Raw genomic sequence first — 57,671 nt, forward strand, 5'->3', positions numbered from 1 at the left:
TGGCGCTACAACCTCGACGGCACCCTGCTCGCCGCCACCCACATGCGCGGCAACACCGACTTCGACCCGGCGGCCTGCCGGCTGCCCACCTTCGCCGTCGCGCAGTGGCACGGCCTGGTCTTCGTCAACCTCGACGCCGGGGCACCGGCCTTCGACGACGACCTGTCGGTGGTGGACCGGGAGATGACCAACTACCGCCTCGACGAGATGGTGCAGGTCAGCAGTTGGACGGAGGAGTGGGACTGCAACTGGAAGATCGCCGTCGAGAACGGCCACGAGAACTACCACGCGATCGGCTTCCACCCCGAGACCGTCCGGCCCCTGATGACCGGCGGCATCGACATGGCGGTGCACGCCGACTCGGCGCTGGTGACCCGGCTGCTCAGCCCCACCGGTTCCCCGTTCGAGACGAACGTCCTGCCGCTGACCGAGGCGGAGCGGAGCGTCATGTACAGCTTCCGGCTGTTCCCGTGCGCCGCCGTCGCCACCTTCGGGGAGAGCATCGCCTGGATCAGCCTGGTGCCGGTCTCGATCGACCGGACCCAGGTACGCGGGGGAACCCTGATGCCGGCGGCCGCGCTGCAGGGCGCCGACCTGGCAGCGGTCAGGGCGCAGATCGAGGCGGTCACCGGTGTGATCAACGCCGAGGACCGCCGTGGTCTGGAGGCCGTGCAGAGCGCGGTCGGCTCGCGGTTCCTCCAGCGCGGGCAGCTCAGCCCGAAGGAGCCGGGGGTGCTGGCCTTCTACCGCAACCTGGCCCTGGCGATGACCACCGACATACCCGACGCCTGAACCGGGGTCGCGCCCCCGCCCGGCCGGTTCGTTCCGGCCGGGCGGGGGCGTTCGGATCGGTACGGGGCGTTCGGGTCGGTGCGGGGTGGTCGGATCGGGGTGGGGTGGTGCGGTGCGCGTGTCGCAGGGCCGCACGGGGTGCCGGGGGTGCGGCCTGCGGGAGGGCGCGGGGCCGGCTCAGTCGGGCAGCCGCACCGACAGCCCGTGCCGGAAGACGTCGAGCGGATCCCAGCGGGCCTTCACCTGTTGCAGCCGCGGGTAGTTGCCCTTGTGGTACAGCGTGGACCACGGTATTCCCGAGGTGTTCCAGCGGGGATCCGCGAGGTCGGTGTCGGGGTAGTTGATGTACGAGCCGTCGCTGTCGCCGCCGGGCGTCGGGACGCCGCCGGTGTCCGCGTACAGCTCCCGATAGAACTCCCGGATCCAGGTGACGTGCGTGTCGTCCTGCGTCGCGTCGGTCCAGTTGTTCAGGTAGAAGGCCTTCAGCACCGAGTCGCGTTGGGCGGTGGCCGTGGCGTCCGGCGGCACGGCGGCGGCCCGGCCCCCGTACGCCGCAAGGATGACTCCGGCGGTCGGGTTCCGGTAGTCCTCGCTGGTCAGCCAGCGGTAGATCACGTCCGCCTGCGCCCCGGTGTACCGCCGCCGCAGGTAGGCCGCCTTGCACTTCGCCCGCAGCCCCCAGACGTTGCCGGACATCCGGGGACGCAGCATCGTGCTCAACCAGGGCCTGGTCTGGACGTCGTGGGTGTACGGCACCCCGACACCCTCGTTGAGGGCCGTCAGGTAGGCGTCCAGCAGCTCCGGGGCGTCGGTCCGGCCCGCGTCCACCTGCGTGGTCAACCCGATCATGCCGGACTCCCGGCGCAGCACGGTGAGGATGCTGAACAGGCTGGTGAACCGGGAGTCCGGCCCGCTGTTCCGTTCGTGCCAGCGGCCGTGGTTGCGCAGCAGCCGACCGAACGACTCCGGGGTGAAGTCCGGCCACGACCAGAAGACCAGACTGTCCAGCACCGCGGCCGGCGGGGCGGGGAGCAGCGCCGCCGGGTCCGCGCCCACCGCCCCGGGGGTACGGAACCAGTAGCGGGTGACGATGCCGAAGGTGCCACCCCCGCCGCCGGTGTGCGCCCACCACAGGTCCCGGGCCGGGTCGGCGGCGTCCCGACTGGCCACCACGGCCCGGGCGGTGCCGGAACCGTCCACCACCACCACCTCGACGGCCTCGAGATGGTCCACCACCGACCCGTGCCGACGGGTCAGCGGACCGTAACCCCCGCCGGGGACGTGCCCGCCGATCCCGACGCCGGCCTCCAGACCGGCCGGGATGGTGACGCCCCAGCCCTTGAGCAGGGTGCGGTACACGTCGCCGAGCAACGCGCCGGGCTCGGCGAAGAAGGCCCGGCGGCCCGGGTCGTAACCCACCGCGTGCAGCTCGGACAGGTCGATCAGCAGACCGGTGTCCGGCGCGTCGACGAAGTCCTCCAGGCAGTGCCCGCCGCTGCGCGCCGCCACCCGCATCCCGCCCCGCACCGCGTCCTGGACGGCCTGGACGACCTGGGCCGTGGACCCGACGACCCGGACCTGCCGGGGACGGCAGCGGAACCGGCCGTTCGCGGCGGAGGTCAGCTCCAGGTACCGCGGGTCGCCCGGTCGGATCGTCACCGGTCCCGCCGTGGTCACCTCCCGGTCGGACGTGACCACCGGCCCGTCCTGCTCCGCGCCCACCTCAGCGGACCGTCAGGTCGAGCGGGAGCTGCCGGGTGCCGTTGAAGTCCTTCGGATCGTGGAACACGATCGGCGCGTCGGTCGGGATCCGGAAGTCGTCGTACCGGTCCAGCATCGCGTTCAGGGCGATCCGGACCTCCATCCGGGCCAGCGGCGCACCCAGGCAGAAGTGCAGGCCCATCCCGAAGGCCAGGTGCCGGATCTGGGCGCGGTGGAGGTCGAAGGTGTCCGGGTCGGCGAACTCGCTCTCGTCCCGGCCGACGGAGACGAGGGAGACGCTGACCAGCGACCCCTCGGGGATCCGCTGTCCGCCGAGTTCGATCTCCTCCGTGGCCCGCCGGTCGAGCCAGACCAGGGGCGACCGGTACCGCAGCACCTCTTCGAGCAGCTGCGGGATGAGGCCGCGGTCGGCCCGGATCTCCTTCACGGCCCCGGGGTTCTCGTCCAGGGAGAGGATCGCGTTGGTGAACATCGTGCTGGTGGTGAGGTGCCCGGCGATCAGCAGCAGGGCCAGGAAGCCCACGATCTCCTGGTCGTCGAGGCGTCGGCCGTCGGTCTCCGCCTCGACGAGCGCGCGGATCAGGCCCGCCCGGTCGGAGGCGCGGTACTCCCGGACGTGGCTGAGCAGGTACTGGTTCATCTCCCGGATCGACGGCGCCATCGCGGCCACGCCCTCCTCGCTGAACAGGGCGTCCACCCCGTTGTCGACGAGCAGCGCGTCCGCCCACCGGCGGAACAGGTGACGGTCGGCGACCGGCAGGCCCATCACCTCGGCGATGACGGTGACCGGCAGCGGGTGCGCCAGGTCGGCGACCAGGTCGATGCGGTCCCCGCCCCGGTCGGCGATCCGGTCGAGCAGTTCGGCGGCGACCTGTTCGATCCGGGGTGCCAGGCCCTGCACGAACTTCGGGGTGAAGCCCTGGCTGACCAGGCTGCGCATCTGCCGGTGCCGGGGATCGTCCATGGCCTGGAAGTTGCCCTTGGTGAAGGTGCGGAGTTCCTCGTGGTCGGGGATGAAGGCGCTCAGGTCGTTGGAGAACCGCTTCGCGTCGGTGGCGACGGTGACCCCGTCCCGGTACCTGAACACCTGCCACCGCCCGGACGCCTCGTCCAGGCTGACCGGTTCGCTCTGCCGCTTCGTCCGGTACAGGGCGAGCATGTCTCGCATCTTCTCGGGAACGTGCGGACCACCCATTGATCGACCCCTCACATGGCGGACGGAGACCTGTGGGGGCATCACAACGGAGCGGCCTCGTAAGGCCCTGGAAGGCTGGTGGACCTGCGGTCTCAGGGAGTGGGGGCGGGACCGGTGGTGGAGCGCAGCCGGTCGACCTCCGCCGCCGCGCTCGCCTGGAACACCTCGATGAACCGCAGCAGCGTGCGGAGCTGGTCGTCGTCGAAGGCGGCCAGGTCGTCGAGGGTCCGCGCGGTCAGCCCCGCGTAGTACGCGTTGATCCGTCCGAGTCCCTCGTCGGTCGGCTCGATGAGGATGCGACGCCGGTCGTGCGGGTCGGGCACCCGGCGGACGCAACCGGCGTCCGCGAGCCGGTCGATCATCCGGGAGGCCGAGCCCGGGGTGAGGCCGACCCGCTTGGCGAGCACCCCGGCCGTGGTCGAGCCGTGCTGCTGGAGGGCGTGCAGGCAGTGGAAATCGGTCACCACCACGCCCATCCGGCCGGCGACCAGGCTGTTGATCTGGATCAGGTGGGTGATCCAGTCCGGTAGCCGGCGCACCACCTCGTCGGCGAGCGACCCGTCGACCGCGTGCTGCGGCGGCGTCTTCTCCCGCATGGTCAGGCCCGGCCCGGTCCGTAGGGCATAATTCCTCTTATCATTGCGTGACGCAACTGTTCTGTCCCACAACCATCATGTCACCCCCCGTCCTAGGAGTGGGTCTTGCCCAGCTCGTCCCCCATGCCGATGCACCGTCCACCGCCGGCCCCGCGCCCCTGCCGTCGGCGGGACGCCCGATGACCGAGCTACCCGGCACCCTGCAGGCCACCTTCGTCCCCGCCGAGGACGCCATCGCCTGGTGGGGCGTCGAGCAGCTCACCGAGGCTGTCCGGGCACACGGGCTGCCCCCGGGCCGCCCCGGCACCTGCCGGCTGGCCCTGCCCGTGGCGGGTCAGGTCACCGCGGCCAGCGTCCCGGTGCTGCTGGCGGAGCTGGACGCGGCGCTGCCCGCCCTGCGTACGCTCGACCCCCGGGCGGAGGTCGGCGCGTCTGTCCGGGCCTGGCGGGACGCGGCCACCCTGCCGGAGGGCGACGACGAGGGGTACACGACGCTGGGCACCCGGATGCCGGCCGCCGCCCACGCCGTGCTCAACGGCGAGGGCACCGCCATCACCGCCGCGGCCGCCCTGCTCACCCAGTTCCGGCAGGCGCTGTCCACCCGGGCCGCGCTGCACGGCACCGCCATCCAGGCGACCCTGCGGCCGTACCAGGTGCACGGGGTGGCCTGGCTCAGCGCCCGGCCCGGGCTCGGCCACGGCGGCGTGCTCGCCGACGAGATGGGTCTGGGCAAGACCCTCCAGGCCATCTGCCTGCTCGCCACCCGCGTCTCGACCACACCGCACCTGGTGGTCTGCCCGACCTCCCTGATCGGCAACTGGCGGCGGGAGATCGCCCGCTTCGCACCGGGCACCCCGACGATCAGCTACCACGGCGCGGGGCGACAGCTCCCGGACACCTACCAGCCCGGGACCGTGGTGATCACCAGCTATCCGGTGCTGCGCCGGGACGAACCGCTGATGAAGACCGACTGGGACGTGGTCGTCTTCGACGAGGCACAGCAGATCAAGAACCCGGAGGCGCTGGCCAGCCGGGCGGCGTCCGCGCTGTCCGCCCAGTCGAGGATCGCCATGACCGGCACCCCGGTGGAGAACCGGCTGGACGAACTCTGGTCCATCCTCAACGTCACCAACCCCGGCCTGCTGGGCACCCGCGCCCGCTTCCGGCAGCGTTTCGTGACCCCGATCGAGCAACGACGCTCGGCCACCGCCGCCGCCGCCCTCAACACCATCGTCCAGCCGCACCTGCTCCGCCGGACGAAGGCCGAGGTGGCGGCCGAACTGCCCCCCAAGCAGTACTCGACGATGGTCTGCACGCTGACCGACGAGCAGGCCCGGCTCTACCGGGAGGCGGTGGACCGCGCGTTCTCCGACGGTCTCGGCGCCGGCATCGAGCGCAGCGGGCGGGTCCTGGCGTTGCTGACCGCCCTCAAGCAGATCTGCAACCACCCCGCCCAGTACCTGCGCGACGGTCCCGCCCAGCCGGGGCGGTCCGGCAAGTTCGACCGGGCGACCGAGATGCTCGCCGAGATCGTCGACGAGAGCGACCGGGCGCTCGTGTTCACCCAGTACCGGGCGATGGGCGAGCTGCTCTCCGGTCACCTGGGCGACAGCCTGGGCGTGGGCCCCGTCCCGTTCCTGCACGGTGGCCTCTCCGCCGTCCAGCGCGACCGGCTCGTGCACGCGTTCCAGGAGGACGACGACGCCCCGCCCGTGCTCCTGCTCAGCCTCCGGGCGGCCGGATTCGGCCTGAACCTCACCCGGGCCACCCACGTCATGCACTACGACCGCTGGTGGAACCCGGCCGTCGAGGAGCAGGCGACCGACCGGGCCCACCGGATCGGCCAGCAACGCACCCTGAACGTCTACACCCTGGTCACCGGCGGCACCATCGAGGACCACATCGCCCAGATGCACGACAGCAAGCGGGGGCTCGCGGAGATCGTCTCCGGGGACACCGAGGCCGCCCTCGCCAAGCTGTCCGACGACGAGCTGCACGAGGTGCTCGACCTCGACCTAGGAGCGTTCCATTGATCCCGGCAGAGTTCGGCGCCACCCCCTGGGGCCGGTCCTGGGTCCGTACGGTCGCCTCGACGGCCTCGGCCGGCCCCAACGCCCTGCTGCCGAAGGCCCGCAGCCTCGCCCGCAACCACGCGGTCACCCTGTCGGCCACCGGTGGCCACCTCGAAGCCGACGTGGTGGTGTCCGGGGTGGGCAACCGGGTCCGCATCGAGCTGCCGCCCTGGCCCGCCGACGTCCAGGAGGAGGCGAAACGCCTGATCGCCAAGGCGATGGCTGACAACCGGGGCCTGGCCCCGGGCGACCTCCCGGACACCCTCGACGGCGAGTTCCGGCACCACGGCATCAGTGTCGGCATCCGGCTCGACGAACTGGTGTCCGAGTGCGACTGCCGGAGCCGGCGGCGTCCCTGCGTGCACGTCCTGGCCACCATCTACGCGCTGTCCCAGCGGGTCGACGAGCGGCCGGAACTCGCCATCGAACTGCGCATGTCGCCCACCGAGATCGCCCCGCCACCGGACCCGGACTGGGTACCGCTGGCCCAGGTCGACCCGGAGACCTTCTACGGTGGCTGAACGCCACCGGCACCCGCCACCCGTCCCGGTCCGGGCCAGCTCGGTCCCAGTCCGGGACGGGTCGGCCCCGGACCGGGACGGGTCGGGTCACACCGACACGCCGCGCAGGCGTACCGGGCCGATGAGACCCGCCGGACGGGGGCTCCGGGACGCGAACCGCCCGTAGGTGTCCGCCTCCGTCCGGCCCAGGGCGACCAGCCGGTTGCCCAGCGTCGTGGCGACCTCGACGGTGATGGTGTTGACGCCCCGGCGCAGGTGGGGGAGCACGTCGCGGGTGCCGACCCCGACGCAGTCGCCGGCCACCCGCCGGTCGTTGACCTCGACCTGGACGGTGCCCGCGACCTGGCCGAGGTCGAGCAGCACGGCGTCGACGTCGTGATCGGCGTCGTCGTCGAGGAGCACGGTGGTGCGGTAGGTCCCGACCCCCGCGACGTCCTCGAGGTCGCGGGTCGTCCGCCAGTCCCCGGTCGGGTGGTCGCCCAGTCGACGGGTCCGCACTCCCCCCGGCTGCCAGTCCTGCACGTCGAGATCCCACCGGGTCAGCTCCCGCGACCACCGCTGCCGGGTCGGCACGGTGGGAGCCGGGACGGTGACCGGCACGGCGTCCAGCCCGGGCCCCGTCCCGAGGAACACCACGGTCGCCTCACCCGGGGCCAGGTCGAGCGCCACCGTACGACGGTCGTCGTCCCCGGTGCTGTCGACGGGGTGCGAGGTCCCGGCCCAGAGGTCGAGGATCCGCACCGCGCCGCGACCACGGAGTGCGGCGGTGAAGCGGGCCCGGGAACGCCCCGAGTTGAACAGGTGGTAGTAGTCGCCGGAGGCGTCCTGCCGGTGCACCGGCAGGACGCCGGTCGCGTCCCGTAGCAGGGCGTCGGGCCACACGCCGAGGTGCCGCAACGCGGTCAGGACGTCGTCCTGGGTGGCCACCCGGCGGACGTTGGGCAGGGCGAGCAGGTCGGCGGCGCGGCGCGCGACGGCCGCGTCGGCGCGCGGGGCCTGGTGGAACCCCCGGGCGCGGTCCGGGGGTGTGCCGACGACGACGACCGGCAGGCCCCCGACGGCCAGGGTGTGCAGCCGTTCCAGGGCGTCGGGCTCGATCGCCGGCCCGTCGTCGACCACCAGGGCGCGGTAGCCGGCGTGCCCGGGGGCCAGCCGCCGGTCCCGGACCACGGCGGCGTCGGCGGTGAGCAGGCTCGGGCTGAGGAAGCCCCACGTGTAGCCCGCGTCGGCCAGGTTGCCGGCCGTCACCTGCGGCCAGGAGAGGCACCAGTACGCCTGCCGGTAGAAGGCCACGTCGACGCGGGGCAGGCCGGTCCGGAGCACGGCCGCCGCCCGGGCCAGGTAGTCGGTGAACGCCCGCATGTGCCGCCACATGGGCTGGCGCGGCCCCCAGGCGTCGGACACGGCCGGGGAGCTGTCGTTGGAGAACGGCGCCCAGCCGGGCCAGGCCGCGCCGGGGACGTCCGAGTAGGGGAACCCGTGCAGCACCACCTGGTTCACCCCGCCGCTGAACGCGCTGTCGACGTGCCGCTTCAGCTCGGCCAGGCCGGTCTGGTAGTCGGCGTCGAGCACCGCGCAGCATTCCAACGAGACCACGGGAGCGCCCCGCATGTGCGCGCCGGAGGCGATGCCCCGGTGGAAGTCGACGGCCCGGTCGTACGCGGCGACGCCGTCGGTCATGCCCCCGGCGGCGATCCAGTTGACCAGGTCCTCGCTCTCGGGCACCTGGACGGCACCGGCCACCTCGACGTGGTCGATCGTGTTGCCGTACGGCTGCGCCCGGTAGCTCAGCCCCCGGCTGTTGGCCCAGCGGGTCAACGGCCCGACGTGGTGGTCGACGTACAGCTCGTTGAGCGTCCGGTAGTAGTCGTGCCGGATCCGACGTCCCAGCCCGCCGGGGAGGTCGTACCCGGCCGGACTCTCCGGGTTGGTGCCCTTGCGCAGGGTGGCCCAGTCGAACCGGTACAGGCCCTCGATGCGCAGCACCGGCAGGTAGGGCGTCAGGTCGTAGCCCCGGCGGCGGGCGAACTCCGCCGGCAACGCGGCGGTCCAGAGTTCGCCGTCGACGGCGATCTCCAGCGAGTCCTCGAAGATGTCCCCGGCCGCCTGGCGCAACAGCGGGTCCAGCCGGGGTGGCAGGACGTGCCGGTCGAGGTGGGCGATCGCCGCCGTCGTCGCCGGATGGGAGAAGTGGTCGATGACGGGTGCGTCGGCGGGGCCCGCGTCCACGAGGGAGCGTTGCCCGGACGGCCGGGACCAGAAGCTGAAGACCAGCCAGGCGCCGGTCGCGGGCGCGGTCCAGCGCACCCTGCCGTCGGCCAGGTGACCGGTCAGGTCGACCACCGACGCCTCGTCGAGCAGGACCGACCCCGCCGGGCTCCGGCCCGGGTCGGCGATCCGGGCGGCGGTCACCGCGACGAGCCGGTCGTCGGTGGTGGGGTCGCCTTCGGGCGGGGGTACCGCGTCGACGGCCTCGCCGGCCGCCACCGTCCGGCAGCCCTGGACGAGTTTCCGCTGGGCGAGCCCGATCCGGTCGCCGGTGACGGCGGGGCTGGCCAGCGGCCACCCCGGGCTGATGGTCAGGTCGAGGCGCATCCCGCACGCCCGGGCGGCCAGCAGCGCGGTCTCGACGCTCCCGGTGAACCGGGGGGTTCCCCAGGTCCGCACCGCGTCGGGGTCGACGGCGGCGGGCAGGCCCATCGGGAGCAGGGCGATCTCGGCGCGGGCGAACCCGGCGTCGCGGAGGGTACGGAGTTCGCGTTCCACCCCGGCCGGGGTGACCGCCCCACCGGGCCACCACCAGCGCACCCGGGGACGTGCCGCGTTCGTCGGCGTGGCGAAACCGGTCCCGTCCCCCGCCCCGCCGTCCGGGTCTCTTCCCGATCGGACCATTCCCACTCCCAGTTTCCCGTTTGCTGAATGTCGATCAAGCCGACCGCCGTTCCCGCCGGCGAGGGTCGCCACGTTACCGCACATTCCCAAGCCTTCGAAAGGCGGAAACCGATGCTGCGCCGATCGGCTTTTCCGGGCCGCGTACGAGCCATTCTCAAGCGATTCTAATGTCGAATCCCATACGATATCGCCCATGATCAAATGCCGAGTTTGTGGTGGATCACCGACCGAGTTCATCGACTTCGGACAACAGCCGCTCTCCGATGCTTTCCGCGCCCCGGACGACGCCACCGACGAGTTCTTCTTTCGGCTCGCGGTCGGCCTCTGCCCGGACTGCACGATGGTCCAGCTCATGGAGGAGGTGCCTCGGGAACGCATGTTCCACGAGGCGTACCCCTACGTGTCGTCCGGCTCGGCGGTGATGCGGGAGCACTTCGAGAAGACCGCCCAGGAGCTGCTGGCCACCGAACTCTCCGGCCCCGACCCGTTCATCGTGGAGATCGGCAGCAACGACGGCGTCATGCTCAGGACGATCGACAAGGCCGGCGTGCGGCACCTGGGGGTGGAACCGTCCGCGAGCGTCGCGGAACTGGCCCGGATGCAGGGCATCCAGGTGCTCGGCGAGTTCTTCGAGGCGTCCTCGGCGGCCCGGATCCGGGCGGAGCACGGACCGGCCCAGGTCATCTACGCGGCGAACACCATGTGCCACATCCCGTACGTCGAATCGATCTTCCAGGGGGTGGACGCCCTGCTGGCACCGGACGGGGTGTTCGTCTTCGAGGACCCGTACCTCGGCGAGATCGTCGCCCGGACCTCCTTCGACCAGATCTACGACGAGCACTTCTACCTCTTCACCGCCCGGTCGGTCGCGGCGATGGCGCAACGGTTCGGATTCGAGCTGGTCGACGTGCGGCGGCTGCCGGTGCACGGCGGCGAGGTCAGGTACACCCTGGCCCGGGCCGGTCGGCGCACCCCCGCCCCGGCCGTCGCCGACCTCCTCGCCGAGGAGGCGGACGCGGGGCTCGCCGACCTGACGACCCTCCAGCGGTTCGCCGCCGCGGTCGGTGAGGTGCGGCACGACCTGGTGACCCTGCTACGCCGGCTCAGGGCCGAAGGCCGGACGGTGGCCGCCTACGGGGCCACCGCCAAGAGCGCCACCGTCACCAACTACTGCGGGATCACCCCCGATCTGGTGGCGTACGTCCTCGACACGACCCCGGCCAAGCAGGGCCGGCTGACCCCCGGCGCCCACCTGCCGGTGCGCCCCGCCCAGGAGTTCCGCCCGCCCTACCCGGACTACCTGCTGCTCTTCGCCTGGAACCACGCCGAGGAGATCATGGCCAAGGAGCAGGCGTTCCGTGCCGCCGGTGGTCGGTGGATCCTGTACACGCCGAAGGTCCACCTGGGGTGACCCGCCCGACGGGAGGTCAGCCGGCCCGGTAGGCCTCCCACATCTCCCGCAACGACCGTCCGAGCGGGATCCGGGGAGCCCAGCCCAGCAGCGTCCCCGCCCGCCGGATGTCGGCCTCGATCCAGGCGCCACCGAGGCTCGACCCGGTGGCGGGCCGCTGGACGAGGATCGACGCCGGATAGCCGGCGCTGGTGACGAAGAGCGTCACGAAGGACCGCATGTCCACCGCCGTCCCGCTGCCGATGTTGACCGCGCACCGCAGGCCGGGCCGCCCGGCGGCGCGCAGCGTGGCGTCGGCCAGGTCGCGGACGTCGACGAAGTCCCGCCGGTCCGGTGCGACGCCGAGTTCCATCCGGCCCGTCCTGGTGGCCTCGTCGAGCAGCCGCAGCAGCTTGCCGGGGAGGCTCACCGGGGACGGGTACGGACCGCAGACGTTGACGGCGCGCAGCACCACGCCGTCCACCCGTCCGGCGCGGGCGGCGTCGAGGACGAGCCGCGAGCCGGCCAGCTTGGTCCGGGCGTACCCCGACACCGGTTCCGGCGCCACCGACTCGTCGATCGCGACGCCGGGCTCCCCCGTGCCGTACTCGTGGATGGTGCCGAGGTGCACCAGGCGCGGCGGCCGGGGCAGCGCGGCGACCGCCGTGAGCAGATGGCGGACCACCTCGACGTTGACCCGGGCGAACTGTTCCTCGGTGTGCTCCCAGCCGTCGGTGGCGTTCGCCGCGTCGGTGGCGTTGACCACCACGTCCACCTGCTCGGCGCGGAGGATCCCGGCGATGGTGCCGGGTGTCGCGGTGGCCAGGTCCAGCCGGACGAACGCGTCGTGCCGTATCCCCGGGACCGGACCGCGCGCCAGGGCGACGACCCGGTACCCCCGGGCGGCGAAGGCGTCGCAGACGTGCCGGCCCACCCATCCGGTGCCGCCCAGCACGGCGACACACCCGTTGTTTCCGTCGTCCGGCGACAATCCGCCTCCCCAGTCCACTCGACACGACAACCGGCGCGGTCGGCGCGACTCGAATATAGGAAAGGCGCGGAAAATAGTCCAGGGTCGTTGTCCGCCACGATGCGCGAGTAAAACACGACCGGTCGTCGAGCCGCCCCGGCTACAACTGCTGGTATTCCATCCACGGTCGGGAAGGCAAGGCGGATCGATGGCCACTGGCGTATGGGACTACGTGCAGGAATACGAAGAAGAGCGCGCCGAAATACTCTCTTCCGTGGACCGGGTATTCCGTTCCGGCCGCCTGGTGTTCGGGGAGAGCGGGCGCGCTTTCGAACGCGAGTTCGCCGCCTACCACCAGGTCGCGCACGCGGTCGGCGTGGACAATGGCACCAACGCGATCAAAATCGCCCTCCAGGCGCTCGGCGTCCGGCCCGGGGACGAGGTGATCACCGTCTCGAACACCGCGGCACCGACCATCGTGGCCATCGACGCGCTGGGCGCCGTGCCGGTGTTCGTGGACATCCGGGCCGAGGACTACCTCATGGACACCTCGCTGGTCGGCGCGGCGATCACGGAACGGACCCGCTGCCTGCTGCCGGTGCACCTGTACGGCCAGTGTGTCGAGATGGCACCGCTGGAACGGCTCGCCGCGGAGCACGGCCTGGCGATCCTGGAGGACTGCGCGCAGGCCCACGGCGCGCGGCACCACGGGCGCGTCGCCGGAGGCATGGGTGACGCCGCCGCCTTCTCGTTCTATCCCACCAAGGTCCTCGGCGCGTACGGCGACGGCGGGGCGATGCTCACCGGCGACGACACGGTGGAGCAACGGATGCGCCGCCTGCGCTACTACGGGATGGCCGAGCGCTACTACGTGGTGGAGACCCCGGGGCACAACAGCCGGTTGGACGAGGTGCACGCCGAGATCCTGCGCGGCAAGCTGCGCCGGTTGGACGGCTACATCGCCGCCCGGCGGGCGGTGGCCGCCCGGTACGCCGACGGCCTGGCCGGCACCGGGTTGCAGCTCCCGGTCGTGGCCGACGGCAACGACCACGTCTACTACGTCTACGTGGTGCGCCACCCGCGCCGGGACGAGATCCTCGCCGCGCTGGAGTCCTACGGCATCTCCCTCAACGTCAGCTACCGCTGGCCGGTGCACACCATGTCGGGCTTCTCCCACCTGGAGGACCGGCGCGGCGCGTTGCCGGTCACCGAGGGGCTCGCCGACGAGATCTTCTCCCTGCCGATGTACCCCTCGCTGTCGATCGACATCCAGGACAAGGTGATCGCGGCGCTGCGGGAGGTGCTGGAGCGGCTCTGAGCCCAGGAACCCGTTCCGCTCCCCGGCGCTCCCCGCTCCCCGTGACCGGGAGCGGGGAGCGGAACGGGTGGCACCCTTCGGCGGAACGGAGGGCACCTCTCAGTCGGCGGCGACCGCGCCGGCCGGCTGTTCACCTCGCCGGGTGGACCGGATGAAGAGGCTGGTCACCGCCACCACCGCGGCGACGATCGCCGCTGCCACGAAGCCCGGGGACATGCTCTCGGTCAACACGTAGTGGTCGCGCGCCTCCGGGGTGAGGCCCGCCGGTGCGTTCCCGGTCGCGGTCCGGCTCGCCGTCCCGTAGACCGTCACCAGGACGGCGAGGACGAACGGGCCACCCAGTTGCAACATCGTGTTGTACGTGCTCGACGCCGCACCGTAGTTGTGCGAGGTGACGCCGGCCCCGGCCATCTCGGTGGCGGGGATGAGCGTCGCGGCCATCCCCGCGCCGACCAGCACCAGCGGGCCGAAGATGGCACCCCAGTAGCCGCTGTCCAGGGAGATGTCAGCCAGCCACAGGTAGCCGACGACCAGCGCCAGCGCCCCGAGGAACGTCATCCACCGCTCGCCGATCCGGGGAAGGACGGCGGTGACCGCCACCGAGGTGAAGACCAGGGCGAAGCCCGTGGTGAGGAACGACACCCCGGCGATCAGCGGGCTGAAACCCAGCGGCCCCTGGACGAACATGGTGAGGAAGAACGACATCCCGATCATGCTGCCGGTGACCAGCACCGCCGACAGGTAGGCGGTGACCCGGTTGCGGTCCGAGAAGAGCCGCAGCGGCATGATCGGTTGCCTGGCCCGACTCTCCACGGCGATGAAGACCGCGAACAGGACGGCACCGCCGATGATCGGTCCCACCACCGTCGTCCAGTTTGACCAGCCGTCGTGCCCGGCATTCGACAGACCGTAGACCAGCAGCACGACGCTCAGCGCGGAGGTGACGGCGCCGGCCACGTCGAAACGACCCCGCATCCTTGCCTGTTCGGCGATGAAGACCGGCGTCAGCAGGAATACCAGGATGCCGACCGGCACATTGACGAACATCACCCAGCGCCAGGACAGTCCGGTCGCCAGTACGCCACCGAGGAGAAGCCCGACCACCGCACCGGAACTGCTCGCGGCCGCCGAGGTGGCAATGGCCTTGGTGCGCCCGGCCCCCTCGGGGAACAGGCTGAGGATCAGCGCGAGCGTGGTCGGCATGGCCATGGCCGCGCCCACCCCCTGGAGTGCCCGGGCACCGAGGAACCACCAGTCCGCGGTGGCGAAACCGCCCAGCAGTGAGGCGACGGTGAACAGCGCGATACCGGTCATGAAGATGCGGCGGCGGCCGAAGATGTCACCCATTCGACCGCCGAGCAGCATCAGGCCGCCGAGGGCCAGCCCGTAGACGTTCACCACCCAGGCCATGCCGGTCTCCGAGAAACCGAGGTCCGCGCCGATGGACGGGAGCGCGACCGTCACGATCATGAGATCGATCGTGAGGATCAACTGGCAGGACACGATGATCGCGAGAGCGATTCCGGTACGGTGCCCCCGGGGGGCCGCACCCGGTTCCGCCTCGGATTTCGTGAGAATTGCATCAGGCGACATATACCCCTCCAGGGAGCCTGAAATGCGCGAGTGCGCGTGACAGGGACACGCTAGTTCAATTGCCTCCCGGCCGCACATGACCCGCCGCCTTGACAAATCTCAGGAATTGCTATCGGGAAATGGTCGAAGAATGTGATGGCCGCTCCGGAACAGAGGCACCCGCCACTTCTAGCCGTATTCGAATCGACGCTAGTAGCGTCCGCTGCGGCAGTGGTGCAGGTGTTCGCCCAGGAGAGGACGTCGACATGTCGGTTGATGGTGGCCTACGCCGCCGGATGCAACTCGTACGGGGAATCCAGTGGCTCCGGGCCGCCCAGGGTGACCCCTTCGCCGACCTGCTGCGCGGTCAGGAGCAGGACCCCGCGGGGCTGGCCACGCGCCTGCGGGCCGGTGGGCCGGTGACGTGCAGCGCCGCCGGCACCTGGGTGGTCGCGCGGCACCCCGTGGCGGCGGCCGTGCTGGCGGACCCCGCGTACGAACCCGGCCTGCTCGACTGGCGGCCCGCCGGGGTGCCGGCCATGCCGCTGACCGCCGACGACCTCGCGCTGGCGTTCGGCGAGCGGGACGGACTGCGGGCGCTCACCGACCCGGTCGCCGGCCCGGCCGCGCTGGCCCGACGACACGACGAGCTGCGGCAGGCCTGCGAGCGCGAGCTGACCGGCCGCACCGGCGACGTCGACCTGGCCGACATCACCGCCCGGATGTGCCTCGCCATGCTGGCGGAGCTGGTGGACCTCTCCCCGGCGCAGCGGGACCGGCTGGCGGGCTGCCAGGCGGACGCCGGGCTGGTGCTGGACGCCATGCTCTGCCCGCAGGGCGCGGAGGCCACCGGACGGATGCTGGCGGCCGTCGCCACCGTCCGCGAGATCGTCGCCGGCCGGCAGCCGTACCTCGTCCTCGCCTTGCTCGGCGTCCGGGTCGCCGCGGACCTGCTCGGCAACGCGCTGGCCGCGCTGGTGGCCGACCCCCGGCGGTGGGCCGCGCTCGCGGCGGACCCGACGTCCGCCCCGGCCCTGGTCGACGAGACCCTGCGGCACAGCCCGCCGATCCGGGTGCAGCTCCTGGTGACCCGGGCGGACACCGAGATCGAGGGCCGACGGATCAGTGCGGGCAGCCAGGTGGCGGTCCTGCTGCACACCGCGAACCGCGATCCGGCGGTGTTCACCGCCCCCGACGACTTCGATCCCGACCGGAGAGCGGGCCCCGCGACACTGCTCCCCTCGTGGCCCGGCGAGCTGGTGCTGCCCGCCGCGCGGGCGCAGGCCGCCGCCGGGCTCACCGCGCTGGTCCGCCGGTTCGCCGCGCCGACGCCCACCGGGCCGGCGCTGCGGCGGCTGCACGCGCCGGTCACCGCAGGGGTGCTCCAGCTCCCGGTACGGGTACCGGCGGGCACGACAGAGAAGAGCCGAGCATGAAGGTGATGTTGACCTGCTTCGCCGCACCGACCCACTTCTATTCCCTGGTGCCCGTGGCCTGGGCGCTACGCACGGCGGGACACGAGGTCCGGGTGGTCGGCCCGGCCGAACTGGCCGAGACGGTCACCCAGGCCGGGCTGACCGCGGTCGCCGTCGAGCGGTCCGGGCCGACCGACGCCGACCCCCGGGTGTACGGACTGCTCGGCCAGGCCTTCCCGGGCAGCCTCGACCTCGTCCGCGACTTCGACTACACCGGCCAGGACCCGCGCGCGTGGACCCTTCCCGGCCTGCTCGAACTGGAGACCGTCGCCAGCAGCGTCATGTACGCCACGATGAACAGCGACCGGCTGACCGACGAACTCGTCTCGTACGCCCGACACTGGCAGCCGGACCTGGTCATCTGGGAGATGTTCACCTTCGCCGGGGCGGTCGCGGCCCGGGTGTCCGGCGCGGCGCACGCCCGTTTCGTGTGGGGCCCCGACGGGGCGCTGCGGGCCCGTCAGGAGCTGCTGCGGCTCTCCCGGGAGCTGCCGGCCGCACACCGTCAGGACCCCACCGCCGAATGGCTGGACGGGTGTCTGGCGAGGTACGGCGGCCGGTTCGACGAGGAACTCGTCACCGGCCAGTGGACGATCGACATCACGCCGCCCAGCATGCGGCTCGACGTGGGGGTGCACACCACGGGTGTGCGCTACGTGCCGTACAACGGCCCGGCGGTGGTGCCCGACTGGTTGCGTACCCCGCCGTCGCGGCCACGCGTCTGCCTGACGTTCGGCCTCACCAGCCGTACCGACGGCCAGCCGGTCGACACACTCGACGAGGTGCTCGGCTCGGTCTCCCTCGGCGACCTGCTCGACGCGGTCCGTGATCTCGACGCGGAGATCGTGACCACCGTCGACCCGGCGGTGATCGCCGGGGTCGAGCTGCCGGACAACGTACGCGCGGTCGGCTTCGTCCCGCTCAACGACCTGCTGCCCACCTGTGCCGTGGTGCTGCACCAGGGCGGAAGCGGGACCAGGTCGACCGCCGAGGTGCACGGCGTCCCCCAGCTCATGCTCACCGACCCGTGGGACGCGCTGCGCGGTCAGGCCGTGGAGCGGGTCCGGGCCGGGCTGACCCTCGACCGCGGCGCGCTGACCGCCGACGTGCTGCGCGACAGCCTGGAGCGGCTGTTGAAGGATCCGGAGTTCACCGAGGGCGCCGCGCGGGTGCGGCGGGAGGTGCTCGCCGAGCCGAGCCCGAACGACCTCGTGACCCGGTTGGTGGAACTCACCGAGGCGCACCGTCGCCGGGTACCGACCCTGGGAGGAAACCATGTATGAGACCGAGTTCGCCGACGTCTACGACCTGATCTACCGGAGCCGGGGCAAGGACTACGCGGTCGAGGCGGCGTTCCTGGCGGAGCTGGTGAAGGCCCGGCACGCCGGCACCGGATCGCTGCTCGACGTCGCCTCGGGCACCGGCGGCCACCTGCGTCACCTGCGGGAGTCGTTCCCCCGCGCCGAGGGTCTGGAGATCTCGCCGGACATGCTCCGTATCGCCCGGCACCGGTTGCCGGAGGTGCCCATGCACCAGGGCGACATGCGGGACTTCGACCTGGGCCGCACGTTCGACGCCGCCACGCTGATGTTCAGCTCGATCGGGTACGTGGCGGACAAGGCGGAACTCGACCGGACCCTCGCCTGTCTGGCCCGGCACGTCGTACCCGGTGGGGTGGTCATCGTCGAGCCGTGGGTCTTCCCGGACACCTTCGTCCCCGGGTACGTCGCCGCCGATCTGGCCCGCGACGGGAGTCGGACCGTGTCGCGGATCTCCCACTCGGTGCGCGACGGCGACGCGGTTCGGATGACGCAGCACTACCTCTGCGCGGACGCCACCGGCATCCGGCACCTGACCGACGTGCACCGGCTGGCACTGTTCACCCGGGACCAGTACGAGGACGCGTTCGCCCGGGCCGGTTGCCGGGTCGAGTTCGTGCTGACCGAGCTGTTCCACCGTGGACTCTTCGTGGGTGTCCGGGAGTAGCCCGACCGGACGCGGTGCGGGCGGGACCGGAGACGGTCCCGCCCGCACCTGTCGTCGGTGTCCCGCTACCGACCCGTCGGCGTCCCGCCACCGACCACCGCGTCGACCCGTCGCCGGCTGACCGAGAAGCGGCGCTGCATCGGGCGCTCCACCAGGCGGAACAGCGCCCAGGAGAGCAGGATCGTGGCGGACAGGCCGAACGTCAGCAGGCCGAGCGACTGCCAGCCGTTCGGCCTGAAGTCGGGGCCGTAGACCGGATACATGTTGTAGAGCACCAGCTCGTGCAGCATGTAGAAGGCGAAGGAGATGTCACCCAGCCAGACCATCACCCGGCCGCCGAGGAACGACGGACGGCCGGCGATGTCGCGGGCCGCCACCGCCGGGATGAGGAAGGCCAGCGGCACGATCGTGGCGGACACCATCGCGAAGCCCGTCGGCAGCACCGACGCCGCCGCGTACCCGGCCAGGAAGGCGACCACGGCCCACCACACCCGGACCCGCGGCCACCTGCCGGTCATCACCAGCCGGGCGAGCAGGATGCCCAGCACGAAGTCGAGCATGCGCACCGGCGGGAAGACGTAGATGAACCAGTACTCCAGCGCCGACATCGGCTCCCACCACACCTGGGGCTCGTCGGGCAGCAGCTTCGCCACGACCGGTACGCACAGCACCGCGAGCATCACCCCGCCCGCCCAGTACCAGAGGCGCTCGGGCCGGATCCTGCGGATCCACCGGATCAGCAGCGGGAAGGACAGGTAGAACAACGCCTCGACCGACAGCGACCAGCTCACGTCGTTGATGCCGAAGGCGACGTCCAGATCGGTCCACCAGGCCTGGAGCAGCAGCACGTTGGGCACCAGCCCGACCAGCTCGCGGCCGCTCGCCACCATCACCACGACGGCCAGCAGGAGCGTCACCAGGTGGTTGGGATAGATCTTGAAGAAGCGGCGACGCCAGAACCGGCCGGCGGTGTCGTCGTCCCGCATCGACCAGGTCAGCACGAACCCGCTGAGCACGAAGAAGAAGCCCACCCCGATGTAACCGCCCATCTTGACCACCGCCTTGATGGTCTCGGTGGTCTCGGTGTACGGCAGCAGGCCGGGCTGGAAGGCGGCGTGGGTGGCGAACACCATCATGGCCGCCACCCACCGCAGGCCGGTGAGCGAGGAGAGGCGGTGGACGGGGGAGTGGACGGCTTCTCGCGGCGGGAGTTGGTCTGTGCTCATGGCAACCTTCCGGGAACGACGCTGGGATCTGTCCGGCCGGCCCGCCAGCGCGCCGGCCGGCGGGTCAGGCTGGTGCGGCGCGCTCGGCCCGGACGCAGTCCGCGTACACCGGGAGCAGCCCCCGGCGGAGGGCCTGCGCGAGGGTGGGCGCGGCGCGGTCGCGGTCGGAGAGCAGCAGCTCCGGACCGGTGGGGACGGGCAGCGCCAGGTCCCGGTCGAACGGGTCCAGCCCGTGCTCGCGCTCCGCCACGTACCCGCCGGACAGCAGGTACGACATGACCGTGTCGTCGTCGCGGGCGAGGAACGCGTGGCCCACCCCGATGGGGAGGTACAGGGCGCGGGCGCAGTCCCCGGCGAGGTCGACGACCTCGTACCGGCCGAAGGTGGGCGAGCCGACCCGCAGGTCGATCACGTAGTCGCGGCAGCTGCCGTGCGCGCACCACACGTACTTGGCCCGGCCGGGCGGGGCCTGGGTGTAGTGCACGCCGCGGAACACGTTGCGGCGGGACCTGCTGACACAGGCCTGGGCGACGGGGAACAGCGGCCGGCCGACCGCGGCGAGGAAGGCCGTGGTGTCCAACGGCGTGGTGAACATGCCCCGCTCGTCGGGGAACCCGGTCGTCCGGAACTCGAACGCCCCCGCCACCGCCAGTTCGCGGGCCTTCACCGCGGGCGTCCCGCGCAGAGGCTGTGCAGGCAGGCCACCAGACTGCGGGCCTGCACGTTGACGTAGTGACTGTGCCGCAGCAGGTCGGCCAACTGGTGCAGGGTGAGCCAGCGGAAGTCGGGGTGCTCGAAGCCCGCACCCGGGCTCACCTCGACGATCATGTACCTGTTCAGCGCGTGGTAGAACCGGCCCCCCTCCTCCGAGAGCAGGGTCTCGAACCAGACCTGGTCCGGGGCCGCCCCGAGCACCTCGTCGACGAAGGGGGGCCGGGCGGCCGGCGGCAGGATCGTGTAGTTGTCGGGGGTGCACTGCACCGTGGGCGCGAGCTCGACGACGTCCAGGTAGCCCGGCTCGGCACGGACGTGCACCAGCACGTGCAGCACGCCGAGGAGACGGGTGACCAGGAAGGCGACCAGACCGGTGCCGACCGGGGCGATCATCGGCTGCATCCAGGCGTCCACCTCGCGCCCCCCGCTGCGCACGTCGACGCCGATCACGTCGAAGAACAGGCCACTGTGGTGGGAGATCTTCTCCGGCGAGCGGTGCCACTGCGGCAGTCCGCCCAGCGGCACCTCCCGGGTGGACACCTCCGTCCGGGTACGCACCTCGGTGATCCAGCTCAGGATGTCGGACATCGCGTGCAGGCTGCCGCTGCGCTCGTCGCAGGAGGCGGTCAACGCGGCGCGCGGGTCGCCCTCCCCGGCCGGCAGGACGGAGTCCAGGTCCGGACCGGCGAACGGCAGGCAGGACAGCACCGTGCGGAAGTCCATGTTGATGAGGTCCTCGCGCCGGAGCAGGCGGTGGATCAGCCCCAGCGTCATCCAGCGGAACCCGGCCAGCGGCTCGACGTCCCCGTCGACCTCGATCACCATGTTGCGGTTGCGCTTCTGACGGAACCACGCGCCCTGCTCGGACTGCCGTACGTCGGCGAGCACCCGGTGCCGGGCGGTGTCCCGGAAGTACTCCAGGTAGGGCACCGACGCGCCGCCGTGCACCTTCGTGTAGTTGCTGCGGGTGGCCTGCACCGTCGGACAGAGTTGCAGGCCACGGTGGTTGCCGGGCTCTCCCTTGACCTGCACCAGGCAGTGCAGGATTCCGCCGATCTCCCTGACCAGGAGACCCAGGATGCCGACCTCGGGTTGGTTGATGATCGGCTGCTGCCAGGACTTCACCGGCCGGTTCGGGAAGTGCACCTCCAGCCCCTCGATGCGGAAGAACTTCCCGCTGTCGTGCCGGATGTCGCCGGTGCCGGGCACCGTGCTCCAGCCGACGAGGGCGTCCAGTTCGACCCGCCGCACCGCCATCGCGAAGCGGGACCGCTGACCGTCGAACCAGCGGGTGAACTCCGCCTCCTCGGCGTCGGTGCCGGCGATCGCGGACCGGGCGATGCGCAGTGGCGTCAGCGTGTCGTGGGTCGACGTGAGGGTGTACCGGTTCGCCTGTAGTTTCGCCACCGTCTAGCTCCTAGGCCGTGTCGGAGTTCCCATCGCGGCCGGCCCGGGCCGGTTCCTCGGATCGGACGGTGCCAGGCCGGACTCGAATACGGCCGGGTGCACGCGTCGAGTCCCGCTTGAGGCCCCCGGTGCACCGCCGTCGTCCACCGCCCGTCACCCGGGAGGGGGGCGACCCGTTGCTGATAGATGAAAATCGATATAGTGTCCGGGGGAGGGTGCACCCTGCCCGCTCCCGGATCGAGTCCGGGGCAGCGCAGGGACCGCCCCGGACAGCGCACAGGCGGCAGGTGGTCTGCGGAATCCCGGACCGGTGGGCGCCCCCGGACGACCGGCCGGCAGCCGTCGGACGGCACCGACCGGACGGGCCACCCACGGCAACGTCTCCCGCCGAGGCCGAGGAGGAAACACATACATGAACGACGTACCAACACCGTCGGGACGCCGTACCCGCAGCCGCGTCCGGCTGCTCGTCGGCGGCGTCTGCGCCCTGGTGATCACCGCTTCCTCGGTGACCATGGCCACCTTCGCCCACGCCGATCTCAGCGGCCCGCCGGGGACCACCCTGAAGGCCGCCGCCGAACGCAGCGGCCGGTACTTCGGCGCCGCCATGGGGTCGGACCGGCTCAGCGACTCCGGCTTCCTGAACATCGCCAGCCGCGAGTTCGACATGATGACGGCCGTCAACGAGATGAAGCCCGACGCGACCGAGCCCAACCCCGGGCAGTTCGACTTCCGCCGGGGTGACGCGATCTACAACTGGGCCACCGAGCGCGGCATGAGGTTCCGGGGCCACACCCTGGCCTGGCACGCCCAGCAGCCGAGGTTCTGGGGCAGCCTGAGCGGCAGCGCCCTGCGGCAGGCGATGATCAGCCACATCAACGGCGTGATGGCCCACTACAAGGGCAAGCTCTACGCCTGGGACGTGGTCAACGAGGCGTTCGCCGAGAACGGCAGCCGCCGGTCGTCGAACCTCCAGGCCACCGGCAACGACTGGATCGAGGTGGCGTTCCGCACCGCGCGGGCCGCCGACCCCTCGGTCCAGCTCTGCTACAACGACTACAACATCGAGAACTGGTCGTACGGCAAGACGCAGGGCGTCTACAACATGATCAAGGACTTCAAGGCCCGGGGTGTGCCGATCGACTGCGTCGGTCTGCAGACCCACTTCACCGGTGGTAGTTCACTGCCGGGCAACTTCCAGCAGACGCTGTCCAGCTTCGCCGCCCTCGGGGTGGACGTGGCGCTGACCGAGGTCGACGTCACCAACGCCTCGACCAGCCAGTACGCCGGACTGACCCAGGCGTGCATGAACGTCCCCCGTTGCGTCGGCATCACCACCTGGGGCATCCGGGACAGCGACTCCTGGCGGGGCAACGAGAACCCGCTGCTGTTCGACCGCAACAGCAACCCGAAGCCGGCGTACACCTCGGTCCTCAACGCCCTCAACGCGGCCTCCACCACGGTGCCGGGGACGGGCACCCCGCCGCCCACCACGCCACCGACCAGCGCTCCGCCGACCACCCCGCCGACCACGCCACCCACCACCCCGCCGACCAGCGCTCCCCCGACCACGCCACCGCCCACCGGACAGCCGGGCGGCTGCACCGCGACGTACCGCACGGTCAGCAGTTGGAGCGGCGGCTTCCAGGGTGAGGTCACGGTGACCAACACCGGCTCCACCCCCACCAGCGGCTGGACCGTGCAGGTGACGCTGGCCGGCGGGCAGACCATCGCCAACATCTGGAACGGCAGCGGCAGCGGCACCAGCGGCACGGTCAGCATCCGCAACGCCGCCTACAACGGCGTCATCGCCCCGAACGCCTCGACCACCATCGGTTTCCTGGTCAACGGCAACAGCAACCCCCCACCCACCATCGCCTCCTGCACCACCTCCTGACCGACACGACGTCGGCGTCCCCTGCCCCCCCCGGAACCCTTCGGGCGGCCGGCGGCGGACCGGGATGACGGGAACAGCCTCGGTGGCCGCGAGGGCCACCGAGGCTGTTCCCGTTCACCGGCACCGGACCCGCGTCCGTCGGGGCGCGGCGACCGCCTCTCCGAGGCCCCCCGAACCACATCGACGAGGCTCAGCACCCCGCGCCACCAGGCCTCCTAGCTGCGGGTTCATTTATGATCTTCCTTGCGGGGGGACAGAAGCCTGTAGTAGCGTGGCGACGCCAGCACAGGGGGGGTGACGAGCATCGGTAGGCAGAGCCACCGCACGTGGGGCAGATCCTCGACAGCCACGTTTCCGGCACCTCGACACCCGGGTAGGACGACAGCCCGAAGCCAGTCCGTCATGCTGAGCCAGTTCGACGGCTGATCACGGAGCGACCGAGCCGAGGATGTTCCCAAAGTCATGATTGATGCTGCTTTTCCGACGTCACCCGTCGTATCGGCGAAGGCTCTGGAGAAACGCTTCGGGACCTTCGAGGCCGTCCGCGGGATCGACTTCGAGGTCCAGCGCGGCGAGGTGTTCGGGTTCCTCGGACCCAACGGCGCGGGCAAGTCGTCGACCATGCGCATGATCTCCTGCATCTCCCCCCGTTCCGGCGGTGAGCTGCGGATCCTCGGCATGGACCCGCAGGCCCAGGGGCCGCACATCCGGGCCCGCATCGGCGTCGTGCCCCAGCAGGACAACCTCGACAACGAACTCACCGTCCGGGAGAACCTGGTCGTCTACGGGCGCTACTTCGGCCTGTCCCGGGCGCACGTGGCGCGCAAGGCCACCGAACTCATGGCGTTCGCCCGGCTCTCCGAACGGGCCGACGACCACGTGGAGCCGTTGTCCGGCGGCATGAAGCGTCGCCTCACGATCGCCCGCGCGCTGGTCAACGACCCCGAGCTGGTGCTGCTGGACGAGCCCACCACCGGCCTCGACCCGCAGGCCCGGCACCTGCTCTGGGAGCGGCTGTACCAGCTCAAGCAGGCCGGCGTGACCCTCATCATCACCACCCACTACATGGACGAGGCGGAGCAGCTCTGCGACCGCCTGGTCGTCATGGACGGTGGTCGCATCGTCGCGGAGGGTTCCCCCGCGGACCTCATCGCCCGGTACTCGAGCCGTGAGGTGCTCGAACTCCGCTTCCCCGCCGACCGGCCGATGGAGCGGGCGACCCTCGAAGGGCTCGCCGACCGGGTCGAGGCGTTGCCGGACCGCTTCCTGCTGTACGCCGAGAGCGGCGAACGTCTCCTCGAACGGGTCTCCGCCGCCGGTGTCCATCCCGTCTCCAGTCTCGTCCGGCGCGGCTCCCTGGAGGACGTCTTCCTGCGGCTGACCGGTCGGGAACTGGTGGACTGACCATGACGGACATCACGGCGGCCACCACCCCGAGGGCCACCGGCCGGGTGGTCGGCGTCTGGCGGGCGGCCACCCTGCGGGTCGAGGCCTGCTGGCGGTGGTACCGGCGCAGCTGGCGTACCACCCTCCAGGCCTCCGCGCTCCAGCCCCTGCTGTTCCTCGGCGCGATGGGGCTCTGCTTCGGCTCGCAGGTGCGGCCCGGACCGGCCACCGAGGGCCACCCCTACGTGCAGTACATCGCGCCGGCACTGATGGTGAGCACGATCCTCACCACGGCCGTCGCCGAGGCCGGCAAACCGGTCCTGTCGAGTTTCCAGTGGCAGCGGGACTTCGTCGCGGTGACCGCCACCCCGGTCACCCCGGGCCAGCTCCTCGTCGGGCAACTACTCTGGATCACACTCCGGCTCCTCATCGGAGCCGTCGTCTTCCTGCTGATCGGGGTCCTGCTCGGCGGCTGGGCCGACGGGTGGGCCGTGCTCGCGGTGCCGGTCGCCGTCCTCACCGGGGCGGCCTGCGCGGCGCCGGTCGCGGCCTACGCGGCGACGGTACGCGGGGACGGGCACGGCCTGGTCGCCATCAACCGGTTCGTCGTGCTGCCGATGACCCTGTTCGCCGGCACGTTCTTCCCGATCTCGGCGCTGCCGCTCGCGGTCCGTCCGCTCGCCTGGATCTCCCCGCTGTGGCACGGCAACGAACTCGCCCGCGGCCTCACCCTCGGCGGGCTGACGGCACCGGCCGCCGTCGGGCACGTCACGTTCCTCGTCGCGCTCCTCACCGTCGGCGTCGTCGCGGCGCGACGCACGTTCCACCGGCGGCTGGTCGTATGACGACCATCCAGACCCGTCCGGGACCGACGCACCAGCGGCGCGGCGCACTGCGTCGGATACTGCCCGTCGACGAGTACGCCGGCCTGGCCCGGGTCATCGTCGAGCGCTCGGCCCGGCTCTACCTGCGGGCCTGGGCGGTGCTGATCTCCGGCATCGTCGAGCCGCTGTTCTACCTGCTCGCGGTCACCGTCGGTTTCCGCTCGCTGGTGCCGACGGTGACGCTGGCCGACGGCAGCACGGTGCCCTACGTGGACTTCGTCGCGCCCGCGCTGCTGGCGGCCTCCGCCATGAACGGGGCGATCTCGGAGACGCTCAGCATCTACTTCAAGCTGCGCTACGACAAACTGTACGAAGCCATGCTCACCACCCCGGTCGGTCCGCTCGACATCGTCCTCGGGGAGGTGGGCTGGGCGGTCCTGCGCGGCGGCTTCTACGGCACCGTCTTCCTCGGGGTGCTGACCGCCCTGGGCCTGGTCACCACACCCTGGGCCGTCGTGCTGGTCCCGGTGGGGCTGCTGGTCTCGTTCGCCTTCGCCGCGGTGGGGATGGCCTGGGCCACCACGTTGCGCTCCAACGCCCAGCTCGACTACGTGACCCTCGCCTCGACCGCGATGTTCCTCTTCTCGACCACCTTCTTCCCGCTGTCCAGCTACCCGGCGACAGTGCAGTGGCTGGTGCAGCTGTCGCCGCTGTACCACGGCGTCGAACTGGCCCGCATGTTCTTCCTCGGCACGCCCACCCCGGCCGCGTTGCCGCACACGGCGTACCTCGTCGTCCTGGCCCTGGGCGGGCTGACCCTGGCCCGCGTCCGGCTCCGGAGCATGTTCCTGGGCTGACGGCGGAACGGCACCGGATCGGCGGACTCCCCGTCTCGACTTCCAGCGAAGGGAAACCCGATGAAGTTGCACGTCCAGCGCCTTCAGGACGCTTTCCGTCGCATGGTCGTCGACACCGGCTACTGGTCGCCCGAGCCGCCCGGCGACCACCTGACCGCCCAGGTGCGGGCGGTCCGCGCCGCCCCGGACGCGGCGGCCCGGCGGGATCCGCTCGCCGAGGTCGTCGTGGTCGCCCTGTGCCTGGCCAACCGGTACGGCTGCGTGCTCCAACCCCCGCTCACCAGCGCCACCGGGAGCGCCGACCTGGCGGACCTGGTCACCCCGGCGGACGCCGGGCAGCCACCCGCCGACCTTCCCGACCGGATCGAGCAGTCGGCGCAGACGGTCGTGCGGACGCTGGCGTACTACCACTCCGACGTCCCACCCGGCACCCGGCCGGACGTCGTCGGGCTGCACGCGGTGCTGCCGGAGCTGATCCGCCTCGCCTGTGCCGGCTTCGACTCCGCGGACGACCTGGCCGACCGGCTCACCGCGCGGCTGCGGGCGGCACGGCGGCCGACCGGGGACGTCGCCGTGGAGTTCGACCCGTCCTGTGCCGAGTCGGTGCGGCTCATCCGTCCCGTACAGGACCAGACGTACTGCCCGTTCGCCCAGCGGTCGTTCCTGTGGGGTCCGCCGCCGTACGACCGGACGATGTCCTTCGCGGAGAACATGACCGCCGCCCTGCCCTGGGTACGCCGCTTCGTCCGGGTGCTGGACGGCGACGTCCTCGACGGGTTCGTCTTCGCCTTCCCGACCGACGTCTTCGGCGAGTCCATCGACGACCTCGGCCGGTTGTTCCGCGCCTTCGTCGACCACCTCATCCGGACCCTGACCAGCGCGGCACCGGGGGGCCTGGAGGCGGCCGCCGTCACGGATCCGCAGTGGTACCTCGTACTGGAGGGCGAGGAGTGCTTCGTCAGCGTCTTCGCCCCGTGCTACCCGCACGACCACTCCCGCTACCTGCACGGCGTGCAAGGATGGATGTTGTTCATGTTGCAGCCGGAGAAGGCCATCCTGAGGCAGCTCACCGTCGCCGACTACGGCTCACGCTCCGCCGCGATCCGTGAGCGCTTCCGGGACGGGTTCCAGCCGTACGAGCTGGCCGACCGGGAGGTCGACCGCTTCGTTCTCCCGCTGCGCGCCGGGGATCCGCCGGTGCGGTGGTACGAGACACCCACTGACATCTGATGAGCGGGTACTGAGCGCTCGGTACGAATCGGGGGGGAGAACCATGAGCGGTGCCAGGAACCAGACGTCCACCGCCGGCGACCACACCGGGGCGGGCCGGATCCTCAGCGGACCGGCGGTGCCCCACGCGGCGGGGACCGTGCACGGGATGTTCGCCGAGGTCGCCGCGCGGCACCCGCAGGACGTCGCGGTCGTCGACGCCACCGGCGAGACCAGCTACGCGGAACTGCGTCGACTCGCCGCCGCCAGCGCCGACCGGCTGCGCCGACTCGGCGTCGGTCCCGGTGACGTGGTCGCCGTCCGGCTGCCGCGCGGGGCCGCGCTCTTCGCCGCCGAGCTGGGCATCATGGCCACCGGCGCCGGTTACCTGCCGCTCGACCCGGCCGACCCGGCCGAACGCCACCGCCACCTGCTCGCCGACGCCGACCCGGCGGTCCTGCTCGTCCCGGACGGCGACCCCGGACCGGGCCACGACAGCCTGGAGTCCACCCTGGGTGAGGGCCGGGTGCACCGGCTCGACGCCGCCTGGCGGACGCCGGACGGCACCGCGCCGACACCCGACCACGACGACCCGGACGCCGTGGCCTACCTGCTCTACACCTCGGGGTCGACGGGACGACCCAAGGGCGTGGCGATGCCCCACCGCGCCCTGGTCAACCTGCTCCGCTGGCATGACGGCGCCCGCCCCGGCGCACACCGGTCCCGGACCCTCCAGGCCTGCGCCGTCAGCTTCGACTTCTCCTTCCACGAGATCTACTCCGCGCTGTGTCTCGGCGGCACCCTGGTCGTCGCCGGGGACGACCTCCGACGCGACCCGTACGCGCTGGCCGCCTTCACCGTGGCGCAGCGGGTGGAGCGGGTCTTCCTTCCCGTCCCGGCGCTGACCCAGTTCGCCGAGGCCGCCGCGCACCTGCCCGAGCCACCGGCACTGCGGCACGTCGTCACCACCGGCGAACAGCTACGGCTCACCGAGCCGCTGCGCGTCCTCGCCGCCCGCACCGGCGTCCGGGTGCACAACCACTACGGCGCGACCGAGTTCCAGGACGCGACGGTGGCGACGCTGCCCGACGACGTGACGCGCTGGCCACTGATCGCCCCGATCGGCTGGCCCATCGACAACGTCGAGGTCGCGCTCCTCGACGGGAAGCACCGGCCGGTCCCCGCCGGAGAGCCGGGCGAGCTGTACGTCGGCGGGGCCGGGGTCGCCGACGGGTACCGCAACCAGCCGGCGCTCACCGCCGAGCGGTTCACCACCGTCCCGGGGCTGTCCGGACGGTGGTACCGCACCGGCGACCTGGCCCGGCTCACCGAGGCGGGGCTGGAGCACCAGGGCCGGGTGGACGCCCAGCTCAAGGTGAACGGGGTCCGGATCGAGCCGGCCGAGGTCGAGGCCGCCGCCTGTGCCCACCCCGGGGTCCGCCAGGCCGCCGCGGCGCTGCACGAGATCGACGGCCGGCCCCGGCTGGTCGTCCACGTGGTGCTCCGGGAGGACGTGGACGCCTCGGACGTGCTGCGCGAGGTGCCCGGTCTCGTCGCGGGACGACTGCCCGCCGCGGTGCACCCGTACGGCTACGCGGTGGTCGCCGAGCTGCCGCTCACCGCGAGCGGCAAGACGGCACGCAACCGGCTCCGACCGCCGCAACGACTGGTCCGCGCGACCCCGGCCACCACCGAGCTGCCCCGTGGCGAGCTGGAACGCCGGATCGCCGACATCTGGCGGGAGGTGCTGGGGCTCGACCACGTCGGGGTCCGGGACAACTTCTTCGACCTCGGCGGGGTCTCCGCGCAGCTGATCACCGTCCGGCAGCGGCTCACCACCGAACTGGGGCTGCGGGTCGGCGCGACCGACCTGGTCGAGTACCCGACCGTCCGGGCGCTGGCCCGGCGGCTCGGTGGGGACGACCCGGTCGGCACCGGGACCGCACCGGTCACCGTGCCGCGTGCCGGCGGCGTCGACGACGACCGGGTGGCCATCGTCGGCATGGCCGGCCGGTTCCCGGCCGCCCCCGACCTGGCGACCTTCTGGCGCAACCTGTGCGACGGCGTGGACGCGATCGTGGAGTGCGCCGACGAGGACGTCCGCTCCCAGGACCCGGCGCTGCTGAGCGACCCGGACTTCGTCCGGATGGCGGGTCCGCTCGCCGACCCCGAGTACTTCGACGCGGCGTACTTCGGGATCAACGCCAAGGAAGCCGCGCTGATGGACCCGCAGCACCGGATCTTCCTGGAGTGCGCGGTCGACGCGTTCGAGGACGCCGGTGAGGTGCCGGCCGGCACCCGTACCGGGGTGTACGCCTCCAGCAGCATCAGCACCTACCTGGTGAACAACCTGGTGCCGCACTTCGGCTACACCGGGGACCGGCCGCTCACCGAGGCCGACACCCGGCAGTTCATGGTGAAGCTGGGCAACGACCGCAACTACCTGCCGACCCGGGTCTCCTACCGGCTCGACCTCGGTGGGCCGAGCATCAGCGTGCAGTCGGCCTGCTCCAGCTCGCTGGTCGCCGTGCACCTGGCCCGCCGGGCCCTGCTGGCCGGCGAGTGCGACCTCGCCCTCGCCGGGGGCGTGTCGGTGGTGGTGCCGCAGTCCGCCGGTTACCTGTACGAGGACGGCCTGATCCGCTCGCGGGACGGCCGGAGCCGGGTCTTCGACGCCGAGGCGTCCGGCACCATCTTCAGCAACGGCTGCGGCGTGGTGCTGCTCAAACGGCTCTCGGCGGCGCTCGCCGACGGCAACCGCATCTACGCGGTGGTGGCCGGTTCCGCCGTCAACAACGACGGCGTCGACAAGCTCGGTTTCACCGCGCCGAGCGCCGCCCGGCAGGCCGAGGTGGTGGCCGCCGCCCTGACCGACGCCGGGATCCGCGCGTCCGAACTCGGTTATCTGGAGGCGCACGGCACCGGCACGCCGCTCGGTGACCCGATCGAGGTGGCCGGGCTCGACCAGGCCCTGCGGACGGTCGGTGGCGCACCGCAGGGCAGCGTCGCGGTCGGCTCGGTCAAGAGCAACATCGGGCACCTCGACGAGGCCGCCGGCATCGCCGGACTGATCAAGGCCGCGCTCGCCGTCCACCACGGGGTGATCCCGGCGAGTCTGCACTTCCGCACCCCGAACCCGGAGATCGACTTCGGGTCGAGCGCGCTACGGGTGCCGACCCGCACCGAGAGCTGGCCGGCGGGGCGGCGTCGGGTGGCGGCCGTCAGCTCGCACGGCATGGGCGGCACCAACAGCCACCTCGTCCTCACCCAGGCCCCTGGTCGCCCGGCGGAGTCCGAGCCGGCCGGTGCGCCGGTCGGGCCGGTGCTGCTGCCGATCAGCGCCCGCTCCCCGGCCGCGGCCCACGCGCTGGCCGGCCGTTACCGGGCCCTGCTCGACGCGGACGGGGCCGACCTCGCCGGCATCGCCCGGGCGGCGGCGCTCGGGCGTACCCACCACCCGTACCGGATCGCCGTGCTCGCCGCCGACGCCCGGGAGGCGGCCGGGCAGCTCGGGCGGGCGACCGTGCACGAGCCGCGTACCGAGGGGGCCGTCGCCTTCGTCTTCGCCGGCCAGGGCGCCCAGTGGGTCGGGATGGGCGCGGACCTGTACGCCAGCTACCCGGTGTTCCGGTCGGCGCTCGACGAGTGCGCCGAGGAGGTCCGTCGGGCCACCGGCACCGACCTGCGCGAACTCGTCTTCGACGGGGTCGGCGGCGAGCTGGACCGGACGGCCTGGGCGCAGCCCGCCCTGTTCGCCGTGCAGTACGCGCTCGCCCGGCTCTGGCAGTCCTGGGGCGTACAGCCGGACGTGCTGACCGGACACAGCGTGGGTGAGTTCGTGGCGGCCTGCCTCGCCGACGTGATGTCCCTCCCCGACGCGCTGCGCCTCGTGCTGGCCCGGGGTCGCCTGATGGACGCGCTGCCCGACGGCGGGGCGATGGTGTCACTGCTCGCCCCGCCCGACGCCGTCACCGACCTGCTCGCCGCGACGGGCGTCGAGGTGAGCGTGGCGGCGGTCAACGACCACGACTCGGTGGTGCTCTCCGGGGCCGCCGCACTGGTCGACCGGGTCGTCGTCGAGGCGGACCGGCGCGGCTGGCGGTCGCACCGGCTGCGCGTCTCGCACGCCTTCCACTCCGCGCTGATGGACCCGATGCTCGACGAGTTCCGCGCGGTGGCCGAGCAGGTCGACTACCGCCCGCCCCGCATTCCGGTGCTCGCCAACGGCACCGGGAGGACGGTGTCCGCGTTCGACGCCGGGCACTGGGTGCGGCACGCCCGGGACACCGTCCAGTTCGCCCGGTGCGTCGACAGCGCGGTCGCCGAACACGGCGTCACCACGATCGTCGAGGTGTCGCCGAAGCCGACCCTGGTCCGGTTCGCCGCCCGCGAGGGGGTGCTGGTGGTGCCCTCCCTGCGCGAGGGCGCCGGCCACGAACAGCTGGTGGACTCGCTGCGCCGGCTCTACCTGGACGGCCGGCAGGTGACCTGGTCGGGGGTGTACCGGGGGCGTGGCGGACCGGTCGCCCTGCCGGCCTACCCGTGGCAGCGCACCCGGCACTGGATCGAGCCCGCCGGGCGGCCGACGCGGACCGGGGCGGGCCGCGGCACCGGGGTCTTCCTCGGTGCCCGGGTGGACCAGCCGGGCAGCAGTGAGATCCGGTTCGTCTCCCAGGTCGACCCGGGCCACCCCCGGTGGCTGACGCAGCACCGTATCTTCCGGCGGGTGGTGATGCCCGGGGTCGCGTACCAGGATCTCGCCTTCGCCGCCGCCGGGGAACTCGGCCTGCTCCGGCCGGCCCTCGACGACTTCCTCATCCACCAGGCGATGCGGTTCGCCGACGACACCGAGACCCGCGACCTGCACGTGGTGCTGAAGCCGGTGCCGGACGGCCACGCGGTGGAGATCCACTCGCGGCCCGACACCGGTTCGGGGTCGTGGACCCTGCACGCCACCGGCACCCTCACCGCCGGTACGGTGTCGCCGGTCGCCGAGCTGGCGTCGCTGCGCCGCCGGTTCGGCACCCCGGTCCCGCCCGAGGAGATCTACCGTGGTGAACGCGGCCGGCTCATCGACCTCGGCGAGTGGTTCCAGGTCACCCGGGAGCTGTGGCGCGACGGCGCGGGCTGCCTGTCCCGCATCGAGCTGCCGGACCGGGTGACCTCGGCGGCCCACCTGCACGCGGTGCACCCCATCCTGCTGGAGGCGTGCCTGCTCGCCCTCACGGTGACCTACCCGCGACCGTTCGCCGACCGGACGTACCTCCCGGTCGGCGCCCAGCGGGTCACCCTGCACCGGGCCGGGACGACGGGGAGCGCCTGGTGTCACGCCGAGCTGCGACCGACCGACGACCCGGATCCCCGTTCGCTGGTCGGGGACATCACCCTCTACGACGACGACGGGCGGGTCCTGGTCGTCATGGCGGGTGTGCTGCTGCGACAGGCGACCGCCGGGGCGATGGCCGGGGACGCCGACGCCGCCCGCTGGCGACGCCGGCTGTACCGGCCGCTGTGGGTGGAGCAGGCCCTCCCGCCGGGCACCCCGGCCGGCTCGTGGCTCGTCGTCGGCGCCGACCTGGCCCGCTCCGTCGCGCTGGCGGCCGAGCGGCAGGGGATCCGCTGCCGGGTCGTCGATCCCGCCGACCTGGCCGGGGCCGTGTCCCGGGAGCAGCCGGACGCCGTGCTGCTCGCCTGGCCCGCCGAACGTGCCGACCCGGGGGCCGACGCCGGTGCGGCCCGCGACCTGACGCTGACGTTGCTGGACTGCTTCCGGAGCCTGCTGGACCTGCCGTCACCACCGTCGGTGACGGTGCTCACCCGGCAGGCGTGGGGCGGTGCACCGCAGCCGGCGCAGGCCGCACTCTGGGGTCTCACCCGGGTCCTCGGTCAGGAACGGCCCGACAGCCTGCCGACCCTGATCGACCTGCCCGCGCAGGGCGGCGACCCGGACGCGATCGTCGCGGAGACGGCGGCCCGGACCGCCGACGAGGTGGCGCTGCACGACGGGCGACGCCGGGTGCTGCGGCTGCGGCCGGACACCGACCGGCCGGACGACCTGACGATCAGCCCGGACGGCACCCACCTCGTCACCGGCGGCCTGGGCGGGCTGGGGCTGGAGGTGGCCGCGACGCTGGTCGCCGCCGGGGTGCGCCACCTCGCGCTGGTCGGCCGCAACGAACCCGGCGGACCGGCGCGGGAGCGGATCGCCGCGCTCACCGCCGCGGGAGCCGAGGTGCGTACGTACACCGCCGACGTCGGCGACGGCGGGCAGGTCGCCGCGCTCGTGGCCGCGCTCGGCCGGGAGCTGCCCCCGCTGGCCGGGGTGCACCACCTCGCCGGTGTGCTCGCCGACGGCCTGCTGGAGTCGCAGACCCCCGACCGTTTCGACGAGGCATGGGCCGCCAAGGCGGGTGGCGCGTTCGCCCTGCACCGGGCCACCGCCCACCTCCCCCTGACGCACTTCGTGCTGTTCTCGTCGTCGTCCGGGCTGCTCGGCACCGCCGGGCAGGGCAACTACGCGGCGGCCAACAGCTACCTCGACGGCCTCGCCGCGGCCCGGCGGGCCGCCGGCCTGCCCGCGGTGTCGATCCAGTGGGGTTCGTGGGCGGAGACGGGCATGACGGCCCGGGCCGGCATCGCCGAACGTCTCGACCGGCTCGGTGAGGGCGTGCTGCCGCTGGACGACGCCACCGGGGCGCTCCGGGCCGTCCTGGCGACCCCGCCGGACGACGGCCTGGTGGCCGTCCTGGCGCACACCTGGGCGCGGTACGCCGCACACCACGGCACCCCACCGGCTCCGGTACGCGACCTGCTGCCGGCCGCACCGGCGGGACGCGCCGACACCGCCGGGTTGGCCGACCGGCTGCGCGAGGCGACACCCGACCAGCGGCGCAAGCTCGCCGACGGGTACGTCCACGACATCACCGCGGACGTACTGGGCGTGCCCCACCTGGAGACCGACACCGGCCTGTTCTCCCTCGGCCTGGACTCCCTGGCCTCGCTGGAGCTGCGTAACCGGTTGCAGAGCGCGTTCGCCGTCCGGCTCGGTCAGACGGTGGTGTTCGACCATCCGACGGTGGCGGGGCTGGCCGGGCACCTGCTCGCCGTCCTGGAGCTGCCGACCGGCGGGCCGACGGACGGGCACGGTGCCGGGCCGACCGACGGGCCGCCGCCGGAGGAACAGTCGATCGACGAGGTGGCCGCGTTGCTGGCGGAGAGGCTCGGGAACCGATGAGCACCGACTACGGTCCGCTGCTGCGCCGGGCGCTGGCCCGCATCGACGAGCTGGAGACCGCGGCGGCCCGCCGGCACGAGCCGATCGCCGTGGTGGGCATGGCCTGCCGGCTGCCCGGCGCACCGGATCCGGCGGCGTACTGGGACCTGCTGTCCGAGGGGAGGTGCGCCCTGGGTCCGGTGCCGGACGCCCGCTGGCCGGTGGACGGGAGTTTCGTCGACGCGGGCGGCTTCGTCGGCGACCTGCGGGACTTCGACGCCCGGTTCTTCGGGATCTCCGGACGGGAGGCGGCCACCCTCGACCCGCAGCAACGGCTGCTGCTGGAGCTGGCCTGGGAGGCGTTCGAGGACGCCGGTGTCCCGGGCCGGTCGGTGCCGGAGTCGACCGGCGTGTTCGTCGGCATCAGCAACATCGACTACCGCGAGGGGATGACCCACGAGGACGACGTCGACGGGTACTTCTCCTCCGGCGCGACCCCCAGCACGGCCAGCGGACGGCTCGCGTACGTCTTCGGTACCCGGGGTCCGGCCATGTCGGTGGACACGGCGTGTTCGTCCTCGCTGGTCTCGGTCGACCTCGCGGTCCGGCACCTGCGGGACGGCAGTTGCGACCTGGCCCTGGCCGGCGGGGTCAACCGGATGGTCACGCCGCACGAGAGCCGCAGCCTCACCCGGGCCGGCATGCTCTCGCCCACCGGGCGCTGCCTGCCGTTCGACGCCGCCGCCGACGGCTACGTCCGCGCCGAGGGCGGTGGCCTGGTGGTGCTCAAGCGGGCGTCGGACGTCGGCCCGCACGACCGGGTCCTCGGCCTGATCCTCGGCAGCGCGGTGAACCAGGACGGCCGGAGCAGCGGACTCACCGTGCCGCACGGCCCCTCCCAGCAGGAGGTGATCCGCGCGGCGCTGCGCGACGCCGGGGTGGAGCCGGCCGCCGTGGGGTACCTGGAGGCGCACGGCACGGGCACCGCCCTCGGGGATCCGATCGAGGTCACCGCGCTCGGTGCCGTCTTCGCCGGTCGCCGGGAGCCGCTGCCGATCGGCTCGGTCAAGGCCGCCATCGGGCACACCGAGTCCGCCGCCGGCATCGCGGGCCTGCTCAAGGTGCTGCTCATGCTGCGGCACGGGGTGCTGCCACCGACTCCCCTGGTCACCGGGCCCAATCCCCGCGTCGACTGGGACGACATCCCGGTCCGGGTGGCGTCCACCCGCGAACCGTGGCCGGACGACACCCGCCGGATCGCCGGCGTGAGTTCCTTCGGTTTCAGCGGCACGAACGCCCACCTGGTCGTCGCCGCCCCGCCGCCCGCCGGACCGCAGACGCCCGCCGGACCGCCGCCTGCCGCACCCCGGGCCGCCGACGCACCGACATCCGACGCACCACCCGTCCCGGACGGCCCCGACCGGGCGGACCGGGCCGCCGCGCCGGTCCCCGCCGCCGGGGAGCCGCTGCTGCTGCCGCTGTCGGCGCGGCACCCGCAGGCCCTCGCCGACCTGGCCGACGCCTATGCCCGGCGGCTCCGCACGGCGGCCGACCCGGCGGCACTCGCCCTGGTCGCCGCCGTCGGCCGCAGCCACCTGCCCTGGCGTCGGTGCGCCGTCGGCGCGACCGTCGAGGAACTCGACGCCGCCCTGCGGCGGCCCGGACCCGCCGCCCCCGTCGGGCAGCGGCCCAGGGTGGCGTTCCTGTTCACCGGCCAGGGCGCCCAACGGCCGGGGATGACCGCCGAGCTGTTCCGGGCCGAACCGGTGTTCCGGGCCGCCGTCGAGGAGTGCGCCGGGATCCTCGATCCGGTCCTCCCGGTGCCCCTGACGACCCTGCTGTTCGACTCCGGCGAACGCGTCCACGAGACCCGTTTCACCCAGCCCGCGCTGGTCGCCGTCGGTTACGCGCTGTCCCGGCTGTGGCGGGACTGGGGCGTCCACCCCGAGTACGTCCTGGGGCACAGTGTCGGGGAGTACACCGCGGCCTGTGTGGCCGGCGTCCTGACGCTGCCCGACGCCCTGCGCCTGGTGGCCGAGCGGGCCCGTCTCATGCAGCAGTGCCCGTCCGGGGTGATGGTCGCCGTCCGGTGCGGCGTCGCCCAGGTCGAACCGCTGCTGGCCGGGGCGTCCCGGTCGGCCGTCGCCGCGGTCAACGGCGTCGGGAGCACGGTGCTGGCCGGCCCGGAGGAGGAGCTACGGCCAATCCTCGACGCGCTGGCCGACCAGGGGGTGACGCACCGGCGGCTCGCCGTGTCGCACGCGTTCCACTCGCCGCTGCTCGCCGGGTTCGCCGAGCCGTTCACCGCGTTCGCCCGGGGCGTCACGTACCGCCCGGCCGGGATCCCCCTGGTGTCGAACCTCACCGGCACGGTCGGCACGCCGATCGACGCCGACTACTGGCGGGAGCACGCCCTGCGGCCGGTGCTGTTCGGGCGCGGGGTGCGGACGCTGCGCGAGGCGGGGGTGGACACCCTGGTCGAGCTGGGGCCGGAGCCGGTGCTGCTGGGCATGGCCGGTCAGGACTGGCCGGAGGCCCGGCGACTGCCCAGCCTGCGCGCCGGACGGGAACACCGGACCATGCTGGACAGCCTGGCCCGGCTCTACGACAGCGGCGTCGACATCGACTGGGCCGGGGTCACCCGGGAGCGCGCCGCCGGCCGGCGGTTCGTCGCCGCACCGACGTACCCGTTCCAGCGGGAACGTCACTGGGCGTTGACCGACGGCGCCGGCGATGGCCGCCCGCCCGGCCCGCTCGACGTGGTCCACGTCGGCTGGGCCGCCACACCGCTGCCGGCCGGACCGCCGCGCCGGTTCGACGCCCTGGTCGTCGGCCCGGACGCCGAGCGGCTGGCCGGAGCGGTGACCCTGCCGTGCCGTACCGGTCGGCTGACGCCGGACACCCGGGTCACCGACGTCGTCTACGCCGCCCCGGCCACCGGTGGGGATCCGGAGCGGACGGCCGCCGCCTGCACCGAACTCCTGTCGATCGCCCGGGACCTCGCCGCGCGGCCCACCCCGCCCCGGCTGGTGGTGGTGACCCGCGGGGCGGCCGCCGACGCGCCCGACCCCGGGCAGAGCGCCCTCTGGGGCCTGGTCCGCACCGTGCAGGCCGAACACCCGGCCCTGGACTGCCTCGCGGTCGACCTCGCGTCGACCGGGGACGACGTGCGGCCCGACCTGCTCGCGGCGGAACTCACCGCCCCGGCGGGGCACCGGTTCGTCCGGCTGGCCGACGGGCGACGGCTGACGTTCACCCTGGTGCCGCTGCCGGTCCCCGCCGGTCCGTCCTGGCAGCCGCCCCCGGGGGCCGTGCTCGTCACCGGCGGTCTGGGCGCGCTCGGCCTGCGGCTCGCGCAGGACCTGGCCGCCGCCGGCGTACGACAGTTGGTCCTGTTCGGCCGCAGTGCGCCGTCGGCGGCGGCCCAGCTGGTCGTGGACCGGCTCCGGGACGCCGGGGTGGACGTCCGGCTCGTCCGTGGTGACGTCACGCTGGAGCAGGACGTCCAGCGGGCACTCGACGAGGCCACCCCGCTCGCCGGGGTCGTCCACGCCGCCGGGGTGCTGGACGACGGACCGCTGGCGGAGCAGAGCCCGCAGCGGCTCGCCGCGGTGCTGCGGGTCAAGGTGCACGGTGGGTACCTGCTGGACCGGCTGAGCCGCCCGCTGTCGCCCCGGTTCTTCGTCGCCTACTCGTCGCTCGCCGCGGTCCTGCCGACCCGTGGGTCCGGCGGGTACGGGGCGGCGAACGCGTACCTCGACGCCCTGCTGGCCGGCCGCCGCGCGGCGGGCCTGCCCGCGCTCTCGGTGGCCTGGGGGCCGTGGGCCGGGCCGGGGATGGCGGCCGGCGAGACCGCCCTGCACGAGGCGACCGGCCTACGGATGATCGATCCGGCCGCCGGCACCGCCACGCTGCTCGCCCTGCTGGCCGCCCACGACGTGCCGGCCCGGGTGGTGGTCGCGCCGGCCGACTGGGCGCGGGTGCGCGAGGTGCTCGCCGAGGCCGCCCCGCCCGGGACGTTCGACGCGCTGGCCGCCCCGGTGGACGACACCGGGTCGCCGGCCGCGCCGCCGGTACGGATCGGGGACGTCACGGCGCTGCGCGAACACGTGGTGGAGGTGGTCCGCGACGTCCTGCGCATCGGTGGGCCGGTCGACGACCACGAGGGCTTCTTCGACATGGGGTTCGACTCGCTCACCGTGCTGGAGCTGCGCACCCGGTTGCAGGCGGAACTGGGCGTCCGGCTGCCCTCCACGGTGGCCTTCACGTTCCCGACGGTGGACCGGCTCGTCGGACGCCTGAGTGCCGACCTGGGCCTGTCCGACGCCGCCCCGCCCCCGCCCACCACGCCGGCCCGGGCCACCACGCCGGTCCCGCACACCGTGCCCGCCCAGGCCACCACGCCGACCCGGGCCGACCCGCCGGCCGTCACCGCCCCGGACGCGGACGACGAGTTGGCCGCGATGCTCGCCCGCGTCGACCGTGGCTACCGAGAGATCCAGGGCATGTGATGACCCGGTTCCGGGCACAGCAGGCACCGCGGACCGACGCCGGAGGGGGAGTACGTGAACGAGGCTGAGCTGCGTGAGGCGCTACGACGGTCGGTCGCGGTCATCGACTCGCTCGAACGCCGCCTGGAGCGGGCGGAGCAGCCGGTCGCCGTGGTGGGGATGGCGTGCCGCTTCCCGGGAGCACCGGACCTCGACGCGTACTGGCGGCTGCTCGTGGACGGGGTGGACGCCATCGGCGACATCCCCGCCGACCGGTGGGACGTCGACCGCTACTACGACCCGGACCGGACCGCGCCGGGCAAGATGTACAGCCGGCGGGGCGGCTTCGTGGCCGACGTCGACAGGTTCGACGCCGCCTTCTTCGGCATGTCGCCCCGCGAGGCCACCCGCACCGACCCGCAGGCCAGGATGCTGCTCGAGGTCAGCTGGGAGGCGTTGGAGCACGCCGGGCAGTCGCCGCAGCTGCTGCGCGGCTCCCGGACGGGGGTCTACGTCGGGTACGCCGAGAACGACTACGCGAAGCTGGTCGACCGGCTCACCGGACGCAGCGGCGTGGTCGACCCGTACGACGCCACCGGCACGGGCGCCTGCTTCGCCTCCGGCCGGATCTCGCACGTGCTGGGTCTGCACGGCCCCAACCTGGCGGTCGACACCGGGTGCTCCAGCGCGCTGGTCGCCATGCACCAGGCGATCGGGGCGCTACGGGCCGGCGAGTGCGACGTGGCGCTCGCCGGTGGGGTGCACCTGCGGCTCGCGCCGGAGACCACGCTGGCCCTCGCCCGGACGGGCGCGCTGTCGCCCGACGGGCGGTGCAAGACCTTCTCCGCCGCGGCCGACGGGTTCGGGCGCAGCGAGGGCTGCGGGATGGTCGTGCTCAAGCGGCTGGCCGACGCCCTGGCCGACCGGGATCCGGTCCTCGCCGTGGTCCGGGGCAGCGCGGTCAACCACGACGGCCCGGCCAGCGGGCTGACCGCGCCGAACGGGGCCGCCCAGGCGGCGCTGATCGACACCGCGCTGCGCCGGGCGGGTGTCGGCCCGCACGAGATCGGCTACGTGGAGGCCCACGGCACCGGCACCCTGCTCGGCGACCCCATCGAGGTCGACGCGCTCGCCTCGGTCTTCGGCGCCGTCACCGGACCGGTCTGGCTCGGCTCGGTGAAGTCGAACATCGGGCACACCGAGGGCGCGGCCGGCGCGGCTTCGGTGATCAAGACGGTACTGGCCATCGCGCACGGCGTCGTCCCGCGCAGCCTGCACGCCGAGCCGCCGAACCCGCACGTCGACTGGGCGTCGTCGCCGTTCTCGGTGCCGTCGCGCAACCAGCCCTGGCCGGCGGACCGGCGCTGCGCTGGGGTCAGCTCGTTCGGGATGAGCGGCACCAACGCGCACCTGGTGCTCGGTCCGCCCCCGCCCCGGGAGGCGACCGCCGCCCCCCGGCGTCCGGTCCGGGTGCTGCCGGTGTCGGCGCGTACCCCGGCCGCCCTCGGGGTCCTGCTCGACCGGTACGCCGACGCCCTGCGCGACGGCGTCGACGTCACGGCGCTGTGCCTCACCGCCGCCACCGGCCGGGCGCACCTGCCGGTACGGGCGGCGGTCACCGGCGGGACGGGTGCCGAACTCGTCGAGCGGTTGGCGGAGCGCCGGTCCACCGCCCCGGCCACCCCGGCCCGGAAACCGACGGTCGCCTTCCTGTTCACCGGTCAGGGGGCGCAGTGGGTGGGCATGGGCGCGCAGTTGTACGACACCGCGCCGGTGTTCCGGGCGGCGGTGGACGAGTGCGTGCCGGTGATCCGGGAGCTGACCGGCACCGACATCCGTACCGTGATGTTCGACGGCGCCGACGCGGACCTGTCGGACACCACCTGGACCCAGCCCGCCCTCTTCGTGCTCGGCCTCGGCCTGGCCCGGCTGTGGCAGTCGTGGGGGGTCACCCCGGCGGTCCTCGTCGGGCACAGCGTCGGCGAGCTGACCGCCGCCTGCGTGGCCGGCACGGTCGCGGTGCCCGACGCGTTGCGCCTGGTCGTCACCCGGGGCCGGCTGATGGCGGGCGGGCCGGGGGCCGGGGTGATGACGGCCGTCGCCGCCGACGAGAAGACCGCCGCCGACGCCGTCGGCGACCTCGACCGGACGGCCGTGGCCGCGGTGAACAGTCCCCACGAGACGGTGCTCTCCGGGCCGGCGGACCAGATCGGGCAGGCGGAGGCGCGACTGCGGGCCGACGGGGTGCGGGTGCGTCGCCTGGCGGTGTCGAACGCCTTCCACTCGCCGCTGATGGCACCGGCCGCCGCCGCGTTCGCCGAGGTCGTCGCGGAGGTGCCGCTGCACCGGCCGACGGTGCCGATCGTCGCCAACGTGCCCGGCGTCGCCGACCCGGAGCTGCTGACCCGCCCCGGGTACTGGGCCGACCACCTGGTGAGCCCGGTGCGGTTCGCCGACGGCATCCGGCACGCCGCCGACGCGGGGGCCGACCTCCTGGTCGAGATCGGCCCGAAGCCGGTGCTGCTGGGCTTCGCCCGGGACTGCCTGGCCGACCGGGAGGGTGTGCGGTTCGTGCCGAGCATCCGACCCGGGCAGGAGTGGTCGACCCTGGCCGCCGGGCTGGCGGAGTGCTACGAGCACGGGGTCGACGTCGACTGGCGGGCGTTCGAGGACGACCACGACACGGTACGCGTCGCCGCGCCCACCTACCCGTTCGAGCGGGAACGGTACTGGCTGCCCGAGCCGCCGCCGGCCGCCGACGCCCGGCACGGGGTGTTCACCGATCTCGTCGAGGACACCGGGGACGGCTCGCTGGTGGCCCAGGCCCGGCTCACCCCGGCGACCTCGGCGCTGGCGGAGCACCGGATCCACGGCGAGGTGGTGGCACCCGCCGCGTTCCACCTGGCGGTCGTCCTGGACGCGGCCCGCGCCGGGGCCGGGGGTCGGCACGTCGACCTCGTCGACCTGGTCTTCCCCGCCCCGCTCGCCGTACCGGCTGGGGGTTCCGCACGGGTCCGGGTGCGGCTGCACGGACCCCCGGACCGGCGGGAGTGCATGCTGGAGACGGTCACCGGCGACGGCGTGGTGACCCATGCCGTCGGGCAGGCACGGGTGTCCGACGCGCCGGCCCTGGGGGAACGGCACGATCCGGCCGAACTCCGGTCCCGGCTGGACCGGGACGTCGACCCGGCCGCCCTGTACCGGCGGCTCGCCTCGGGCGGTGTCGACCTCGGGCCGGCGTTCCGGTGGCTCACCGCGGTGCGGGTCGGTGCCGACGAGGCGTTCGCCGAGCTGACCCCGCAGCCGCACCCGCCGGGAGCACACCCCGAGAGCGTGCATCCGGGGCTCCTCGACGCCTGTTTCCAGCTCACCGAGGCGACGCGGTCCGCGACGGACACGGTGGCCCGGCTGCCGTTCGCACTGGGCCGGCTCACCCTCGACGGCCCGGCGCTGCACCGGGCCCGCTACGTCCATGCCCGCCGGGCCGGCGACGGTGGCTGGCACCTGACGATCCTCGCCCCGGACGGGGAGCCGGTCGGTGTCCTCGACGCCTTCCGGGACCGGGTCGTCGACCGGGACACCCCGGACCGTGGGTGGTTCGCCCGGCAGGAGTGGCGGCCGGTCGGGGCGGCCACTCCCGCCCGGCCGGAGCGTCCGCTGCTGCTCGCCGACGACACCGCGTGGGCGGCGGCGGTGGCCGGTGCGCTCGGCTGCCCCCGGCGTGACCTCGACGTCGACCTCGACGAGGGGACGGTCGACGGGGTCACCCACGTCGTGGTCGCGTCCGCGCCGACGGGCGACGACGCCGACGCGACCAGCCGGTTCCTGGGTATCCTGCTGCGCCTGGTGCGCCGGCTGGGCGAGCGCGGGCGGCCGCCCCGGTTGACACTGTTGACCCGGGGCGGGCAGCCTGTCGACGCCACCGTGGTGGCACCGTCGCAGACCGCGGTCTGGGCCTTCGCGCGTACCGTCGCCGCCGAGTACCCCGACCTGGGCTGCCGGGCGATCGACGTGGCCGACGAGGCGGACCTGGCCGAGGCGGCGGCCCGGATCGCCGACCCGGACTCCGCAGACCGGTTGGTGGTCCGCGCCGGCCAGGCCTACCGGGAGGCGTTCACCGGGACGGACCCGCCCGGCCCGGCCGGGCCGACGAGGCTCGTCCTCACCGGGTACGGCAGCCCGGACGCCCTGACGACGGTCCCGCTGGAGCGGCGGCCACCCGGACCCGGCGAGGTGGAGATCGCGGTCCGCGCGGCCGGACTGAACTTCCGCGACGTGCTCGTCTCCCTCGGCATGCTCGCCGGGCACTACGCGGACGACCGGGGCATCACCCGGGCCGACGAGGTACCCCTCGGCTTCGAGTGCGCCGGGGTCGTGCTGGCGGTGGGGCCCGGGGTCACCGACCGGGCCGTCGGCGACGACGTGGTGGCGTACACCGAACACGCCTTCGCCACGCACGTCACCGTCCGGGTGGAGCACACCGCGCCGCTGCCCGCCGGGATGGGTCACGCCGAGGGCGCGACCCTGCCGCTGGCGTTCCTCACCGCGGAGTACGCCCTGCACGAGCTGGCCGGGCTGCGCGCCGGGGAACGGGTGCTGATCCACGCCGCGGCCGGCGGGGTCGGGCAGGCCGCCGTCGCGCTGGCCAGGGCCAGGGGCGCGGAGGTGTTCGGCACGGCGAGCGCGCCGAAGCACGACGTCCTGCGGCGGATCGGTGTCGACCACGTGCTGGACTCGCGGAGCACCGGGTTCGCCGACCGCGTCCTGGAACTCACCGGCGGGCGGGGCGTGGACGTGGTGCTCAACAGTCTCAACGGGGAGAGCATCGCCGCCGGCATGCGCTCCCTGGCCGACGGCGGCCGGTTCGTCGAACTCGGCCGGGTGGGGGTCTGGACCGCCGACCAGGCCCGTCGGGTACGCCCCGACGTGCGGTACCACCGGTTCGACTTCGGGGACGTCGCCGAGCAGGATCCGGGCCTGGTCGCCCGCCTGTTCGCCGCGCTGATGCCCCGGTTCGCCACGGGCGAGTTGTCCCCGCTGCCGCTGCGCGCCTTCCCGATGACCGGGGCCGCCGAGGCGTACCGGTACATGCAGCGGGCCCGGCACACCGGCAAGCTGGTGCTGGTGCCGCCGACGCCGGTGGATCCCGCGGTGGCGGGGGTGCTGGTGACCGGCGGCACCGGCGCGCTGGGCCGGCGGGCGGCCCGGATGCTGGCCGACGCGGGGACGCGGCGGATCGTCCTGATGGGCCGGGGCACCCCTTCCGACCAGGTGCTCGACGACCTGCGCGGGCGGGGCGCCGAGGTGGAGTTCGTCCGGGGCGACGTCGCGGTGGAGGCGGACGTGCGGCGGGCCGTCGCGCGTACCGGCACGCTGGGCGGGATCGTGCACGCCGCCGGTGCGCTCGACGACGGTGTGCTGCTCGGCCAGACCGCCGAGCGGTTCGCCACGGTCCTGCGCCCCAAGGTGGACGGCGGAGCCGTGCTCGACCGGGTCGCCCGGGAACACCGACCGGCGTTCTTCGTGGTCTTCTCGTCGGTCACCGCCGTCGAGGAGCGCGGCGGGCAGGGGGCGTACGGCGCGGCGAACGCGTACCTCGACGGGCTGGTCGCCCGCCGCCGGGCCGACGGCCTGCCGGGGCTCTCGGTCGCCTGGGGTCCGTGGGCCGGCGAGGGCATGGCCGCGGACCTGGCCGGAGTCCGCAAGATCGACCCGGACACCGGGGCCACCGTGCTGCACCGGCTGCTCACCGCCGGCACCGCGGCACCCGCCACCATCGTGGTCGATCCGAACAGGGACGCGACCCCGGTCGCCGGGCGGACCGCCGGGGCCGCGCCGGCCGGCGGAGCGCCGGCCGAGTCCGGGCCGGTGGACCGGCCGCGCACCCCGGCGGCGATGACGGACTACCTGGCGGGTGTGGTCCGCCGGCTCACCGGGCTGCCGGCCCGGGTCGCGCTGGACGACCGGACGCTCTTCGCCGACGTCGGGGTGGACTCGCTGGTCCTCATCGAGTTCCGCCAGCGGATCCAACAGGACCTGTCGGTGTCGGTGCCGGCGTCGACGGTCTTCGACCACCCCTCACTGGGGGAGATGGCCGGCCACCTGCTGGCCCTGCTGGCACCCCCGCCGTCCGCGCCCGCGACACCGGAGGCGCACCGGCCGCCCCGCCGGGACCTCGACGAGGCGGACGCGGAGGACCTGCGCCGCATCCTCGACGAGGAACTCGGGGATCTCGACGAAGGGATGGAGTGAGTTGTCGACCGAGAACTCCGACGACCTCGACCGGCTGCGCCGGGCGGCACAGACGATCCGCACCCTGCGCGCGTCCGTCGCCGAACTGAAGGCCGCCGCGAACCGGCCCGTCGCCGTCGTGGGGATGGCCTGCCGCTTCCCGGGCGCCGCCGGCGTCGAGCAGTTCTGGGAGCTGGTACGGCACGGCCGCAGTGCGATCGGGGAGGTGCCCGCCAGGCGCTGGGACACCCCGCCGGTGGACGCGCAGGGGCGGCCGTGGCGGGCTCGCGGCGGTTTCCTGCCGGACCTGGACGGTTTCGACCACCACTTCTTCAACGTCTCACCCCGTGAGGCCCGGCAGATGGATCCCCAGCAGCGCCTGCTGCTGGAGGTCAGCTGGCACGCGCTGGAATCGTCCGGCCGGGATCCGAGGACGCTGGCCGGCACCCGGACCGGGGTGTTCGTCGGGATCGCCGAGTCGGAGTACGCCCGGTTGGCCGAGCGGCAGGGCGCGGGCAGCACGGCGATGTACGGCGTCACCGGCAACGCGTGCAGCGTGGCGGGGGGCCGGATCTCGTACCACCTCGGGTTACGTGGCCCGAACCTCTCCGTCGACACCGCGTGTTCGTCGTCGCTGACCGCGGTGCACCTGGCGGTGTCCAGCCTGCGGTCCGGCGAGTCCGACCTCGCGGTGGTCGGCGGGGTCAACGCGCTCCTGCTGCCGGACACGTTCACCGCCTTCATGGACGGTGGCGCGCTGGCCCCGGACGGGGTGTGCAAGGCGTTCGACGCCGCCGCCGACGGCTACGGCCGGGGTGAGGGCTGCGGTGTGGTGGTCCTGCGCCGGCTGGACGAGGCGCTCGCCGACGGCGAGGAGATCCTGGCGGTGATCCGGGGCAGCGCGGTGGAGCAGGACGGCCGGACCAACGGCCTGACCGCGCCCAGCGGGCTCGCCCAGCAGTCGGTGATCCGTTCGGCGCTGGCGAACGCGGGCGCGACCCCGGACGAGATCGCCTACGTCGAGACGCACGGCACCGGCACCGCCCTGGGGGATCCGGTGGAGGCGGACGCGCTCACCGCCGTCTTCGGCGACCGGTCGCGGCCGTTGCCGGTCGGCGCGCTCAAGGCCACCATCGGGCACCTGGAGGCGGCGGCGGGCATCGCCGGGTTGATCAAGACGATCCTGGTGCTCCGGCACGGGGAGGCCCCGCCCGCCACCCACCTCCGCCGGCTCAACCCGCACGTCGACTGGGAGTCCACGCCGGTCACCGTGCCGACCGAACGCACCGGCCTGGTCGGCGAACTGGCCGGGGTGAGTTCCTTCGGGTTCAGCGGCACCAACGCCCACGTGGTGGTGGGCCGGGCACCCCAGCGCGCGACGCCGGTGGCCCCGGGCGGCGGGCACCGGGTGTTGACCCTGTCCGCCCGTACCCCGGAGGCGTTGCACACGCTCGCGGGCGCGGTGGTGCCGGTCCTGGCCGCCGCGCGGACCCCGGAGGCCTTCGCCGACGTCTGCGCCGCCTCCGCCGCGTACGCCGGGGACCAGCACCGGTTGGCGCTCTCCGCGACCGGTGGCGTCGCCGCCGCCGAGCAGCTCGGCGGGCACCTCGACGGCCGCAAGGCCCGGGTCCGGCAGCGGGAGGCGAAGCGCCGCCCGGTGGTCGCGTTCCTGTTCGGGGGGCAGGGATCGCAGTACCCGGGGATGGGCCGCGGACTGTACGCCGACGACCCGGTCTTCCGGGACACCATCGAGACCTGCGACCGGTGGCTCGACGAGCACGCCGGCTGGGAGGTCCGGCTGGTCGACCTGCTCTACGCCGCCGAACCGGACGCCCGGCTGGACGAGACCCGCTACGCGCAGCCCGCCGTGTACGCGGTGGAGTGCGCGCTGGCCCGGGTGTGGCGGTCGCGGGGGGTCCGGCCCTCGGTGGTGCTGGGCCACTCCACCGGGGAGTTCGCCGCGGCGCAGGTGGCCGGGGTGCTCGGGCTCACCGACGGGTTGGCCCTGGTGGCGCACCGGGCGCGGCTCATCGACTCCGCCACCGGTGGCCGGGGCCGTACCGCTGCCGTCTTCGCCCCCGCCGCCGAGGTCGAGGCGGCCCTCGCCGGCATCGCCGGGGTCACCGTGGCCGCCTGGAACGGCCCCCGGGAGACACTGATCGCCGGTCCCCGCGACGAGGTGGCCGCCGCGCTGGTCGCCTGCGGCGAGCGGGGACTGCAACACCGTCCGGTGACGGTGCCGCACGCGCCCCACTCGCCGATGGTCGACGCGGTCGTCGACGAGTTCCGGGCGTTCGCCGCCGGCCTGACGTACGCGGCTCCCACCGTGCCGCTGATCTCGAACGTGACCGGTGCCGTGGTGCACCGGCTCGACGCCGACTACTGGTGCCGGCAGCTCCGCGAGCCGGTCAGGTTCACCGACAGCGTGCGGTCGCTGGCCGAGCACGGCTGCGACGTGGCCCTGGACGTGAGCGCGGCGCCGGTGCTGACGCTGCTCGGCCGGCAGAACTGGACCGGTACGCCGATCGTGTGGGCCCCGTCGCTGGTGCAGAACGTCGACGACGGCAAGCAGCTGGCCGCCGCCGCCGTGGAGCTGTACACCGTCGGCGTCGACCTCGACCGGCACGGCCTGCACGGACCAGGGAGGGGCTCGGTGAGCATGCCCGGATACCCGTTCCAGCACACCCGGCACTGGGTGGAGCCGGCACCGGTCCGCCCCCGGGCGGACGCCGCACCCGGTGCCCACCCGGTGTCGACGGTGTCGACCGTGACGCCGCGACCGGCGACGACCACGCCGCTACCGACGGTGGACGCCGGATCGGCACCGGCGCTGACCGCCAGCTCGGAACCGGCGACGGCGACCGGGGCGGAACCGGCGGCGGTGGCCGTCGGGTCGGAACCGGCGGACGATCCGGCCCGGTTCGTCGCCGGGCAGCTCGCCGAGTACCTGGAGACCGAGCCGGACCTGCTGTCACCCACCGCCTCCTTCCTGGAGCTGGGGGCCGACTCCCTGGTGATGGCCCGGCTGGTCCAGGACGTCAACGACCGGTACGGCGTGCGGCTCAACGTCGGCCAGCTCTTCGAGGGGCTGGACAGCGTCGCCGCCCTCGCCGGTGACCTCCGGGCGCACGGCCGTCCGCCCACCGTGGCACCGTCCGTCGCACCGGCCGTTCCGGCGCTGCCCGCCGGGTCGACACTGCCCGCCGGACAGCCGGTTCCGGCGCTGCCGGCCGGGCCGGAGGCACAGCCGGACGGGGACGGCGGGCTGCGCGAGCTGGTCCAGGCGCAGATCGCGCTGATGAACCGGCAGCTCGACCTGCTCGGCGCGGCACCTGTCCCGGGTCCACCGGCCACCAGCACGCCACCGGTCCCGGGTTCGTCGGCCAGCCGGACGGCACCGGTGCCGGGTTCGTCGACCACCCGCCCGGCACCGGTGCCGGGCGACCGGACGCCGACCCGGGCCGGGGCGTCCGGGTCGCCGGTCGCCGACGGGGTGCCGACCGTGGCGAAGGCCGCCCTGACCGACCTCACCGACCGGCAACGCCGCCACCTCGACGGGTTGCTCGACGCGTTCACCGCCCGGACCGCCGGATCGCTCGAACGGGCCCGGACGCACCGGGCGTACCGGGTGGACACCCGGATGCGGACGGTCCGCCCGGAGACCCGGCGGGCCTGCTACCCGGTCGTCGCGGGCAGCGCCGCCGGCTCCCACCTGACCGACATCGACGGAAACGACTACGTCGACCTCGCGATGGGCTTCGGGGTGCTGCTCTGCGGGCACGACCCCGCCTTCGTCGCCGAGGCCGTCGCCGAGCAGGCCACCCGGGGGATCTCGGTCGGGCCGGTGGTCGACGGCACCGACCAGGTGGCCCGGCTGTTCTGCGAGCTGACCGGCAAGGAGCGGGCCTTCTTCACGGTCAGCGGCACCGACGCGGTCCGGGGCGCGTTGCGGGTGGCCGCCGCGGCGACCGGCCGGTCCCGGTTCGTGATGTTCGCCGGCTCGTACCACGGTCAGGACGACCGGGTGCTGGCCCTGCCCGACGTGCACGGCGACCCGCTCGTCTCGGTGCCGATGGCACCCGGCATCTCGCCGTCGGCCGCCGCGGACGCGCTGATCCTGCCCTACGACAGCGAACGGTCGCTGACCATCATCGAGGAGCACGCGCACGAACTGGGCGGCGTGCTCGTCGAGGCCGTGCAGAGCCGGAACCCGGGGGTACGACCCGACGCGTTCCTGCGCCGGCTGCGCGAGATCACCGCCCGGACCGGCGTCCCGCTGATCTTCGACGAGGTGATCACCGGGTTCCGGGTCAAACTGGGCGGCGCGCAGGAGTGGTTCGGCGTGGAGGCCGACATCGCCGCGTACGGCAAGTGCATCGGCGGCGGTCACCCGGTGGGCGTGGTCGCCGGTGCGGCCCGGTACCTGGACGCCGTGGACGGCGGCGGCTGGCAGGACGGCCCCGGCCAGGCGGTGCCGGAGACCACCTACATCGGCAGCACCTTCGAGAACCACCCGGCCACCGTGGCGGGGACGCTGGCGATGCTGCACCACCTCCGCGAGCAGGGTGGCGCCCTCCAGGACCGGTTGAACGCGGAGACCGAGTACCTGGTCACCACGCTGAACACGATGTTCCGCCGGGAGGGTGCGCCGATCCGGGTACTGCACTACGGCTCGCTGTTCCGGTTCACCTGGAAGGGCAACGCCAGCTACGCCTACCAGCCGCTGGCGATGGAGGTGTTCCACTTCCACCTGCTGCTGCGCGGCATCTACCTGTGGGAGGGCCGGACCTGCTTCCTGTCGACCGCGCACACCCGGGCGGACGTGGAGCGGGTGGTCACCGCCGCCACCGAGGCGGTCCTGGCCATGCGGGACGGCGGGTTCGTCACCGACGAGGTCCCGCCCCGGGTCGCCCCGGCCCAGGCGGCGTTGCTGGCCCGCTCCGCCGCCGCACCGCAGGATCCCGACTGGACGGTGGCCGAGGACGTGGAGCTGTCCGGTCCGGTCGACGCGGCGGCGCTGCGGCGGGCGGTCGCCGGCGTCGTGGACCGGCACGAGGCGCTGCGGGTGGTGTTCCGCGACGGTCGGCCGGAGCGCGGTGCGCCGCCGGAGTTGGAGGTCGTCGACCTCGACGGGACCGGGCTGTCCTACCAGCAGTGGTGGCAGCGGCGGCTCGCCGAGCCGTTCGACCTCGCCACCGGGCCGCTGACCCGGTTCCACCTGGTCCGCCAGGGTGACCGGGAACAGCACCTGGTGTTGTACGCCCACCACCTGGTCTCCGACGGCATCTCGATGACCGTGCTGCTGGACGAGTTGGCCGCCGGGTACGCCGGCACCGGCCTGACCGAACCGGCCGTGCAGTACACCGACCACCTGGCCCGGCTCGCGCTGCGGGACGTGGCGGGCGGCCGGGAGTACTGGCGGACCGCCCTCGCCGGGGTGCCCCCGTACACCGCACCGGCCGGGCAGCGGGATGCGGGTGACCGGCATTTCGGGGTCCTCGACGCCGAGCTGACCGCGGCGGTGCACAAGGCGGCGCGGGAGTTCGGCAGCACGCCGTTCCAGGTCCTGCTCACCGCGCACGGGCTGCTGGCACACCACCGGTTCGACACCGACGACCTCGTCATCGGGGTTCCGGTGGCGGGGCGCGACTATCCACGGGGCGTCTCCGTGGTCGGCTACTGCGCCGAGATGCTACCGATCCGCAGCCGGCTGGAGGGTGCCGGCACGGTCCAGGACTACCACCGCGCCCTGCGGCAGTCCATGCTCGCCGGTCTCGCCCACCAGGTGCCGCTCGCCGACGTGGCCGACCTGTTGGGCGGCGACGGGGTCTTCCCGCTGCGGACCGTCTTCAACCTCGACCACGCGGTGGCCGCGCCCCGGTTCCCGGGGCTGTCCGCGCGGTTCCGCCCGGTGCCGGCCCGGGCCGCCCTGGTCGACCTCCGGCTCGACCTGATCGAGTCGGGGGACCACCTGCGGTTGACCGTCGACTACCGCACCAGCGTGCACGACGCCGGGCAGGTGGCCGACTGGGCGGACCGTTTCGTCGCGACGGTACGGGCCGTCGTGGCCGGTCCGCACACTTCGCTACGCGAGATCAAGGAGGTGACGTCATGAGGATTCCGACCGTGCACATCGGTGCGCTGGCCGCTCACGACCCGGCGGCCATCGCGGCGGTACGGCAGGCGACGAGGCAGATCGGCCTGTTCTACCTCGACCTGCGGCCCGGGATCGGCGCGGAGACCTTCGACGAGCTGTTCGTCGAGACGCGCCGGTTCTTCCACGCCGCCCCCGAGGTCAAGTCGGCGATCAGCGTCCGGCACTCCCCGCACTACCGGGGTTTCGTCGCGCCGCGTGAGGAGTCGACCAACGGCACCGAGGACCTGAAGGAGTCCTGGGAGTTCGGCCGGGAGGCGACCCCGCCGCCGGACGCCGAGCCGCAGGACTGGTTCGTCATGTACGGCGGGAACCAGTGGCCCGACCCGGCGCGGCTGCCCGGGTTCCGGCCGACCGTGGACCGCTACACGGAGTGGGTGTCGCAGGTCGGCCGGACCGTCGTCGAGGCGCTCGCCCGGTCGATGGGGCAGCACGACGTCCTCGGTAAGCCCGACTCGGCCTTCGGCGAGGACCTGCACTGGTTCTCCCGGCTCATCTACTACCGGGACAGCGACGAGTACCGGGGGGAGGACGTCCGCCTCGGCGAGCACACCGACAGCGGCATGCTCACCGTGAGCATCCAGGACTCCGACGGCCTGGAGGTGCGTACCCAGGACGGCGAGTGGCTGCTGGTGTCGCCGCCGCCGGGTGCGTGCGTCGTCTTCACCGGCGAGCTGATGGGGCTGTGGAGCGGTGGCTACTACCCGGCCTGCCGGCACCGGGTGCACGCCGACAACCTGCGCGGTGACCGGGTGTCGGTGATCTCCTTCTTCATCCCGGAGCTGGGCAGCGTGCTGCGTCCCATCGACCCGGCGGACGCGGTCGCGGCGGAGGGCACCGACGCGGCGGTCGCGGTCGCGGCGGACAATCCGTGGTTGCGTCCCGGCGAGCGGGGCGACGCCGTCGAGCCGTTCGTGGTCGGCGAGCGGGAGTGGACCCGGGTGCACGAGATCTTTCCCCGCGGCGCCGACGAGCAGGAGGTGACGAAGTGAGCAGGCAGCAGACGTTCCACGAGGTCCCGGTGATCGACGTGGGTGCCCTGGTGGTCCCGGATCCGGACCCGGAGGCCCTCGACGAGACGGTGCGCCGCATCGGCGACGCCTGTCGGGACGTCGGATTCCTGTACGTGCGCAACCACGGTCTGCCCGACGGGCTGTCCGAACGGATGATGGCGCAGACCCGGGCCTTCTTCGACCTGCCGATCGAGGAGAAGATGAAGCTCCGGCTCGGTCAGACGAGCCAGTTCCGGGGCTACATCCCGATGCTCGCCGAGGTGACCGCCACCAAGCGGGACTACCACGAGTGTCTCGACCTCCAGCCGCTGTCCGGTCGGGACGCGGAGACCATCGCGGCGGCGAAGCTGGCCCGCCAGGGCCGGCACCCGCTCGACGATCCGGACCAGTGGCCGGCGGCCCTGCCGGAGTTCCGGCCGGTGATGATGGAGGCGTGGAGCGCGCTCACCCGGCTCGGCGAGCAGCTCGCCGCCGGGATGGCGCTCAGCCTGGGCCTCGACGCCGGGTTCTTCCAGAAGTACGCCGGTGACGAGCTGTGCGACCTGCGGCTGTCGCACTATCCGCCGTTCCAGCCGGACCGCAGCCTCGACGACGTGGAGTTCGGCATGGGCGCCCACGTCGACTACGGGTTCCTCGCGATCGTCCAGCAGGACGGCGTGGACGGCCTGGAGGTCCGTAACCCGGACGGCGAGTGGGTCAACGCGCCGCACATTCCGGGCACGCTGCTGGTGAACATCGGCCTGATGATGCAGCGCTGGACGAACGACCGTTACACCGCCACCTGGCACCGGGTGCGGTTCCCGGGCGGGCGGCACCGGTACTCGATGCCGTTCTTCTTCGAGCCCGCCTTCGACGCGGTGATCGCTCCGGTGCCGGAGTGCTGCGGCGCGGACGACCCGCCACGCTACGAGCCGGTGCAGTTCGGCACCTGGGTCGTCGAGCAGTTCTCCACCGCGTACGACAACAAGGAAGACCAGGCGTGATGGGCGACTCGGCAGCGGCGCGGCGGCGCGTCGGCGTGGTGGGGGCGGGCGCGATCGGCACCAGCGTCGGGGCCGACTTCCTGTTGCACGGCTTCGAGGTCGTCTTCGTGGACCGCGACGAGCGGACCCTGGCCGAGGCGGCGGCGAAGGTGGCCGAGGGGGTCCGGTTCGCGCCGCTGCTGCGGCCGGGCCTGCGCCGGTTGTCCCGCGCCGAGCTGGCCGAGCGCACCCGGTACGTCGTCGACCTCGGTGAGCTGGCCGGCTGCGAGTTCGTGGTGGAGAACGTCACCGAGGACTGGGCGGTCAAGCGGGACCTGTACGCCCGGCTCGACGCGGCGCTGCCACCGGGGGTGGGCATCGGGGTGAACACGTCGAGCATCTCGATCCAGCGGCTGGCGGCCGAGACGACCCGGCCGGAGTGGATCGTCGGTATCCACTTCATGAACCCCGCCTACGCCACCGAGGCGGTCGAGGTGATGCGCGGCGCGAACACCTCGGACGACTGCCTGGCGTACGTCGAGGAGCTGGTGCGTTCCCTCGGCAAGCAGGCGATCGTGGTGGGCGATTTCCCGGGCTTCGTCAGCAACCGCATCTCGCACGTCTTCTTCAACGAGGCGGCCCGGCTGGTGCAGGAGGAGGGGGTCGAGCCGACGGTCGTGGACCAGGTGTTCAAGCGCTGTTTCGGGCACACCATGGGTCCGCTGGAGACCGCCGACCTGATCGGCCTGGACACCGTCGTGCTCACCCTGCGGCACCTGCGGGAGAGCACCCACGAGGACCGGTACGAGCCCTGCGGGCTGCTGGAACAGAAGGTCGCCGACGGCGAGGTGGGCCGCAAGGCGGGCCGGGGCTTCTACCGCTACTGATCCCTGCCGGCCGGGCGCGGTGGGTCAACCGCGCTCGGCCAGCAGGAAGAACTCGTCCTCGGTGGCCTGGTCGTCGACGATGCGCAGTCCGTGGTCGGCACAGAACCGCTGGACCACCCGCCGTTCCCGCGCCTCGATGTTCTGCCGCTTGGCCATCGCCACCCGTGAGCCGCTGATCAGGAGCCGGTCCGCGGGGGCCGCGGCGAGCACCGGGGCGAGCTGCGGTTCCTGCCGGAGGACGACCGGCACCACCTTGAGCAGCCAGGCCACGTCGCAGGTCGCCGGCAGCCCCCGCCGGTGCAGCGCGTCCCAGCCGTCGGCGACGTTCCACTGTGCCGCCCGGACGAGCCCCGCCGGCACCCGCGCCGCGTACGCCTCGACGGCGGCCACCGCGCTGGCGTCCTTGTCGGGCGCCCAGTACTCGGTGATGCCCCGCTGCCGGAGCCAGTCGGCACCGAGCAGGGTGGGCAGCACGCCCGCGCCGACGTCGACGACGACCCGGCTGTCGGGCGGGTTGGTCGTTTCGAGCACCCGGAGGAACTCGTCGCGGTGGCCGAGCCGTTCCGCCGTGCTGACGTGGGCGGCGGCGATCGCCGTCGCGGCCTCGTCCACCTGCCCGGCCGGGGCGTCCGCGGGCAGCTCGACCAGGGTCCAGAGCGCGGTGTCGAAGGCGGCCGGCTCGGACCGGTAGGCCCGCAACCGGTGGTAGATCGTCTTCTTGGTGAGGGTGGCGGCGTCCTTGTAGACCCGGGTGCGCTGCGCCTCCTTCGCCGAGCCGGCGGAGTCGACCACGGCCAGCAGTTTCGGGTTGCGACGCCACTCGTCGAGGATCACCTCGACCGCCCGCTGCTCGTCGATCCGGTACCGCCGGACCACGTCGGCGGCGAGGTCGGCGGCGAGGTCCGCCAGGATCCGGCTGCCCTGCTCAGACAAGGTCGATCTCCCGCCACGAGCTGTGCAGGGCACTGGTGGGGAACCACTCGTCGTGCAGTTTGAGCACGTCGTCGAGGTATCCGGGCAGGGTGCCGCTGGCGAGGTGCGTCCGGATCGTCTGGATCGTGACCAGGATCGTCCACAGGTTGTGCACGATGAGCTGCTCGGTGTCGGGCATGACCCGGGGCGGTTCGCCCTGGCAGACCGGGCAGGCGCAGACGAACTCGCCGGCCGCGAGCTTGTCCAGGTCCTGGAGTGCGCCGTACGGGGTCATGTACCACCCGGTCTGGGCGTAGTGCCCGTACGAGGCGGAGTCGAAGACGTTCACGCCGCAGGCGACCAGGAAGGGCAGCTCCACCGGGTCACCGGCGCCGTAGACGTGCATCGGGACGTCCGGGCCGATGATCTCGCGCGCCTCCGCCGAGGTCCGGCCGACGAACCGGAGGTCGTGGTTGCGGTTGAAGAAGGGCACCAGCGAGCCGAGGGCGAGGTACCGCACGCCCAGGTCCCGCAGGAACTCGACGCTGCGTTTGCGCAGGTCGGCGTAGCGTCCCCCCTGCTGGACCCCGACCAGGATGCCGCGTTCGACGAGGCCCATCGCCTTGACGATGCGCTTCTCGGTCGAGACGAGCTTCGCCTCGGCGACGGCCTTCTTGTCGCCGGGCGGGGTGATGAGGTCCAGCGGGGAGACGATGTCGCTGCCGATCCGGTCCTGGAACCGGACGATGTCGGCGTTGTTGAGGTAGAGCTGCCGGGTCAGGCCCTGGAACGCCCCGGAGTCGGTGGTGACCAGCCCGTCGAAGCCCAGGTAGTCGTGCAGTCCGGGGCCCTCGACGAGCTGTTGCCGCAGTTCACGCTGCTTGTAGAGGAAGTACGAGTTGACGATGCAACCCTCGATCTCCGGTCCTTCCGACCACGCCGACCGCAGGGCCTGCATCCGGTGTGGCTGGTAGACCGGGAGGAAGATCGGCAACTCGAACTTCCGCCCGTTGTTGATCACAAGCTCACGCGAGAACATCAGGTCACCTTCGTCGGCCTCACACCTTGGCGACCAGAAAGCTACCAGCAGCCAGATAGTCGATCTGGGTCTTCTCGAACGTGGCGATGGCGTCCGCGGGCGTGCAGATGATGGGCTCCTGGTCGTTGAACGACGTGTTGAGCACCATCGGCACCCCGGTGATCCTCTTGAACTCGGAGATCATCCGGTGGTACCGGGGGTTGGTGGCCGCGCTCACCGCCTGGAGCCGGCAGGTGTCGTCGACGTGCAGCACCGCCCCCATCAGCGGCTTCTTGTCCTCCTTGGCCCGGTAGGTCACCAGCATCATGTCGGCCGCCAGGGTGTCCCCCGGCACCTCCATCCAGTCGGCGACGTCCTCCGCGAGCACGCTCGGCGCGAGCGGCCGGAAGTACTCGCGGTGCTTCACCTTCTGGTTGAGGATCTCGCGCATCGCGCGGTCCCGCGGGTCGGCCACGATGCTGCGACAGCCCAACGCCCGCGGCCCCAGCTCCATCCGTCCCTGGAAGTAGCCGACCACCCGGCCCTCGGCGACCAGCCGCGCCACCGTGGCGTCGATGTCGTCGGGGACCGTGTAGGACAGCTCGCGCCGGTCCAGCTCCGCCCGGATCTCCTCGTCCGAGAACTCCGGTCCCCAGTACGCGTGCGTCATCGGTGCCGTCCGGGGCCGGTCGAGTTCGCCGTTCCACACGTACAGCGCCGAACCCACCGCCAGACCGGCGTCGTTGGCCGCCGGCTGCACGTAGAGGCTC

At 73.2% G+C, this 57,671-nt stretch carries 32 protein-coding genes (2 of these 32 cut by a window edge); 20 read left to right on the plus strand and 12 right to left on the minus strand.

Going from position 1 to position 57,671, the window contains the following annotated elements; genetic code table 11:
• Positions 1-792 carry the 3' portion of an aromatic ring-hydroxylating dioxygenase subunit alpha gene (locus tag O7612_RS00240; RefSeq protein WP_282269349.1) on the plus strand. 378 nt of this gene lie to the left of the window's left edge, so the window shows 792 of its 1,170 coding nt (coding positions 379-1,170); its start codon lies beyond the left edge, outside the window; it ends in the stop codon at positions 790-792.
• 177 nt (positions 793-969) lie between these two features.
• Here O7612_RS00240 and O7612_RS00245 read toward each other — a convergent pair whose 3' ends face one another.
• The 3 genes from O7612_RS00245 to O7612_RS00255 form a co-directional block, all read right to left on the minus strand.
• Complete coding sequence (locus O7612_RS00245) at positions 970-2,514, minus strand: FAD-binding protein (protein ID WP_282269351.1); 1,545 nt, start codon at positions 2,512-2,514, stop codon at positions 970-972.
• 1 nt (position 2,515) lies between these two features.
• On the minus strand, positions 2,516-3,673 hold the full coding sequence (locus O7612_RS00250) for a cytochrome P450 (RefSeq protein ID WP_282269353.1): 1,158 nt from the start codon (positions 3,671-3,673) through the stop codon (positions 2,516-2,518).
• 128 nt (positions 3,674-3,801) lie between these two features.
• Positions 3,802-4,305: a MarR family transcriptional regulator gene (locus tag O7612_RS00255; protein WP_282269355.1), complete on the minus strand. Its 504-nt coding sequence runs from the start codon at positions 4,303-4,305 to the stop codon at positions 3,802-3,804.
• 179 nt (positions 4,306-4,484) lie between these two features.
• Here O7612_RS00255 and O7612_RS00260 point away from each other — a divergent pair, with 179 nt between their 5' ends.
• Entirely contained in the window at positions 4,485-6,338 is a 1,854-nt protein-coding gene (locus O7612_RS00260) for a DEAD/DEAH box helicase (protein ID WP_282269357.1), read from the plus strand.
• Positions 6,335-6,898, plus strand: a complete 564-nt coding sequence (locus O7612_RS00265; protein ID WP_282269359.1) for an SWIM zinc finger family protein — start codon at positions 6,335-6,337, stop codon at positions 6,896-6,898. Before O7612_RS00260 ends, O7612_RS00265 begins: the two co-directional genes overlap by 4 nt.
• Positions 6,899-6,985: 87 nt before the next feature.
• On the opposite strand, the gene O7612_RS00270 is transcribed toward O7612_RS00265, so the two are convergent.
• Positions 6,986-9,790 (minus strand): glycosyl hydrolase, encoded by a 2,805-nt coding sequence (locus tag O7612_RS00270; RefSeq protein ID WP_282269361.1) that lies wholly within the window; start codon positions 9,788-9,790, stop codon positions 6,986-6,988.
• 193 nt (positions 9,791-9,983) lie between these two features.
• Between O7612_RS00270 and O7612_RS00275 the strand changes: the two genes are divergently transcribed.
• Positions 9,984-11,201: a class I SAM-dependent methyltransferase gene (locus O7612_RS00275; RefSeq protein WP_282269363.1), complete on the plus strand. Its 1,218-nt coding sequence runs from the start codon at positions 9,984-9,986 to the stop codon at positions 11,199-11,201.
• 16 nt (positions 11,202-11,217) lie between these two features.
• On the opposite strand, the gene O7612_RS00280 is transcribed toward O7612_RS00275, so the two are convergent.
• A complete protein-coding gene (locus O7612_RS00280) occupies positions 11,218-12,171 on the minus strand; it encodes an NAD(P)-dependent oxidoreductase (RefSeq protein WP_282269365.1) in 954 nt (317 codons plus the stop codon).
• Positions 12,172-12,358: 187 nt separating this feature from the next.
• Between O7612_RS00280 and O7612_RS00285 the strand changes: the two genes are divergently transcribed.
• Positions 12,359-13,468, plus strand: coding sequence for a DegT/DnrJ/EryC1/StrS family aminotransferase (locus tag O7612_RS00285; protein ID WP_282269367.1), 1,110 nt, complete (start codon positions 12,359-12,361; stop codon positions 13,466-13,468).
• Positions 13,469-13,567: 99 nt separating this feature from the next.
• Here the strand turns inward: O7612_RS00285 and O7612_RS00290 are convergent, their stop codons facing one another.
• Positions 13,568-15,139 (minus strand): MFS transporter, encoded by a 1,572-nt coding sequence (locus tag O7612_RS00290; protein ID WP_348774255.1) that lies wholly within the window; start codon positions 15,137-15,139, stop codon positions 13,568-13,570.
• 167 nt (positions 15,140-15,306) lie between these two features.
• Here O7612_RS00290 and O7612_RS00295 point away from each other — a divergent pair, with 167 nt between their 5' ends.
• The 3 genes from O7612_RS00295 to O7612_RS00305 are packed head-to-tail and all read left to right on the plus strand — an operon-like array spanning position 15,307 to position 18,501.
• Entirely contained in the window at positions 15,307-16,476 is a 1,170-nt protein-coding gene (locus O7612_RS00295; protein WP_282269369.1) for a P450-derived glycosyltransferase activator, read from the plus strand.
• Positions 16,473-17,798: an activator-dependent family glycosyltransferase gene (locus O7612_RS00300; protein ID WP_282269370.1), complete on the plus strand. Its 1,326-nt coding sequence runs from the start codon at positions 16,473-16,475 to the stop codon at positions 17,796-17,798. Before O7612_RS00295 ends, O7612_RS00300 begins: the two co-directional genes overlap by 4 nt.
• Positions 17,791-18,501 carry a class I SAM-dependent methyltransferase gene (locus O7612_RS00305; protein WP_282269371.1) on the plus strand — a complete coding sequence of 237 codons (711 nt, stop codon included), beginning with the start codon at positions 17,791-17,793 and terminating at the stop codon, positions 18,499-18,501. Before O7612_RS00300 ends, O7612_RS00305 begins: the two co-directional genes overlap by 8 nt.
• A gap of 65 nt (positions 18,502-18,566) precedes the next feature.
• Here the strand turns inward: O7612_RS00305 and O7612_RS00310 are convergent, their stop codons facing one another.
• The 3 genes from O7612_RS00310 to O7612_RS00320 all read right to left on the minus strand — a co-directional run bounded on the left by O7612_RS00310 (position 18,567) and on the right by O7612_RS00320 (position 21,848).
• A complete protein-coding gene (locus O7612_RS00310) occupies positions 18,567-19,727 on the minus strand; it encodes an acyltransferase (protein ID WP_282269372.1) in 1,161 nt (386 codons plus the stop codon).
• A 64-nt stretch (positions 19,728-19,791) separates the two neighbouring features.
• A complete protein-coding gene (locus tag O7612_RS00315) occupies positions 19,792-20,394 on the minus strand; it encodes a dTDP-4-dehydrorhamnose 3,5-epimerase family protein (protein WP_282269373.1) in 603 nt (200 codons plus the stop codon).
• Complete coding sequence (locus O7612_RS00320; RefSeq protein ID WP_282269374.1) at positions 20,391-21,848, minus strand: NDP-hexose 2,3-dehydratase family protein; 1,458 nt, start codon at positions 21,846-21,848, stop codon at positions 20,391-20,393. The genes O7612_RS00315 and O7612_RS00320 overlap by 4 nt, the downstream gene beginning before the upstream one ends.
• 412 nt (positions 21,849-22,260) lie before the next feature.
• On the opposite strand from O7612_RS00320, the gene O7612_RS00325 reads away from it, so the two are divergent.
• The 12 genes from O7612_RS00325 to O7612_RS00380 all read left to right on the plus strand — a co-directional run bounded on the left by O7612_RS00325 (position 22,261) and on the right by O7612_RS00380 (position 54,971).
• Positions 22,261-23,745: an endo-1,4-beta-xylanase gene (locus O7612_RS00325; protein ID WP_282269375.1), complete on the plus strand. Its 1,485-nt coding sequence runs from the start codon at positions 22,261-22,263 to the stop codon at positions 23,743-23,745.
• 462 nt (positions 23,746-24,207) lie between these two features.
• The gene (locus tag O7612_RS00330; RefSeq protein WP_282269377.1) at positions 24,208-25,149 is read left to right on the plus strand and encodes an ABC transporter ATP-binding protein; all 942 of its coding nucleotides are present in this window, start codon (positions 24,208-24,210) and stop codon (positions 25,147-25,149) included.
• A gap of 2 nt (positions 25,150-25,151) precedes the next feature.
• Positions 25,152-25,976: an ABC transporter permease gene (locus O7612_RS00335; RefSeq protein ID WP_282269379.1), complete on the plus strand. Its 825-nt coding sequence runs from the start codon at positions 25,152-25,154 to the stop codon at positions 25,974-25,976.
• The gene (locus O7612_RS00340) at positions 25,973-26,812 is read left to right on the plus strand and encodes an ABC transporter permease (protein WP_282269381.1); all 840 of its coding nucleotides are present in this window, start codon (positions 25,973-25,975) and stop codon (positions 26,810-26,812) included. Before O7612_RS00335 ends, O7612_RS00340 begins: the two co-directional genes overlap by 4 nt.
• A 60-nt stretch (positions 26,813-26,872) precedes the next feature.
• Positions 26,873-28,042, plus strand: coding sequence for a hypothetical protein (locus tag O7612_RS00345; RefSeq protein ID WP_282269382.1), 1,170 nt, complete (start codon positions 26,873-26,875; stop codon positions 28,040-28,042).
• Positions 28,043-28,085: 43 nt separating this feature from the next.
• Positions 28,086-35,255 (plus strand): type I polyketide synthase, encoded by a 7,170-nt coding sequence (locus O7612_RS00350; RefSeq protein WP_282269384.1) that lies wholly within the window; start codon positions 28,086-28,088, stop codon positions 35,253-35,255.
• Complete coding sequence (locus tag O7612_RS00355; protein WP_282269386.1) at positions 35,252-39,745, plus strand: SDR family NAD(P)-dependent oxidoreductase; 4,494 nt, start codon at positions 35,252-35,254, stop codon at positions 39,743-39,745. The genes O7612_RS00350 and O7612_RS00355 overlap by 4 nt, the downstream gene beginning before the upstream one ends.
• Before the next feature lie 54 nt (positions 39,746-39,799).
• Positions 39,800-45,976, plus strand: coding sequence for a type I polyketide synthase (locus O7612_RS00360; protein WP_282269388.1), 6,177 nt, complete (start codon positions 39,800-39,802; stop codon positions 45,974-45,976).
• Position 45,977: 1 nt separating this feature from the next.
• The gene (locus tag O7612_RS00365) at positions 45,978-52,070 is read left to right on the plus strand and encodes a type I polyketide synthase (RefSeq protein ID WP_282269390.1); all 6,093 of its coding nucleotides are present in this window, start codon (positions 45,978-45,980) and stop codon (positions 52,068-52,070) included.
• Positions 52,067-53,101, plus strand: a complete 1,035-nt coding sequence (locus O7612_RS00370; protein WP_282269392.1) for a 2-oxoglutarate and iron-dependent oxygenase domain-containing protein — start codon at positions 52,067-52,069, stop codon at positions 53,099-53,101. The genes O7612_RS00365 and O7612_RS00370 overlap by 4 nt, the downstream gene beginning before the upstream one ends.
• Entirely contained in the window at positions 53,098-54,105 is a 1,008-nt protein-coding gene (locus O7612_RS00375; RefSeq protein WP_282269394.1) for a 2-oxoglutarate and iron-dependent oxygenase domain-containing protein, read from the plus strand. Before O7612_RS00370 ends, O7612_RS00375 begins: the two co-directional genes overlap by 4 nt.
• A complete protein-coding gene (locus O7612_RS00380) occupies positions 54,105-54,971 on the plus strand; it encodes a 3-hydroxyacyl-CoA dehydrogenase family protein (protein WP_282269397.1) in 867 nt (288 codons plus the stop codon). The genes O7612_RS00375 and O7612_RS00380 overlap by 1 nt, the downstream gene beginning before the upstream one ends.
• A 24-nt stretch (positions 54,972-54,995) precedes the next feature.
• Here the strand turns inward: O7612_RS00380 and O7612_RS00385 are convergent, their stop codons facing one another.
• The 3 genes in view from O7612_RS00385 to O7612_RS00395 are tightly spaced (at most 19 nt apart) and all read right to left on the minus strand, a layout consistent with a single transcriptional unit that may run on beyond the window.
• Entirely contained in the window at positions 54,996-55,904 is a 909-nt protein-coding gene (locus O7612_RS00385) for a hypothetical protein (RefSeq protein WP_282269399.1), read from the minus strand.
• Positions 55,897-56,922 (minus strand): tRNA-guanine transglycosylase, encoded by a 1,026-nt coding sequence (locus O7612_RS00390; RefSeq protein ID WP_282269400.1) that lies wholly within the window; start codon positions 56,920-56,922, stop codon positions 55,897-55,899. Before O7612_RS00390 ends, O7612_RS00385 begins: the two co-directional genes overlap by 8 nt.
• 19 nt (positions 56,923-56,941) lie before the next feature.
• On the minus strand, positions 56,942-57,671 hold the end of the coding sequence (locus O7612_RS00395; RefSeq protein ID WP_282269402.1) for a carbamoyltransferase C-terminal domain-containing protein. The gene runs 977 nt beyond the window's last position; 730 of the gene's 1,707 nt are visible here — the last part of the coding sequence; the start codon falls outside the window, past its right edge — the gene reads right to left on this strand; the stop codon is at positions 56,942-56,944.

Source organism: Micromonospora sp. WMMD987 (assembly GCF_029581435.1).
Classification (GTDB): Bacteria; Actinomycetota; Actinomycetes; order Mycobacteriales; family Micromonosporaceae; genus Micromonospora; species Micromonospora rifamycinica.

Coding starts and splice junctions, on each gene's coding strand:
- O7612_RS00250 (WP_282269353.1), bottom strand. CDS start 3,673: ATGCTCGCCCTGTACCGGACGAAGCGGCAGAGCGAACCGGTCAGCCTG.
- O7612_RS00255 (WP_282269355.1), bottom strand. CDS start 4,305: ATGCGGGAGAAGACGCCGCCGCAGCACGCGGTCGACGGGTCGCTCGCC.
- O7612_RS00260 (WP_282269357.1), top strand. CDS start 4,485: ATGACCGAGCTACCCGGCACCCTGCAGGCCACCTTCGTCCCCGCCGAG.
- O7612_RS00270 (WP_282269361.1), bottom strand. CDS start 9,790: ATGGTCCGATCGGGAAGAGACCCGGACGGCGGGGCGGGGGACGGGACC.
- O7612_RS00275 (WP_282269363.1), top strand. CDS start 9,984: ATGATCAAATGCCGAGTTTGTGGTGGATCACCGACCGAGTTCATCGAC.
- O7612_RS00285 (WP_282269367.1), top strand. CDS start 12,359: ATGGCCACTGGCGTATGGGACTACGTGCAGGAATACGAAGAAGAGCGC.
- O7612_RS00290 (WP_348774255.1), bottom strand. CDS start 15,139: ATGTGCGGCCGGGAGGCAATTGAACTAGCGTGTCCCTGTCACGCGCAC.
- O7612_RS00295 (WP_282269369.1), top strand. CDS start 15,307: ATGTCGGTTGATGGTGGCCTACGCCGCCGGATGCAACTCGTACGGGGA.
- O7612_RS00300 (WP_282269370.1), top strand. CDS start 16,473: ATGAAGGTGATGTTGACCTGCTTCGCCGCACCGACCCACTTCTATTCC.
- O7612_RS00305 (WP_282269371.1), top strand. CDS start 17,791: ATGTATGAGACCGAGTTCGCCGACGTCTACGACCTGATCTACCGGAGC.
- O7612_RS00310 (WP_282269372.1), bottom strand. CDS start 19,727: ATGAGCACAGACCAACTCCCGCCGCGAGAAGCCGTCCACTCCCCCGTC.
- O7612_RS00325 (WP_282269375.1), top strand. CDS start 22,261: ATGAACGACGTACCAACACCGTCGGGACGCCGTACCCGCAGCCGCGTC.
- O7612_RS00330 (WP_282269377.1), top strand. CDS start 24,208: ATGATTGATGCTGCTTTTCCGACGTCACCCGTCGTATCGGCGAAGGCT.
- O7612_RS00335 (WP_282269379.1), top strand. CDS start 25,152: ATGACGGACATCACGGCGGCCACCACCCCGAGGGCCACCGGCCGGGTG.
- O7612_RS00340 (WP_282269381.1), top strand. CDS start 25,973: ATGACGACCATCCAGACCCGTCCGGGACCGACGCACCAGCGGCGCGGC.
- O7612_RS00345 (WP_282269382.1), top strand. CDS start 26,873: ATGAAGTTGCACGTCCAGCGCCTTCAGGACGCTTTCCGTCGCATGGTC.
- O7612_RS00350 (WP_282269384.1), top strand. CDS start 28,086: ATGAGCGGTGCCAGGAACCAGACGTCCACCGCCGGCGACCACACCGGG.
- O7612_RS00355 (WP_282269386.1), top strand. CDS start 35,252: ATGAGCACCGACTACGGTCCGCTGCTGCGCCGGGCGCTGGCCCGCATC.
- O7612_RS00370 (WP_282269392.1), top strand. CDS start 52,067: ATGAGGATTCCGACCGTGCACATCGGTGCGCTGGCCGCTCACGACCCG.
- O7612_RS00380 (WP_282269397.1), top strand. CDS start 54,105: ATGGGCGACTCGGCAGCGGCGCGGCGGCGCGTCGGCGTGGTGGGGGCG.
- O7612_RS00390 (WP_282269400.1), bottom strand. CDS start 56,922: ATGTTCTCGCGTGAGCTTGTGATCAACAACGGGCGGAAGTTCGAGTTG.